Source organism: Rhodococcus sp. Z13 (assembly GCF_025837095.1).
GTDB classification, from domain to species: Bacteria; Actinomycetota; Actinomycetes; order Mycobacteriales; family Mycobacteriaceae; genus Rhodococcus; species Rhodococcus sacchari.
Genome location: NZ_CP107551.1, coordinates 2,699,488 through 2,757,158 on the forward strand (window position 1 = coordinate 2,699,488; position 57,671 = coordinate 2,757,158).

The window sequence follows — 57,671 nt, forward strand, 5'->3', positions numbered from 1 at the left end:
CCTGGCCGACGCTGGCCGGGCCGTACCGGGACGAACTGCTCGGGGTGCTCGAGGACCGCGGGTACAAGGGCGTCGCCGAGGGCTTCCGGGTCGACCGCATCGACACCCCGCAGACCTGGCTGGATCTCGGGATGCAGGCGGGCAGTCCCTTCGCGGCCGCGCACGTCTTCCGGCAGACCGGGCCGTTCCGCCGGCGGAATCTCGACCCGCGGTACCCGAACGTGGTGCTCGCCGGGTCGGCGACGGTGCCGGGTGTCGGTGTGCCCACCGTGTTGTTGTCCGGCCGGCTGGCCGCCGAGCGGCTCGGTGTCCCACGGACGCGGCCCGGCCGGGCGCAGACGGTCGAGGGTCTCCACTAAACTGTCCTCGTTCGCGAGCACCTCGGCTCCGCGACCGTTGTCCGTTGCGCTCCGCGCAGCAAGTCCACTGCGCTGACGCGCACGATGTCGTACTGGGGGAGGAACCACACCGATGTCGTCCCCTGTCTCGTCCAACGCAGCCTCGTCCAACGCAGCCTCGTCCAGCGCTGCCTCGTCCGACGCAGCCTCGTCCAGCGCTGCCTCGTCCGACGCTGCCTCGTCCGACGCGGCTGGTTCGTCCGACGCCGGGTCCCGGAGCACGTCGGCGGCCGACGAGTCGGTTCCGCCGTCCGCAGCACGACCGGCGCAGGCCCGGTCGTGGCTCGCCTTCCTCCGCAGCCCCGCGGGCCACGCCGCCTTGCTCGGCGCGTGCGGCGCGGCGTTCATGACCTTCGGCAGCTTCGGCGCCGGCAGCGTCCGGCGGATCGATCCGCTGCTCGAGGACATCTACCTGTCGTGGCTGCGGTTCGGGCACGGCCAGCTGCTGTCGCGGATCATCCTCTGGGTGGGCGTGCTGCTGATGATCGGTGCGTGGGTGCGGCTCGGCCGCGCCACCTTGAACGGGCAGGTCACCGTGCGCGATCTGTGGACCGTGCTGCCGGCCTGGACGGCGCCGCTGCTGGTCGCGACGCCGATGTTCAGCCGCGACGCGTACTCCTACCTCGCGCAGGGCGCGCTGCTGCGCGACGGTTTCGACCCCTACGAGGTGGGTCCGGTCGTCAACCCCGGTGTGCTGCTCGACAACGTCAGCAACGTGTGGACGACGACCACCACCCCCTACGGCCCGGTGCACCTGCTGCTCGGCGCGGGGATCACCTCCCTCACCGACGACAACGTCGTGACCGGCACGTGGCTGTGGCGCCTGATGATGTTGCCGGGCCTGGTGCTCATGGCGTGGGCTGTTCCGAAGCTCGCCCGGCGCATGGGCGGCAATCCCGCCGTCGCGCTGTGGCTCGCGGTCCTCAACCCGCTCGTGCTGATCCACCTCGTCGGTGGGGTGCACAACGAACTGCTCATGGTCGGCCTGATGGTCGCCGGCATCGTGCTGGTCCTCGAGAGCCGGCATCTCGGTGGCATCGCCCTGGTGTCGCTGGGCGCGGCGATCAAGGCGACGGCCGGGCTGGCCCTGCCGTTCCTGGTGTGGGTGTGGATGGTCCACGAACGCGACCGGGCCCGCGCCGAGGGACGCGAACCGGCGGCCCCGGTGCGGTTGTTCCTCAAGGCCGCGGGGCTGGGTGTGCTGGTCTTCGCCGTGGTGTTCGGCGCGGCCTCGCTGATCGCCGGGGTCGGCATCGGCTGGCTGACGGCCCTGTCCGGCTCCTCGAAGATCATCAACTGGTTGTCGCTGCCGACGATGATGGCGCACGTCGTCACCTGGTTCACCCCCTGGCGCCTCGGCTCCGTGCTCGACGTGACGCGCATGCTGTGCGCGGCGGCGCTGCTGGTCATCCTCGTGTGGGCGTGGTGGCGGTACCGCCGCACCGAGCGCGACGCGATCTTCGGCATCGTCATCGCGCTGACCGCGGTGACCCTGCTCTCCCCCGCCGCGCTGCCCTGGTACTACTCGTGGCCGCTCGCCGTCGGGGCGGCGTTCGCGATGTCGCGCGGGACGCTGATGCTGCTGGCGGGGTTGTCCACCTGGCTGATGCTGATCTTCAACCCGGACGGGTCGATCGGCATGTACAACCTGGCCCACGTCGCCGTCGCGGTGTTCGTCTCGGTCGTGGCGGCCAAGTCGCTGACCACCGTCGATCCGCTGCGCCTGCGGTCGCGCCCCCGATCGGATGCGTCGTCCGGGCCCGCCCGAGCCGACGGTGCCTGACCTCCTCGACCCGGCGGGCGATCGGGGTCTCGACGAGGCCTACGCGTACTGCGCCGCCCTCACCGCCGAGCACGGCCGCACCTACGATCTGGCCGCCCGGCTGCTCCCCGCACCGCAACGACGCGCGGTGCAGGCCCTCTACGGGTTCGCGCGGCATGTGGACGACATCGTCGACGTGACCGCCGTGCACGACCCGCGGGCCGCGATCCGCGGCGTCGACGAGGCGCACACCCGGATGCACGCCGCGCTCGCGGGCGATCCCGGCCCGGCCGACGAGACGGGACTGGTGGTGCGGGCCCTCGCCGACACCGTCGCGCGGTACCGCATCCCCATCGACCATCTCGACGCCTTCGTCCACTCGATGCGCATGGACGTGCCGGGGACACCCGGTTTCCGGCCCGTCCACCGGGACATGGCGGAACTGCGCGAGTACATGTACGGCTCGGCCGCGGTCATCGGTCTCGAACTGCTGCCCGTCCTCGGGGTCGACGACCCGGACGCCCCACCGGCCGCGGTGGCGCTCGGGGAGGCGTTCCAGCTCACCAACTTCATCCGGGACGTCGGCGAGGATCTCGACCGCGGCCGGATCTACCTGCCGCTGGACCTGTGGGAGCCCTTCGGGGTCGACGTCGAGCTGCTGCACCGGTGCCGGCGCACCGGCGAAGTCGACGTGCGGGTGCGGCGGGCGCTGGCGCACGCGGTGGCGCTCACCCGCGCCGAGTACCGCACCGCCGAACCCGGCCTGGAGCTGCTGCCGGACCGGATCCGGCCCGCGATCCGCACCGCGTTCGTCCTGTACGGGCGGATCCTCGACGAGGTCGAGCGCAGCGGCTTCCGCGTGTTCGACCGGCGTGTGCGGGTGCCCCGCCGGACCCGGGTGGCCGTGATGCTCGGCCAGTACGCCGCCGGGACGCTGCGCGGCGGGTCCCGGCGCGGCGCATCCCGGCGCGACCGTCAGAAAGCGAGTGCCTGAGCCCGGCGCATCACCTCACGGGCCGAATGGGTCCGCATCGCTGCGATCGGGCAGCCGCCGGGCAGCGAGTCGTCCTCGCGGAACATCCACTCGAGGATCTCCTCGTCCTCGAAGCCACCGTCGTGCAGCACGGCGATGAGCCCGGGAACACCCTTGAGGATGTTGCCCTCGTCATCGAAGAACGCTTCGGGCACGACCGGGACCCGGTTGCGCTTCAGCGCGAGCAGTTGCCTCTCGCGCAGCATCTGCTGCACTCGGGTGATGGCGACGCCGAGGCGTTTGGCGACGTCGACGAGCTGCACCACCGGCACGGAGCTGTCGAGAACGTCGTCGCAATAAGGGATGGCACTCACCCCACCACGTTATCGCCGCCCGCGCCGCGGCAGCTACGCGGCTACCCCCGCCCGGTGCTGGCTACGATCGACGGGGACGGGATCGGTGTGCGTACGCGACGTCGAACCTTCGTCCGTCGATATCCCGGTGGTCCGGGTGACGACGTCCACGATCCGCACGAGACACGGGGGTACACCGGGTGACCGCTGCAGGCGACCGACTGGTCGGCGTCGTGCTCGACCGGCGCTATCGCATCGAATCGCCGATCGCACGGGGTGGCATGTCCACGGTCTACCGCGGGACCGACCTGCGTCTCGACCGTCCCGTCGCGGTGAAGGTCATGGACCCGCAGTTCGCGGCCGACCCCCAGTTCCTGGCGCGGTTCGAGTTCGAGGCCCGGGCCGTCGCCCGGCTCACCCATCCCGGCCTGGTCGCCGTGCACGACCAGGGTCAGGACGGCGAGCACGTCTTCCTGGTGATGGAACTCGTCGAGGGCGGCACCCTGCGCGAGCTGCTGCGGGAACGCGGCCCGATGCCGCCGCACGCCGCTGCGGCCGTCGCCGCCCCGGTCCTCGGCGCGCTGGCCGTCGCGCACCGGGCGGGTCTGGTGCACCGCGACATCAAACCCGAGAACGTGCTGATCTCCGGCAACGGCGAAGTGAAGATCGCCGACTTCGGTCTGGTGCGCGCGGTCGCCGCCGCGACCACCACCTCCCGCAGCGTCATCCTCGGCACCGCCGCCTATCTGTCGCCCGAGCAGGTCACCACGGGCACCGCGGACGCGCGCAGCGACGTGTATTCCGCGGGGATCCTCGTATTCGAGATGCTCACCGGCCGCACCCCCTTCACCGGCGACACCTCGCTGTCGGTCGCGTACCAGCGTGTCGAGAAGGACGTGCCGGACCCGAGTTCGGTGATCGAGGGGGTGCCGGAGGAGTTCGACCGGTTCGTGCGGCGCGCCACCGAACGCGAAGCCGACGAACGCTACGCCGACGCCCAGGTCATGGCCGACGCGCTCGGCGAACTCTGCGACACGCTCGACCTGCCGCGCTACCGGGTGCCGGCGCCGCGACGTTCCGCGGTCCGCAGCACTCCCGCGGTGCCCGCTCCGGCCGTCGTGTCGTCGCGGGGATCCGCGACGGCCGCCGACCCGGCCCCGCCGACCACCGTGCTCGACGCCCCCACCACGGTGCGGCCGCCGGCACCGGAACCGACCGACTCCCGGCCGTTCCCCACCCGGGTGGCGACCCGGCAGCATCCGCGTCCGGAGAGCGGCGCGGTGGCTGCCCCCGACCCGGCGCCACCCGGCACGCGCGTCGACTACGCCACCGCACGGCGCCGCGGCCGGCGCTCCGCCCTGGCATGGATCGTCGCGATCCTCGTGCTGGCGCTGTTCATGGGGGTCGCCGGATGGTGGCTCGGCGCAGGACGACTCACCGACGTGCCCACCGTCGTCGGTCTCGACCGGGCCGCGGCCGAGGCCGCCCTCGAGACCGCCGGGCTCGGCAGCGAGATCCGCGGCGAGTACTCCGACGACGTCCCCGTCGACACCGTGCTCGGCACCGACCCCTCGGCCGGATCACGCGTCGAGGACGGTGGCACCGTGGCCCTGCTCGTGTCCCTCGGACGGCCCACCGTCCCGTCCGTCCCCGGTTCGGGCGAACGGTCCGTCGTCGAGGACGAACTGCGGAGGCGCACCTTCGTGCCCGTCGACGGCGGCACCGCGTTCAGCACCACCGTCCCCGAGGGCGGCGTCGCGGCGCTCGACCCCGCGCCGGGCACCGTGCTGCCCGTCGGCTCCGAGGTGCGGGTCGTGGTCAGCAAGGGCGCGCCGCCCGTGACCCTGCCCGATCTGACCGGCAGCAGCGTCGACGAGAGCCGCCGGGTCCTCGACGAGGCGGGCCTGACCGTCGGCGAGATCCGGGAGGTGTTCGACCCCGACGTCGACGAGGGGCGGGTCGTGGGAACCGAACCCGGCGAGGGGACCACCGTGAACGCGGGCGGGACCGTCACCCTGCTGGTGTCGAACGCGGTGAAGGTGCCGTCGATGCTGGGCCGCTCGGTGGCCTCGGCACGTGAGGAACTGACCCGGCTCGGGTTCGAGATCGAGGTCCGTCAGGTCGCCGGGTCCGACCGGTCGGTGGTGATCGGCCAGAACCCGGGAGCGGGCCGGAGAGCGGAACAGGGCAGCACGGTCACCTTGACCGCACTGCCCTGACCGGCACAACCCTCCGCAGCACCTACCCGCGGAGCATCTCCGCAGGGCCCTACCCGCGGAGCATCTCCGCAGGGCCCTACCCGCGGAGCATCTCCGCAGGGCCCTACCCGCGGAGCATCTCCGCGACGAGGAACGCGAGTTCGATCGACTGCTGCGTGTTCAGACGCGGATCGCACGCCGTCTCGTAGCGACCGGCGAGGTCGAGATCCGAGATGTCCTGGGCACCACCGAGGCACTCGGTGACGTTCTCACCGGTGAGCTCGACGTGGATACCGCCCGGATGCGTGCCGAGCGCCCGGTGCACCTCGAAGAAGCCCTGCACCTCGTCGACGATGCGGTCGAAGTGGCGGGTCTTGTAGCCGGTGGACGACTCGTGGGTGTTGCCGTGCATCGGATCGCACTGCCAGATCACCTTGTGCCCGGTGGCCTCCACGCGCTCGACGATGCCGGGCAGCAGGTCGCGCACCTTGGTGTGGCCCATGCGGGAGATCAGCGTCAGCCGGCCCGGCTTGTTGTGCGGGTCGAGCCGCTCGACGTACTCGACGGCCATCTCCGGCGTCGTCGACGGGCCGATCTTCAGACCGATCGGATTCGACAGCAGCTCGGCGAAAGCGATGTGCGCGCCGTCGAGCTGGCGGGTGCGGTCGCCGATCCACAGGAAGTGGGCCGACAGGTCGTACAGGCGGGGCTCGTCGCCGGAATTGTCCAGGCGCAGCATCGCGCGCTCGTAGTCGAGCACGAGCGCCTCGTGGCTGGCGTAGATCGTCGCCGAACGCAGATTCGGGTCGATGACACCGCACGCGTCCATGAACCGCAGACCACGGTCGATCTCGGCGGCGAGGGCCTCGTAGCGGGCACCGGCCGGGGACGCCGAGACGAACTCGCGGTTCCAGTCGTGGACCCGGTGCAGATCGGCCTCACCGGCGGCGGTGACGGCACGGACCAGGTTCATCGCGGCACTGGCGTTCGCGTAGGCGCGGATCAGACGCGACGGGTCGTGCACGCGCACCGCGGGATCGGCGACAAGCGAGTTCACCATGTCGCCGCGGTAGGACGGCAGGCCGAGCGCGTCGGTGTCGGACGACCGCGGCTTGGCGTACTGCCCCGCGATCCGGGCGACCTTCACGACCGGCGTCGACGCACCGTAGGTCAGCACGACGGCCATCTGCAGCAGCGTGCGGATGTTGCCCTTGATGTGCGGCTCGGTGTTGTCGGCGAACGTCTCGGCGCAGTCACCGCCCTGCAGGAGGAACGCCTCCCCGCGCGCGACGGCGGCCAGCTGTTCCTGCAGGTCCTCGACCTCACGCGGAACGGTGATCGGGGGCACGCTCTCGAGTACGGTGCGCATCGCCGAGGCCTGCTCCTCCGGCCAGCTCGGCTGCTGCAGCGCCGGCTTGGCGAGCGCCGCATCCAGATCGGCGCGCAGGTTCTCCGGCAGCGGGGGGAGTTCGGGCAAGCGGTCGATCGGCACGTCGACAGTCCAGTTCACTCCCCCAGGATATGGGGTGGACAACCGTTCGGGGGACGACACCCCGATCCGAATCCGTCAGCGCCCGCGCCGCGCCGCCTCGATCGCCTCGAACTTCGCGAGATTGTGGCGGGCGTCGGCGAGCGCGTCGTGGTTGTCGTCCGGCACCGGCGGCAGCGGCGGGCAACCGGCATCCTCCCAGTACTGGCGCAGTTCCCGGGTGTAGCGCGGCAACGCATCGGGAAACTCGGGCATGGTGCCCCACAGCTGTGCGAGCACGACGTGGTCGTAGGCGCCGATCCACGCCCACAGTTCGGGGCGGATCCCCGGCCGGGGCACGAAGAACTTCATCAGGTCGTCGCGGATCCGCTGCCGGGAGCGCCATGCCGGATGCGCCGGGGACGGCAGTTTCGGCAGCACGTTGCGGCGGACCCAGGCCCCGGCCCGGGACGGATCGAACTCCGTCGACACCGCGTAGTACTCCCGCCCGTCCTCGCAGGCGACACCGATCGACACGAGTTCGATGGTGCGACCATCCTCGATGAACTCGCAGTCGTAGAAATAACGCACGTGCTCACACTATGCCGTGCGCACGTTTCCGCTGTGCGAGCGGGGTGGTCGGGGTCCACGTGCAGGTGGGTGGTCGGGGACCACGTGTGCTGCTCGGCTGTCAGCCGGCCCGGGTGTCCGGCACGCGGTCGGCCGCCGGAGCGTCCTGGGCGGGAGCCGGCTCGGTCCCGTTCGCCAGGCTCCCGTCGGCCGGGGTGCCGTTCACCGGGGTGCCGTTCTGCTGCGCTCCGGTCTTCGGAGCGGTGCCGTTCTTGAGGGTCGCGGCGTAGATGTCGACGTACTCCTGCCCCGACAGCTGCATCAGCGCATACATCACCTCGTCGGTGACGGTGCGCTCGACGAACCGGTTGCCGCCCATGCCCTCGAAGCGGGAGAAGTCGATGGGCTTGCCGATCCGCACGGTGATCTTGGCGGGCCGCCACATCTTCGACCCGATCGGGTTCATCTTGTCGGTGCCGATCATCGCGACCGGGATCACCGGCACCCCGGTCTCGAGCGCGAGCCGCGCCATGCCGGTCTTGCCCTTGTACAGGCGGCCGTCGGGCGAGCGGGTGCCCTCCGGGTAGATGCCGAGGAGCTTGCCCTGGGCCAGGACGCGCACCCCGGCGTCGAGGGCGTCCTGGGCGGCGTCGGCGCTGGTGCGGTCGATGGGCACCTGCCCGACCGCCGAGAAGAACCAGCGCTGGAAGGCGCCCTTGAGGCCGGTGCCGGTGAAGTACTCGGCCTTGGCGAGGAAGGTGATGCGCCGCTTCACCAGGAGCGGCAGGAAGAAGGAGTCGAGGACGGCGCGGTGGTTACTGGCCAGGATCGCCGGACCGTGCGCCGGGATGTTCTCGCCGCCTTCGAATTTCGGGCGACCCATGAGCCACAGCAGCGGTCCCAGCAGGACGTACTTGAAGAGCCAGTACCACATGGCATCCTTCCGAATCCGATCGTTGCGGGGCGGATCGACCCGTTGGTCGACTCTACGACGATGCGCCCGCCACACGCACATCACCACAGTGCCCGACCCCATCGGTTCCCCCGGGACGTGACCAGGATCTCACTCGGCCGCGATCCACGACCCGGACACGGCGGCGCGGGCGAGATCCGCGGCGCCGATCAGACCGGCAGCGTCGCCGAGCTGGGCGACCCGCACCCGCGCCAGGGGCCGGTGCCCGGCGCCGGTGACGGCCGCGGCATAGCGCTCGCGGGCGTCGTCGAGGAACAGCGGCGCCGATCCCGACACCCCTCCCCCGATGACGACGAGTTCGGGGTCGTAGACGTCGGCGACGAGCGCGAGACCGAGCCCGAGGCTGCGGGCGAAGTCGGCGAAGGCCGCGACGGCGACGGGATCCCCATCCTGGGCGGCGCCGGCGATCCGCCGGCCCGTCAGCGAACCGGGGTCGGTGTCGACGTCGGCGGCGAGCACGGAACGGCCGGGATCGGCGGCGAGCAGCTCCACCGCGGTGTCCACGAGACCCGTTCCGCTGCAATAGGTTTCCCAGCATCCACGTTTGCCGCAGGCACACGGCCGGCCGTCGGGCACGACCTGCAGGTGCCCGAGTTCGGGGGCCACCCCGTGGGCACCGCGGAAGATCCGGCCGTCGAGCAGCAGCGCCGCGCCGATACCGGTGCCGAGGGTGATCATCACCGTGACGCGGCTGCCGGCGGCCGCCCCGAAGCGGTACTCGGCCCAGGCCGCGGCGTTCGCGTCGTGTTCGAGGACCACCGGCAGCCCGAAGCGCGCGGTGAGGGTCGCGGCGAGCGGGGTGTCCACCCAGGCCAGGTGCGGCGCGAAGCGCACCCGGGTGCGGTCCTCGGTGAGGAAACCGGCGACGGCGAGCCCCACCGCCACCACGTCGTTGCGGGCGCGGAGATGGTCGACGAGGCGGTGCAGGGCGTCCTCGAGCGCACCGGCCGAGGCCGGGGTCTGGGTGCGGGCACTGTCGACGACGAGACCGTCGGCGTCGACCGCGGCGGCACGGATGCTCGTGCCGCCCACGTCGATTCCGATCGCGGTGCGGCCGTCGCCCGGGATCGGCGCGGTCATGTCCGGACGGTCACCTCGATGGGCGTGAAGGACCGGCCGCGCGGCGGCGGGCCCGGTGACGGCTCCGGTGCGGCCGCGGCACCGCCGTCGTCCGGCGGTTTCGGCAGGTACCGGGCGAGCAGTTCGCGCAGCACCGCGATGAGCGTGGCGATCCGCTCGGCGAGCCGGCTGACCAGTTCGTGGTTCTCCCCGCGCAGCAGCGCGGCCCCGGCGCACAGCGGGCACCAGGTGCACCCATTGCTCGCGGCGGGCGTCGTGGCACCGTCGGGCTCCCCCGCACTCGCGGTGGTCCCCGGTGCGGCCGCGGGCGTGTCCCGGGTGCTCTCGGCGAACTGCTGCACGACGCCTTCGACGCGGTCGAGGACCGTATCGGCCAGCAGCAGCAACTCGGTGAGCAGCGCCTCGTGGTCGTCTCTCACTGCGGCCACACCGCCGGGTCGGGGACGAAACGCACGAGCAGATCGGTTCCTTCGAACTCGGCCCCGGACACGACGCACCGGCGCAGGCCCGAGGCCAGGCGCACGCGACGGCTCAGACCGTCGGCGCCGACGACGAGGTGGTCGTCGACCCGGCCGAGGGTGAGGGTCGCGGGGTTCGCCAGCGGCAGATGCATCCGCATCGCGTACACCGCGTCCACCCCCGTTCCCGACTCGTGTTGCACCCGGACCGGCTCGTCGACCCGCACGGAACCGTGCCGTTCGCGGTCCGCGCCGAGCACCTCGGCGAGCTCGCCCAGGGCATCCAACCCTACCGGTTCGGCCGCCCGGCGCTCGCATACGAGCACCGGCACCTCGGTGACGGTCGCGGTGATCTCGTCGACGACCGCCCGCTGGGCGGCGCGCAGGTCGGCGAGCAGGTGCGCGGCCGGGCCCGTGCCCTCGAGCTCGGGGATCATCCCGTTGACGAGGACGGAGTCGAGGCGGATGCCCGCCAGTGCGAGCCAGGAACGCAGCCGCCGCAGTTCGGCGTAACCGGCGCGGTCGGGAGCCGCCACGAGCACCGCGGCGGTGCGGGCGCGGTCGTCGAGCAGGTCGCGCACCTCGGCGATACCGGCGAGGACCCGGTCGAACAGCCGCACGACCACGGCCATGCGCGGGTCGGGGCCGGTGGCGGCCTCGACCCGGCTGTGCTGCGGCCAGATCCGGTCGAGATAGTCCGCGACGGTGCGCGGCGCGGTGAGGGTGCGCAGGGCGTCGGCCGAGGCGGGGGCGTCGACGACGACGGTGGTCCATTTCCCGGAGTCCGCCAGGCGGGCGACCTCGGCGAGCACGAGGAGTTCCTCCACGCCGGCCAGGCCGGTGAGTTCCTCGGGTTCGGGCAGGTCGAAGCGGTCGGCGTGCTCGTGCTCCCCGGCCAGGGCCATCATGGCGGCGAGCATCGCGTACCGCTTGCGGAGCAGCGCCAGCGAGTCGAGCTCCACCACGTCCAGCCGGTCCTCGACCGCACGGACACCCGAGCCGGCGGGCAGACCGAACACGTCGCCGAGGGAGTGCGCGCGGTCGACGGACACGACGAGCACGGCCTCACCGGCGCGGGCCGCCGCCAGGGCCTCGGCGGCGGCGAGTGTGGTCTTGCCGGCACCGCCCTTGCCGAGGAACCAGCGCACACGGGCCGGGCCGGGGTCGGGTCGGGGGTTCAGCCCTCCACCTGCTTCTTGAGTTCCTTGAGGGCCGTGTCGGTGATGACCTTCTCGGCCTTCCGCTTGAACAGACCGATCATGGGGATGGTCAGGTCGACGGTCAGCTCGTAGTCGACGACGGTGCTGCCGGAGCCGGTGTCGGTGAGCACGTACGACCCGGACTGGGCCTTCTGGATCTCACCGCTCTCGAGTTCCCAGCTCACGGCCCGGCCGTCGGGCGCCCAGTCGTACCGCAGGACGTAGGTGTCCTTGACGATGCCGGCGTCGAGCACGAACCGCACCCGCTCGGCCCGGCCGTCGGGGCGGCTCTCGATCACCTCGACCGTCTTGGCCGCCGACACCCACGTGGGGTAGGCATCGAAATCTGCGATGACCTCCATGACGCGTTCGGCCGGCGCGTCGATGGTGATCGACCTCTTCGTCTTCTCTGCCATGGGATGTCAGTTCCCTTTCTCGGTACCTCGATGCGGCGTGGCCCCGCCCGTCGATCCGGTGCGTCCGACGGTCTATCACACACCGTACGGGCACGGCATCCGGAGGCGGCGCGGGTCAGAAGCGAGGCGGTTCCCCGGCCGGTCGTCCGGCCTCGAGACGCCGCTTGACCTCGAAGGTCATGACCTTCCCCTGCAGGCGCCGCTGGTGGTTCATCTCCGCGAGATCCGGGCCCCGGCCGGTGCCGGCCGCGTCCGCCGCGGGTTCGCAGTGCAGGAAGTAGTGGAGGACCGCACCGTCGAGGACGGGTTCGATCCACACCTCCATCGTGCCGTCCAGCGGACCGGAGACCACCCAGCGGATCCCCTTCTCGGCCCGGTCCTCCCGCACCGTCAGGACGAGATCCGGCCACCACACGCGCCACCGGTCGGGCGCCGCGATCTCCTCGGCGATGCGCTCCGGGGGTGCCGCAACGAAGGTCTGGTCCGCCACCTGAATGCTGCTCACCGGGACAGCTTCACATATCGCCGATCCGGGCCGGTCGGTCACCCCGCCGAGAGCGTCTCGGGCTCCGCGGGCGGCACCGTCGCATCGAGATGACCGCGCAGCTTCGCGCCCAGCACGTCCCACCGCCAGTCGGTCGAGACCCACTCGCGGCCCGCCGCGCCCATCGCCGCGGCGCGGTCCGGATCGGCGAGCACCTCGGCCACGGCGGTGGCGACCGCCGTCACCGAGGTGCCGTCGACGACGTAGCCGGTGCGGCCGTCGCGCACGGTCTCCGGTGCTCCCCCGGAGCGGCCGGCGACGACGGGCACGCCCGTGGCGGACGCCTCGAGATAGACGATGCCGAGCCCCTCGACGTCGAGACCGGCGCCGCGTGTGCGGCAGGGCATCGCGAACACGTCGGCGAGGGTGTGGTGGGCGGCCAGTTCCGCGGCGGGCACCGTGCCGGTGAACACGACGTGCTCGTCGACCCCGGTGCGGCGGGCGAGCTCGCGCAGCCGCTTGTCGTAGGGGCCGCCGCCCACGATCACCAGGACCGCTCCGTCGATGCGCTCGCGGATCAGCGGCAGCGCACGGATGAGCACGTCCTGGCCCTTGCGGGGCACCAGCCGCGACAGGCACAGCACCGTCGGGCGGTCGCCGAGCCGGTAGCGGACGCGCAGTTCGGCGCGCGCGCCGGGATCCGGGCGGAAGACCTCGGTGTCCACGCCCGAGGGCAGGTGTTCGAGGGCGGCCTGCGGGCCGAAGGCCGACGCGAACCGGCCGCGGGTGTAGCGGCTGACGTAGGTGATCGTGTCGGTGTGGTCGCCGATCCGCCGCAGCGCATGCCGGGCGGCGGGCAGCATCGACCAGCCGACCTCGTGACCGTGGGTGCTGGCGACGATGCGCTGCGCCCCGGCCCGGCGCATCAGCGGCGCCAGCAGCGCGAGCGGCGCGGCGGCGCCGAACCAGACGGTGTCGCAGTCGTGGGCGGTGAGCAGCTCGGTGGCGCGCCGCGCGACGTCGGGGGTCGGCAGCATCAACGTGGTGGGGTGCCGCACCACCTCGTAGGGCTGCCGGGCGTCGAACTTCGTGTGGCTGTCGCCGCGCCAGCGCGGAGCGTAGACGACGAGCTCGTCGGACGGCAGTTGCGCCGCGAACGAGTGCAGGTAGGACTGGATGCCCCCGGGTCGGGGCGGGAAATCGTTCGTCACCAGCAGGGTCCGCGACATGGCTCCACCGTAGAAGGACGGTCCGGGTCGCCGTCGAACGGGTGTCTCAGATCCGTTCGGTCAGCCAGCGGCCCCAGCGGTCGACGAACTCGCCGGTGCCGATCCCGAGCACCTCGGTGAGGGCACGGTCGAATTCGTCGTCGGAGACCGGGCCGGTCGCGAGCCGGCGGTAGAGCGTGGTGAGCCGGTCGAGTCCGTCGACGTCGGCGATGTGGGCGGCGAGCGACCAGGCGGTCTCGTAGGCGAGCACGGAGTCGACCGCCGCGAACTCCGGGTCCGCGGGCAGCCGGTCGGGTGCCCCCTCCGCGCGGATGCGGGCGGTCAGGGTCGGTGCGGTCCGGCGCAACTCGTCGGGGGTGACGGTGACATCGGTGCCACGGCCGAGGAGATCGGCGGTGCCACGGCCGAGCAGGTCGGCGTAACCCTCGAGGATCCACATCGGGGAGCCGTCGACGGTGCGGGCGCGGGTGGCGACGTGCACCATCTCGTGGCCGAGCACCGCGCGCAGGGAGTCGGCGTCGAGGCGGCTGCTCGCGGCGGGGCTGAAGACGATCCGCTGGCCGGTGGCGGTGCCCCGCTCCGGGTCCACGGCGTCGGACACGGCGACGGCGGCGATCTCGTCGCCGTTGTGCCGGGTCCCCACCAGATGGGTGAACTCGTCGCGGGAGCCGGTGACCACGACGAGGGCGCGGCGCGGCCAGTCGTCGCCCCACGCCTCCGACACCGCCTCGACCGCGGCGGGCAGTTCCGCCGCGATCGCGTCGACGAGGTCGGCCTCGTCGGGATGGCCGAGCACCAGGGAGCGTCCCCCGGCGGTCTGGGCCGCGGCGAGATGGAGGGGTCCGTGGTCCCACGGGCCACGCCAGGTCCCCGCGTCCGGGAGGTCGGGGTCGTCGTCGGCGATCCGCCAGCCCTCGGGGCGGTGCACGAACAGCACGGTGACGGGCCGGCGGGTGGGCCGCTCGTCCACGCCGTCGATCGCGTACCGCAGGTACACGCGGTGGGCGCGGACGGGGGCGGTGCCGTAGCGGGCGGCGAGATCGGCGGGCACCGGCAGCTCGGGGCCGGGTCCGAGCTCGTAGCCGAAGTCGGCGAGCGGCACGGCGGAGAGCGCGGCGAGGCGACGCCGTTCGGACTCGAACAGGCCGGGTGCGGTGGCGTCGACGAGGGTGCCGAGGGCCCGGTCGTCGCCCTCGCGGACGGCGCGGGCCCAGTCGTCGAGCAGGACCTGCAGTTCCGCCGCGGTCGCCGCGTCGGCGTCGGTGGTCTCCGTGGGACCGACGACGAGGAGCACCCCGGCGGTGAGCAGCGCGATCAGCAGTCCGGCCACGCCGAGCCGTTCCCATCCGCGGGTACCGCCGGGTGGGGACGAACGCGCGAGCACCGCGCCAGTCTAAGGCGGCGCGGTGCTGCGACCCGCGCCGGTGGGGTCAGTAGCGACGGGCGCTGTGGAAGGGGAAGCTGTCGACGGACTGCACCTTCACGGGCACACCGAAGGTCGAGGCGTGGACCATGTTGCCGTCGCCGACGTACATGCCGACATGGGAGGCGTCGTCGTAGAAGATCACCAGGTCGCCGGGCTGCAGGTTCTCGCGGGAGACGGGGATGCCGCCCTGCGCCTGGGCCTGGCTCGACCGCGGCAGCGACTTGCCGACCTGCTGGTAGGCCCAGACCATCAGCCCCGAGCAGTCGAACTGGTTCGGGCCGGTCGCACCCCACACGTAGGGCGAGCCGATCCGGGACAGTGCGGCGCGGAGCGCGCCGCTGTTGGCGCCCGGCACGAGATGCTGCAGGACCGTCTCCTCGTCGAGCCCCGGCGGGAAGGGAGTGCCGGCGAGCGCGGCCTTCTCCTCGTCGCTCAGGGCCTCGAACGCCTTCAGCACGGCCTCGATCTGCTGCTCGAGTTCGTCCTGCTTGCGCTGCAGGTCGTCGCGGAGCTGCTGGGCCTGCTCGGCGGCGGCGCGGGCCTCGTCGGCGGCGTGTTGCGCGGCGACGGCCGCCTCGGACGCCGCGGCGGTGGCGGCGCGGAAGCCTTCGACCTCCCGGGTGGTCTGTTCACCGAGGACGTCGAGGAGCACCATCTGGTCGAGCAGCTGCTGCGGTGAGTCGCTGACCATGACGGCGAAGAGCCGGTTGGTGCGGGCACCCCGGTAGTGGGCGCGCGCGAGCTTGTCGACGGTGGGCTTGAACCGGGCGATCTCGGCGCGGGCGGCGCCGAGCGCCTCGTCGGCGGCGACGGCGCGGGCCTCGGCTTCCTGCTGCGCCGCGATCTTGGCGTCGAGGTCCATACCGGCGGCGTGCAGAGCCTCCGAGGCCTGCTCGGAGCGGCGCGAGAGGTCGGCGAGGTGCTCGAGACGGGCGGTGGGACTCTCCCCCACGGGGTCGGCGGTGACCGGAGCGGAGGCGAGCCCGAGGATCAGCAGTACGGCCGCGGTGATCAGCGCCAGCCGTCCGGATCGTCGCGCGCCCGGTGTGCGAACGGGTCGTGCGACCGGTGTTCGAACGGTGTGCTTCGTCCTGTCGGAAACCACGGGGGTTCGCATCCTTTCCCAAAGGTCTCGATCAGGTTACGGAACAGCACAGGTCGGTGTCTACTCGTGGGTAGCCCGCTAGGACCGGTGAGCGAAAGCCGGGAGGGTGGATCCGGTTCGAACCGGATCCACCCTCCCGGGAAGCGCTGGACGCAGGCGCAGCGTCGATCAGAAGCGGCGGGCTCCGTCGACGGGCATCGAGGACAGCGGCGCGATCTTGACGGGCTGGCTGGACGTCGAGGCGTGCACGACGTTGCCGCCACCGATGTAGATGCCGGTGTGGCTGCCGCCGTAGAAGGAGACGACGTCACCCGGGATCAGGTCCGAGATGTTGACGGCCTGGCCCGCGGAGGCCTGCTCGTAGCTGGTGCGCGGCACGTTGAGGCCGGCCTGCTTGTAGGCCCACTGCACGAGACCGGAGCAGTCGAAGGCGTTCGGGCCCGCAGCGCCGTAGACGTAGGGGGAGCCGATCTTCGACTGGGCGGCGTCGGCGGCGCGCTGGCCGACCGAGCTGAAGGGCGCGCTGAACGGCGCGGCCGGGGCGTTCTCCGGGGCGGGCGGGAGGATGTTGGCGATCTCCGGCGGCACGGTCACACCGGCAGGGAGGTCGAAGGTGCCGATGCCGGGGATCGAGATGGGCTCCGCCATGGCGGGGCCGGCCGTGACGGTGACGGCTCCGAGAGCGAGGGCGCCGGCGACGAGGGCGCGCCGGACGGCACGCTTGCTGGTGTTCGAGACCACGAGGGGATGTTCTCCGTTTCTTCCGTTCACCCGCCGACCGAGTTAGCTGACGGGTTCGGGCCGGAAGATCAGCCCTACCCCTCGCCCGGACGGGGCGGAGGGGATTCACCCCAGGTACTACGTGTGGGTCCCCGGCTCGGCGCTTCCGATGGGAAAGCTGCCGATTAGGCGGTAACCGCGCGGCTCCGACCCGTGGGTGGACCGGAAAACTTCTCCGCTTGGTCTCGAGAAGATTACGAAACGGCATCGGTGAAGTCGAGCGCGCCGAGGTCGGACCCGCCCCGTTCGGCGCAATCACCCGTCCGCACCTGTGACGGCCACCATTCGATAACGACGAGATAACGACCGGTCCGATTCCGGCCCCTACCGAAGGTCCCACCGGCCCACCCCCTCCTGCCCGACGGACACACCGACCCGGTGGACACGCAGGTCAGCACCCACTTCCGGACACCCGCCCCGGACAGCCGGCAGCGGACGGCCCGAGTCGCCCGACATGCAGGACGATCGGTCTGTTTCGGATGAGAATCCTCCGCTTTCCGGCAGCCACCCCGAAGGGGGTGTGATGCTCGTCACCGACCCGTCCGGACCGGACTTTCCGGGCCGGTTCCGGGGGTGTCGGTACCGCTTCCTAGGCTCGGCCGCATGACCTCGCCGCGGCCCCTGCACTCCCCCTCCCCGCGACGGAGCCTCGAACCCGGAGTCCAGCTGAGTCTCGACGAACTCGACACCCCGCTGCACGACACCACCTTCGTGGTGGTCGATCTCGAGACCACCGGCGGCCGATCCGGCGAGGACGCCATCACCGAGATCGGCGCGGTCAAGGTCCGCGGCGGCGAGGTGCTGGGCGAATTCGCGACGCTCGTCGATCCCGGGCGGCCCATCCCGCCCTACATCGTCCAGCTCACCGGCATCACCACCGCGATGGTGTACGCGGCACCGAAGATCGAAGAGGTACTCCCCTCCTTCCTCGAGTTCGCCGCCGGGTCGGTGCTCGTCGCCCACAACGCGGGTTTCGACGTAGGCTTTCTGAAGGCGGCCGCCACACAGTGCGAACTGGCCTGGCCACGCTTCCAGGTGCTGTGCACCGTCAAGCTCGCCCGCCGGGTGCTCGGCCGCGACGAGGCGCCCTCGGTGAAGCTGTCGGCCCTCGCCGACCTGTTCCGGGTGTCCACCCGGCCCACCCACCGGGCCCTCGACGACGCGCGGGCCACGGTCGACGTCCTCCACGCGCTCATCGAGCGGGTCGGCAACCAGGGCGTCCACAGCCTCACCGAGCTGCGCGACTACCTGCCCGTCGTCACGGCCGAGCAGCGCGCCAAACGCGCCCTCGCCGCGCATCTGCCCCGCCGGCCCGGCGTCTACATGTTCCGCGGTCCGTCCGACGAGGTGCTGTACGTGGGGACCGCCGTCGACCTGCACCGGCGGGTCCGCACCTATTTCACCGGTTCCGAGACGCGCCCACGGCTGCGGGAGATGGTCGCGCTCACCACGCGCATCGACCACGTCGAGTGCGCGCACGGACTCGAGGCCGGGGTGCGTGAGCTGCGCCTGATCGCCGCGCACACCCCGCCCTACAACCGGCGCTCGAAGTACCCGATGCGGGGCTGGTGGATCGTTCTCACCGACGAGACGTTCCCGCGCCTGGCCGTGAGCCGCTCGCCCGGTCCCGACGCGATCGGGCCCTTCTCGGCGCGAGCGGACGCCGCCGACGTCGCCGCGCTGCTCGCCGAGCTGTGCGGGCTGCGGACCTGCACGCGCCGGATCGGCCGCACCGGCCGCCACGGGGACCGCTGCGAGCCGCTCGCGGTCGGGGGCTGCGCCGCCGCCCGGTTCGGGGTGCAGGACGCCGCGGCCTACGCCCCGCAGGTCGAGCGGGTGCGCGCGGTGATCCGCGGAACCGACGACAGCCCCCTCGTCGAGATCCAGGACCGGCTCGAGGCCCTCGTGCGCGACCAGCTGTTCGAGAACGCGGCGCGGCTGCGCGACCGGGTCGCCGCGACGGTCGTCGCGCTGCGGCGCACCCAGCGGCTCGCGGCGCTGGCCGCGATCGACGAACTGGTCGCGGCCCGCCCCCGCGAGGAGGGCGGATGGGACTTCGCGGTCGTACGGGCGGGTCGGCTGGCCTCCGCGGGAGTGGCGCCGCGGCGGGTGCCGCCGATGCCGGTCGTGGAGGCCATCACGGCCGCGGCGGAGACGGTGCGGCCGACCCCCGGCCCGCTGCGGGGCGCCTCCCCCGAGGAGATCGGCCTCGTGGCCCGCTGGCTCGATGCCGACGGGGTCCGCATCGTCCGGGCGAGCCAGGGCTGGTGCGAACCGGTACGCGGGGCGGGCCGGTTGAGCGCGTGGGCCGAGCTCGCGCGCGGGGCCCGCGCCGCCCACGGGGCGTTCTCCGCGGCGGTCGCCGACCGCTTAGGCTGAGAGCACCCGCGGAAAGGCTAAGGAGAACACATGATCAACGCGATCGTCCTGATCGATGCCGAGGCACACCGTATCCCCGAGACCGCACAGGCGGTCGCCGATCTCGACGGCGTCGACACCGTGTACTCCTGCGCGGGCGACGTCGATCTCGTCGCCATCGTCCGGGTCCGCGATCACGAGCAGATCGCCGAGGTCGTCACCCGGGGCATCAACAAGGTGGAGGGCGTGACGAACACCGTCACCCACATCGCGTTCCAGTCGTACTCGAGCGCCGACGTCGAGGCCGGCTTCTCCATCGGGAGCTGACCGCCTCATCCGGACACACGGACAGGAGGGCCTGCACTCGTCGAGTGCAGGCCCTCCTGTCGTTGTCTACAGCCCTGTCGGTCACAGCCCTGTCGGTCACAGCGCTGTCGGTCACAGCGCTGTCGGTCACAGCGCTGTCGTCACAGCGCTCCCGCTCAGTCGCGCGCGGGCGCGATGCGGTTGGTCACCTCGACCCAGCGCTCGAGCACCTTCGCCGCGGCGCCGCTGTCGATGGCGGTCGCAGCGGTCTCGATACCCGCGGCGAGGGCGTCCTCGAGCCGGCCCTCGATGCCACGGAAGGCCGCGATCGCACCGGCCGCGTTGAGCAGGACGGCGTCGCGCACCGGCCCGGTCTCGCCGGCCAGCAACGCCCGCGCCACCGCGGCGTTCTCCTCGGCGTCACCGCCGCGCAGCGCGTCCAGCGGCACGCGATCGATACCGACGTCCCGCGGATCGAGGGTGACCACCCGGATCTCGCCGTCACGGACGATGTGCACCGTGGACGTGGTGGACGTGGTGAGCTCGTCGAGACCGTCGTCGCCGCGCACCACCAGCGCCGAGTTGCCGCGCTGGGCGAGCACACCGGCGACGGTGCCGATCAGGCCCTCGAAGGCGCAGCCGATCAGACCCGCGCGCGGACGCGCCGGGTTGGTCAGCGGGCCGAGCACGTTGAAGGCCGTGGGGATACCGATCTGTTTGCGCGGCGCGGCCGCGAACCGCAGCGCCGGATGGAAGAGAGGAGCGAAGCAGAAGCCGATCCCGGCCTCGGCGACCGACTGCGCGACCTCCTCCGGTCCGAGGTCGATATGCACGCCGAGGGCCTCGAGCACGTCGGCGCCACCGCTCTTGGACGACGCCGCGCGGTTGCCATGCTTGACGACCCGGATGCCGGTCGCGGCCACGACCAGCGAGGACATCGTCGAGATGTTCACGGTGCCGGCCCGGTCACCGCCGGTGCCGACGATGTCGACGACGTCGTCGTCCACGGGCACCAGCCGGGCGTAGCCGAGCATCGTGTCGGCCAGGGCCTGCAATTCGTCGGGGGTCTCACCCTTCATCTTCAGGGCGACGCCGAACGCGGCGATCTGGGCGGGGGTGGCGTTGTCGGAGAAGATCTCGCTCATCGCCCACTGCGCCTCGGCACGGGTCAGATCCCGTCCGGCCGTCAGCGCGCCGAGAACGGCGGGCCAGCTCGTCGTCACCTCGTCCGCGTCACGCGTCGCGTTCATTCGCACCTGCCCCGCCGCATATCGCTCCCTACCGGGCACCGGCGTGCCCTCCGGACAGCAGCTTAGTCAGCGCTCTGCGGCGGTTGCAGAGCGTCCCATCCGAGGGCGGTCCCGCCGAGCCGCTGGGCGAGCGACGCCATGCGGGACTTCTCCTGGGCGCAGTGCAGCGCGTCGAGGACCTGCACGCGCTGCAGGGTGAGGGCGGCCCGGCCTTCCGCCGCTGCGGCGACCTCCTCGGGAAGCCGATCGGTGACGGCGACGGTGTACCCGTCCTGGGCGGCGAGCTCGGCGGCGCGGTCCACCCCCTCGGCGGGCAGGGACAGATGGTGACGCAGGACTGTCTCGCCCTCCGGATCCCACCGCGGTTCGGCTCCGGAGCCGCGTTCGAGGGCGGTCGAGCACGCCTCCGCGTCGTCGAAGGAGGACACGACGACGACCAGATCGTCACGCGCCGCGTCGAGCGGTTCGCTGCGCCGGCCGAAGAGGGCGCGCAGCCGCGCCCCGAGGCCTTTCCCCGTACTCATGGGACCACCTTCGCACGGCGCCCGATTCGTCGCCTCCGTACCCCTGTCGCATCGCTTCCGCTCGGTGGCACAGGGCGTCCACCTGGTGAAACTTCGGTGCCGGAGCTGCACGGACGCGCCGATTTCGGCCCCGATTGCCCAAGACGTACTACGACGGGTCATACTAGCCAGCGTGACGAGCGCAGTAGGGACTTCAGGATCTGCAATCACACAGCGCGTGCACTCGTTGAACCGGCCCAACCTGGTCAGCGTCGGCACCATCGTGTGGTTGTCCAGTGAGCTCATGTTTTTTGCGGGGCTCTTCGCCATGTACTTCGTGGCGCGGGCCCAAGCGCCGGAGGGCATGTGGCCTCCGCCTCCGACCGAGTTGAACCTGTGGCTCGCCGTTCCGGTGACCACGGTCCTCATCGCGTCCTCCTTCACGTGCCAGCTCGGCGTGTTCGCCGCCGAGCGGGGTGACGTGTTCGGACTCCGCCGCTGGTACATCGTCACCCTCGCCATGGGCACCTTCTTCGTGCTCGGCCAGGGTTACGAGTACATCCACCTGGTGGAGCACGGCACGACCATCCCCGGCTCCGTGTACGGCTCGGTGTTCTACATGACCACCGGCTTCCACGGCATGCACGTGATCGGCGGCCTCATCGCCTTCGTGTTCCTGTTGGTCCGTACCCGGGTCAGCAAGTTCACGCCTGCCCAGGCCACTGCAGCCATCGTCGTTTCGTATTACTGGCACTTCGTCGACATCGTGTGGATCGCCCTGTTTGCCACGATCTATTTCATCCGTTAGCCAGCTGAACGCACAGGCAGCCCCCTGACGTCCAGTCCGTCCCGACATACAAAAAGGGATACAGATGAGTTCATCCCCACCTCTCGCCTCCGAGGGTGACATGCCCGGTCAAACCTCGGCAGCCTCCGCTGCCAAGTCCCGCCGCCAGCGCAAGATGCGCCGTCGCATCACCGGAGCGCTGGTCCTCGCGCTCGGGCTGCTGAGCGCCGGCTTCATCGCCTCCGCTGTGACGCCTGCTCCACAGGTCGCGACGGCGCAGGACGATCAGAGCGCACTGATCCGCGAAGGCCAGAAGCTGTACGAGACCTCCTGCGTCACCTGCCACGGTGTCAACCTGCAGGGCGTCCAGGACCGCGGTCCCAGCCTGATCGGTGTCGGTGAGGCGGCCGTGTACTTCCAGGTCTCGTCCGGCCGTATGCCGGCTTCGCGCAACGAAGCGCAGATCGTGCGCAAGGAGCCGAAGTTCGACGCGCACCAGACCGACGCTCTCGGTGCGTACATCCAGGCCAACGGCGGCGGCCCCACGGTCATCCGCGACGAGAACGGTGAGATCGCCACCTCCTCGCTGCGCGGCGACGACATCGGACGCGGTTCCGAGCTGTTCCGCCAGAACTGCGCGTCGTGCCACAACTTCACCGGTCAGGGTGGCGCCCTGTCGTCCGGTAAGTTCGCACCGCCGCTGGCGCCCGCGAGCGAGCAGCAGATCTACACCGCGATGCTCACCGGCCCCCAGAACATGCCCAAGTTCTCCGACCGCCAGCTGACGGTCGAGGAGAAGCAGGACATCATCGCGTACATCAAGTCCGCCAACGAGACGAAGAACCCGGGCGGCTACGGGCTCGGTGGCTTCGGCCCCGGTGCCGAGGGGCCGACCATGTGGGTCGTCGGCATGGTTGCCGTCGTCGGCGCTGCACTGTGGATCGGAGCTAGGTCATGAGTGGCGGCGAAACGCCGAACAAGCACACTGTCGAGAACCTCGACCAGATGAGCCGGGACGATCTCGTCACCCTCGGTACGAACCTGGACGGGGTCGACGTCGCCTTCCGCAAGGACCGGTGGCCCGTCGAGGGCACCCGCGCCGAGAAGCGTGCGGAGCGCAACGTCGCCTTCTGGTTCGTCCTGGCCGGCCTGTCGGGTATCGCGTTCATTGCGATCTACCTGTTCTGGCCGTGGGAGTACCAATCCATCGGCGAGAAGGACTACGACTGGTACAGCCTGTACACCCCGATGCTCGGCATCACCCTGGGTCTGTCGATCCTCGGCATCGGTGTCGGCGCGGTGCAGTTCACCAAGAAGTTCATCCCCGAGGAGGTGTCGATCCAGGATCGGCACGACGGTGGTTCCTCCGAGGTCGATCGCAAGACGATCGTCGCGGAGCTCGCCGACTCCCTGGAGACCTCGACCCTTCCCCGCCGCAAGCTGATCAAGCGCACCGCCATCTTCGGTGGCGGCGCCCTCGGCCTCGGCCTGATCATGCCGCTCGGTGGCCTGATCAAGAATCCGTGGAAGGAACGGGGCGAGTCGCCGCTGTGGGTGTCGGGCTGGACGCCGCGGTACCCGGGCGAGACGATCTACCTGCGTCGTGACACCGGCCGTCCCCAGGACATCGTCCTGGTGCGTCCGGAGGACCTCGACGCCGGCGGCATGGAGACGGTGTTCCCGTTCCGCGAGTCCGATCGCGGCGACGAGCACGCTCTGCTCGAGAGCCTGCGCGGTATCCGCAACGCCGTCATGCTGATCCGTCTGCGCACCGAGGACACCGAGCGCGTCGTCAAGCGCAAGGGCCAGGAGAGCTTCAACTACGGCGACTACTTCGCCTACTCGAAGATCTGCACCCACCTCGGTTGCCCGACCTCGCTGTACGAGCAGCAGACCAACCGCATCCTGTGCCCGTGCCACCAGTCGCAGTTCGATGCCCTGGAGTACGGCAAGGCGATTTTCGGTCCGGCTGCTCGCGCACTGCCGCAGCTGCCGATTACAGTGAACGAAGAGGGCTTCCTGGTCGCCAACGGTGACTTCATCGAGCCACTCGGCCCGGCCTTCTGGGAGCGTCGATCGTGAGTACTTCAACCCAATCCCGTGCCGCGCACATCGGCGAGAATCTCGATTCCCGCTACCACCTGTCCGCGGGTATCCGTCGTCAGATCAACAAGGTGTTCCCCACCCACTGGTCCTTCCTGCTGGGTGAGATCGCGCTGTACAGCTTCGTCATCCTGTTGATCTCGGGTGTCTTCCTCACCCTGTTCTTCGACCCGTCGATGGCCCACGTGGTCTACGACGGCGTCTACACGCCGCTGCGTGGTGTGGGCATGTCCCGCGCCTACGAGACGACCCTGAACCTGTCGTTCGAGGTCCGCGGTGGTCTGTTCGTCCGCCAGATCCACCACTGGGCGGCACTGATGTTCGCGGCGTCGATCATCGTGCACCTGCTGCGCATCTTCTTCACCGGTGCGTTCCGCCGCCCGCGTGAGGCGAACTGGGTGATCGGCTCGCTGCTGCTCATCCTGGCGATGTTCGAGGGCTTCTTCGGTTACTCGCTCCCCGACGACCTGCTCTCCGGTACGGGTCTGCGGGCCGCCTTCTCGGGCATCACGCTGTCGGTCCCGATCATCGGCACCTGGCTGCACTGGGCGATCTTCGGCGGCGACTTCCCCGGCGATCTGATCATCCCGCGCTTCTACGTGCTGCACGTGCTGCTCGTCCCGGGCATCATCCTGGCCCTGATCGCCGCGCACCTCGCGCTGGTCTGGTACCAGAAGCACACCCAGTTCCCCGGCCCCGCCCGGACCGAACAGAACGTCGTGGGTGTCCGCATCCTCCCGGTGTTCGCCGTCAAGTCGGGTGCCTTCTTCGCGATGACCTTCGCGGTCCTCGCCCTGATGAGCGGTCTGTTCCAGATCAACCCGGTCTGGTACCTCGGCCCGTACAACCCGTCGCAGGTCTCCGCCGGCTCGCAGCCGGACATCTACATGATGTGGACGGACGGCATGGCCCGTATCTGGCCGGCCTGGGAGCTGTACCCGTTCGGCCGGTACACGATCCCGCAGCCGTTCTGGATCGCGCTGATCATGGGCCTCGTCTTCGTGGTCCTCACGGTCTACCCGTGGATCGAGAAGAAGCTGACCAAGGACGACGCGCACCACAACCTGCTGCAGCGTCCTCGCGACGTGCCGGTCCGTACCGGCCTCGGGTTCATGGCGCTGGCCTTCTACGGTGTGGCCACGATCATGTGCATCAACGACCTCATCGCGTTCAAGTTCGACATCTCGATCAACGCGACGACGTGGATGGGTCGTATCGGCCTGGTCATCCTGCCGCCGCTGGCGTACTTCATCGCCTACCGCTTCTGCCTGGCACTTCAGCGCAGCGACCGCCAGGTCCTGGAGCACGGCGTGGAGACGGGCATCGTCCGTCGCCTGCCGCACGGTGAGTACATCGAGATCCACCAGCCGCTCGGCCCGGTCGACGAGCACGGCCACCCGGTTCCGCTGGAGTACCAGGGTGCTCCGGTCCCGAAGCGGATGAACAAGCTCGGTACCGCCGGCAAGCCCGGCTCCGGCAGCTGGTGGAGCCCGGACCCGGCCGACGAGGCCGCCGCGCTCGAGGCCGCGCACCACGAGGCCGAGCTCGAGCTGCGGAACACGCTCCGCGAGTACCAGGAGCGCATCCACGGCAACGGCGACGGTGCCAAGGAGCTGCCCGAGAAGTCGCACTGACACTCGGTAGCGAACGAGTCACCTCGTAAAGGGGCCCCGGACCTTCACGGTCCGGGGCCCCTTTCGTTGCTGCGCCGATTCCTCTGTGCCGAATCTTCTGTGTCGAATCTTCTGTGTCGAATCTTCTGGGCCGAATCGGCAGACCCCTCCCCTCCTCCACCGGTTATGGTCCGGATGTCTTGACCTTGACACCGTGACAGGCACTCGAATGGGTCGGTGAAGGAGGTGTCTTCCATGAGCACCCACCACGACCCGTCCGTCCGCGTCCCCACCCGAGTCCCCACCCGCGTCTCCGCCCCGGTCCCCATCGGTGTCCTCACTGTCGCCCTGACCGCCGCGGACACCCCGGTACGGCTGCGCGCAGCGCTCGAACTGGGGACCGCCGCCGACCCGCACACCGCCCGGGCGCTCGTCGAGCGGTGTGCCGTGGAACCGGACTTCTACGTCCGCGACATGCTGACCTGGGCGCTGTGCCGCCTCCCCGCCAGGATCACCGTGCCGCTCCTGCTCGCCGAGCTGGGGGCGGAGGGGACGCAGGCACGCAGCCAGGCCCTGCACACCCTCTCCAAGATCGGTGACCGGTCGGCCTGGCCCGGCGTGGCACGAATGCTGCACGACCCGCACGACGAGATCGCCCGCAGCGCGTGGCGGGCCGCGGTCGTCCTCGTCCCGGACGGGCAGGAGCCGCGGCTCGCCGCCGAGCTGGCCGGCGAACTCGGTCGCGGCGACCGGGAGGTCCGGCTGAGCCTGAGCCGGGCGCTCGCCGCCCTGGACGAGGCCGCTGTCCCCGCCCTGGAGGCCGCAGCGGCCCATCCCGACCCGCAGGTCCGGGCCCATGCGGCGGCCACCGAGCGGATCCGGGTCGATCCCGACAGTAGCTTCGACCTCGCGGTGGAGACCGCACACCGGATCGCGGTGACGGACCCCGACGGCTCCCGGGAGGTGACGTGATGCTCATCGGCGAGGTCTCGCAGCGGTCCGGGGTCAGCACACGGATGCTGCGGCACTACGACCGTCTCGGTCTGGTGTCGCCCACGGGCCGTACCGCGGGCGGCTACCGCGAGTACACCGATGACGACCTGCGTCGGCTGTTCCATGTGGAGAGCCTGCGCAGCCTCGGGATGTCGCTGCGGGAGGTGGGACGGGCGCTGGAGGACCCGACGTTCGCCCCGGCCGAACTGGTGCAGGAACTGATCCGGCACACTCAGGAGCGGATCGCGGCGGAGACGGAACTGCTCGCCCGCCTCGAAGGGGTCGGTGCGTCCTCCCCCACCGCCTGGGACGACGTGCTGCGCCTCGTCGCCCTGCTCCGCGCCTTCGAATCCGACTCCGGTTCCCGGCGTCAGCAGGCGGTGCTGTCGCAGACCGAGTCGGCGCCTCTTCCCGTCGATGCGCTGGTGGAGGCGGTGCTGACGGAGGAGAACGCATTCGTTGCAGGGGCACTGCGGTGGTCGCTGGCACGCAGCGGAACCGCGGCGCTCCCGGGGCTGGAGGCGGGGCTGGGCTCCCCCGACCCGCGCGTGCGCCGGCGGGCGATCGCCGCGCTCACCGAGATCCGTCTCCCGGAGGCCACCGCGCTGCTGCGCCGGGCCCTCGACGACGGCGACCGTACCGCCCGCACGTCGGCGGCCCTCGCGTTGGGTTTCCGCGGTGTGCAGGAGGCCGTCCCGGTGCTACTGGAGACGATCGTGGAGGGCCGGAAGGACGTCGAGGCGTCGGAGGTGCTCGGTGGGCTGGCCGACCGGTCGGTGCCGTCCGCGGAGATCGTGCGGTCCGTGCTGCGGGCCCTCGACGCGTCGTCCGATCCCCGCACGCGGCTGCGGCTCACCCAGACCCTCGCGGAGATCCCCGGGGACGCGGCCCACGACGCCCTGCTCGCCCTCACCGCCGACCGGGACCGCACGGTGGCGGCAACGGCGGCGGTCGCCCTCACGACCCGCCGAGGAGCACGCAGGGCCTGAGAATGCGCGACGGGCGCCGCACCCGAAGGTGCGGCGCCCGTGCGAGCGGGGTGTACGAGAGGCTCAGTGCTTCTCGGGGCCGAGGTGGTACTCGAACACCAGACCGGCAGCCGACGCGACGATCAGCACGACCGCGACGACGATCAGCCAGGGCTGGAAGAACGCCAGCGCGATGGCGGCGAAGGCGGCCGCACCGGCCAGAAGGATGGGCCAGAAGCTACCGGCACTGAAGAAGCCCAGGTCGCCGGCGCCGTCGCTGACCTCGGCGTCCTCGTAGTCCTCCGGACGGGTGTCGAGACGACGAGCGACGAACCGGAAGTACGTTCCGACGATCAGGGTCAGGCCCGCGGAGAGGACGATGGCCGTCAGACCCGCCCACTCGATGCCCTTGTCCGAGAGGCCGGTGAACGTGCCGTACACGATGGCGACGAGCACGAAGAACACCGTCACGACCTCGAAGAGCTTGGCTTCGATCTTCATATCAGCACTTGTCCTTGTCGGTGAGAGGTGGCCGTCACTCGCCGGCGGCGACGGAGGCCGACCGGTCCGTACGATCGGTCTTGAACGGGGTCGTCGAGGTTGCGATCGGGCTCTGGCCGATGGCCTCAAGCGCGGCGGCGTTCGACAGGCCCTGGCCGCCGTCCTCGACCGGCTTACGGAGCTCGATGTACCGGGCGAAGTCCTCGGGGCTGACCGCGCGGACCTCGAAGTTCATCATCGCGTGGTAGGTGCCGCACATCTCGGCGCAGCGGCCCACGAACGCACCCTCGCGCTCGATCTCGGAGATCTGGAAGACCGGATCGGAGTTGTTCTCGATCGGGTTCGGGTTCACGTCCCGCTTGAACAGGAACTCGGGGACCCAGAACGCGTGGATGACGTCCGACGACGCGAGCTGGAACTCGATGCGCTTGCCGGTGGGCAGAACGAGGACCGGGATCTCCTCGCTGGTGCCGATCGTCTCGATCTTGTCGTAGTGCAGGTAGGAGAGATCCTCCGTGGGCTTGCCGTGGATCGGGGGAACCTCGGCATGCTCGTCGTGGTCGCCCTCGATGCCCAGCTCGTAGGGCTGCAGGGCCATCGCGTCCTGGGCTTCCTGATCGGTGCCGTCGTAACGCGCGGTACCGTCACCGAGATCGACGGTGCGGTAACCGAACTTCCAGTTCCATTGGAACGCCGTGACGTCGACCACGACGTTCGGGTTGTCCTCCTTCTCGAGGACGTAGTTCTGCACCACGACGGTGAAGTAGAAGAGCACACACACGGCCACGAACGGAGCCGCGGTGTACGCGAGCTCGAGGGGCACGTTGTACGCCGTCTGGCGGGGGAACTCGGGGTCACCCTTGCGCCGGCGGTAGGCAGCCACCACCCAGAAGGTCAGGCCCCACACCAGAATGCCCATGACGAGGGCGGCGATCACCGACCACGTCCAGAGCTCACGCATACGCTCGGCCTGAGGAGTGACCCCCTCCGGCCAGCCGAAACGAAGGACTTCTTCGCTAGAACACCCGGTCAGCACCAAGGCTGCAATGCCGAGTGATGCTGCGAGCCCGAACCGCCGAAGGATCCGACCTTGCGCCACGTTCACGCCTTCCTGATCGCCGCAATTCCACTAGGGCACACCCGGAGGGCCAGCCCAATTACTACGCAGCGTAGACCAAACCCGGACGCAATCCATCGTCGGGGCACGAAGAAAGTGCCGGAGTGGGCGAAACGCCCGGAAGACGTACCTCGTGACCAGCGGTTCCCCGATCCGACGGTCCCTGCTCCGTCGTACGGCCGCCTGCCCGACTCGACCGTCTGCGGCATACTCCAGTAGAACCAACGCCGGACCCCGAGAGGAAGTTCCCGGTGTCACGCGCGGTGCGGTGTCCTGCGCTGTGCGCCCATCGGGGTTCGTTCGTGACACCCCGACCGGAATGAGGTAACCCACGCGTGTGCGGATTGCTCGGGTTTCTGACCACTGACGGCACCACCGACGACGCCGTCGCCCAGGTGGGCTCCGCAATGCACTGCCTGCGTCATCGCGGGCCCGACGAGCACGGCACCTGGCACGACGCCGACCTGGTCCTCGGATTCAACCGCCTGTCGATCATCGACATCGCGCATTCGCACCAGCCGCTGCGCTGGGGACCCCCGGAACAGCCCGACCGGTATGCGCTGACGTTCAACGGTGAGATCTACAACTACCTCGAACTGCGCGAGGAGCTCACCGAGAAGTTCGGTGCCGCCTTCGCCACCGAGGGCGACAGCGAGACCATCGTCGCGGCCTACCACCACTGGGGTGAGCGGGCCGTGCAGAAGCTGCGCGGCATGTTCGCCTTCGCGATCTGGGACACCCACACCCGTGAGCTGTTCCTCGCCCGCGATCCCTTCGGCATCAAGCCGCTGTTCATCGCGACCGGCCCGAACGGCACCGTCTTCGGTAGCGAGAAGAAGAGCCTGCTCGAGCTCGCCGATCTCGTCGGCATCGACACCGAACTCGACGCGCGGGCGATCGAGCACTACACGGTGCTCCAGTACGTCCCCGAGCCGGAGACCCTGCACCGCAGCATCCGGCGCCTCGAATCGGGCTGCCACGCGCGTCTGCGGCCCGGTTCCGAGCCGGAGATCACCCGCTACTTCCACCCGACCTTCCCGGTGCGGCCGTTCGCGGCCGGCCGCGAGCAGGACCGCTACCGCGAGATCGCCGAGGCGCTCGAGGACTCGGTGGCCAAGCACATGCGGGCCGACGTGACGGTCGGGTCGTTCCTCTCGGGCGGCATCGACTCCACCGCCATCGCCGCGCTGGCGATGCGCCACAACCCCAAGCTCATCACCTTCACCGCCGGTTTCGAGCGGGAGGGCTACTCCGAGGTCGACGTCGCCGCCGAGTCGGCCGCGGCGATCGGTGCCCGGCACGTGGTGCGGGTGGTCTCCCCCGCCGAGTTCGCCGCGGCGATCCCGGAGATCATCTGGTACCTCGACGACCCGGTGGCCGACCCGGCACTCGTGCCGCTGTGGTTCATCGCCCGCGAGGCCCGCAAGCACGTCAAGGTCGTGCTGTCCGGTGAGGGCGCCGACGAGCTGTTCGGCGGCTACACCATCTACCGCGAGCCGCTGTCGCTGCGCCCGTTCGAGTTCCTCCCGTCGGCGCTGCGCCGGGCCGCCGGGAAGCTGTCCGAGCGCATCCCCGAGGGCACCCGCGGCAAGAGCCTGCTGCACCGCGGCTCGATGACCCTCGAGGAGCGCTACTACGGCAATGCCCGCAGCTTCAACGACGCACAGCTGCGCGCGGTGCTGCGCGACTTCCGACCCGAGTGGACCCATCAGGACGTCACCGCGCCGATCTACGCGCAGTCGGCCGGCTGGGATCCGGTCGCCCGGATGCAGCACCTCGACCTGTTCACCTGGCTGCGCGGCGACATCCTCGTCAAGGCCGACAAGATGACGATGGCGAACTCGCTCGAGCTGCGTGTGCCGTTCCTCGACTCCGAGGTGTTCCGGGTGGCGTCGCAGGTGCCGTTGGAGCAGAAGATCACGAAGGACACGACGAAGTACGCGTTGCGTCAGGCTCTCGAGGGCATCGTGCCGCCGCACGTGCTGCACCGCGCGAAGCTGGGCTTCCCGGTGCCGCTGCGGCACTGGCTCGCCGGCACCGAGCTGTTCGACTGGGCGCACGAGGTGATCGCCGAGTCGCAGACCGATCACCTGCTGGACAAGACCGCGGTGACGAAGATGCTCGACGAGCACCGCACCGGCCCGATCGACCACAGCCGCCGCCTGTGGACGGTGCTGTGCTTCATGATCTGGCACGGCATCTTCGTCGAGAAGCGCGTCGTCCCGCAGATCCAGGAACCGGCCTACCCGGTCGAGCTCTGACCGTCACGACGAGAAACGGCCGCGAGCTTCCCACCGGGGCTCGCGGCCGTTCGTCGTCCGCGCGGTGTGTCGGACCGCTCCGCGTCAGGCGCCGAGCACCGCACCGATCTCGTCGGCGGCCTCGGCACCGTAGGCCTCACCGAGACGCTTGAGGGCATCGGCGCGGTCGAAGGTCCATTCCTGGGTGCCGGTGGTCTCGAGGACGTGCACGGCGACCAGGGAGCCGAGCTGCGCGGCGCGCTCGAGGCTCAGGCCGGCGCGGTGACCGAGCAGGAAACCGGCGCGGAAGGCATCGCCCACACCGGTGGGATCGACCTTGGCGCGCTCGGGCACGACACCCACCTGCACCCAGTTGCCGTCGCGGTCGACGATCTTCGCGCCGTCACCGCCGAGGGTGGTGATGCGGAGCCCGACCTTCGCCTGCACCTCGTCCTCGGTGAGACCGGTCTTCTGCAGCAGCAGACCCCACTCGTACTCGTTGGTGAACAGGTACTCGGCGCCGTCGATGAGCTGCTCGGCCTGCTTGCCGTCCAGGCGGGCGAGCTGCTGCGACGGGTCGGCGACGAAGGGGACGCCGAGGCGACGGCACTCCTCGGTGTGGCGGATCATCGCGTCGGGGTCGTTGGCGCCGATCAGCACCAGGTCGACGCCGTGCCGGCGCACGACCTCCTCGATGGAGATCTCGCGGGCCTCCGACATCGCGCCGGGGTAGAACGACGCGATCTGCGCCATGTCGAGGTCGGTGGTGCACACGAACCGCGCGGTGTGGGCGGTGGTCGACACCCGCACCGACGAGCAGTCCACGCCGTGGTCCTCGAGCCACGTCCGGTACTCGGCGAAGTCGGCGCCGACGGCACCGACGAGCACGGGCGATCCCCCGAGAACACCCATCGCGAAGGCGATGTTGCCGCCGACACCGCCGCGCCGCACGACCAGGTCGTCGACGAGGAAGCTGAGCGAGATGTGCGAGAGCTGGTCGGCGAGCAGCTGCTCGGCGAACCGGCCGGGGAAACGCATGAGGTGGTCGGTGGCGATGGAGCCGGTCACGGCGATGGTCACGAGGCTGAGCCTTTCCGTGGATGTCTGGTGATGTGGCTGCTCACACGGAGAGCCGTAGCGGTCCCACGGTACTACCGCGGACACGACGGGACCCCGGTGCCGTTCCGGCACCGGGGTCCCGAGTCACGTTCTCAGTTGAACGAGTCGCCGCAGGCGCACGACCCCGTCGCGTTGGGGTTGTCGATCGTGAAGCCCTGCTTCTCGATGGTGTCGACGAAGTCGATGGACGCACCCTCGACGTAGGGGGCGCTCATCCGGTCGACGACGAGGTTCACACCGCCGAACTCCTTGGTGAGGTCGCCGTCGAGCGTGCGATCGTCGAAGAACAGCTGGTACCGCAGACCCGCGCAGCCGCCGGGCTGAACGGCGATACGCAGTGCCAGGTCGTCACGGCCCTCCTGATCGAGCAGTGCCTTCGCCTTGGCAGCGGCAGCCTCGGTCAGGATGACGCCGTGAGTGTCGGTCTCTTGCTGCACAGTCATGGGCGCTCCCTGTCGTTCGTATCCAAACCCGGTTGCTTCAACGGTACCGTGCCGGAATCTATTCCTCGTGGTCGAGGCGCGTGGGTCCTCGGCCGCGGGTGGTGAGCCTCGCGGATTTTCCGCTTCCCTCGACTATCCCATAGCCTGGTGGTGTGAAGTTGCTACGCCGCGGTGGTTCCGACGACTCTGCCGATCACGAGGTCCCTGCGACCGAGACCGCTCAGGCTGCGGCTCCCGAGGAGCCGGCGCCTGCGAAGACGACCGGTAAGGGACGCCCGACGCCCAAGCGACGCGACGCCGAGAACCGGCGGCGCGGTCCCGTCGCGCCCGCCCCCCTGACGGCGAAGGAGGCGCGCGAGCGGCGCAAGGCGCTGCGCAAGTCCCAGACCAAGGAGGAGCGCAAGGCGGCCGCCGCCCAGCGGCGCTCCGAAGCGGCGGAACGCCGCAACCGGATGCTCGCCGGTGAGGAGAAGTACCTCCTGCCCCGCGACCGCGGCCCGGTCCGCGCGTACGTGCGCGATCTCGTCGACAGCCGGCGCAATCTCGTCGGTCTGTTCATGCCGCTCGCGCTGGTGCTGATCCTGTCCATGTTCCTGGGCCCGGTGGTGCAGCAGTACGTCACCCTCGCGATGTTCGTGATGATGCTGCTGATGGTCATCGAGGGCGTCTACCTGGGCCGCATGGTGAACAAGAAGGCCCGCGAGCGCTTCCCCGACTCCACGGACGGCGGCTTCGGTCTCGGCTGGTACGCCTTCGTGCGTGCCTCCCAGATCCGGAAGCTGCGGGCCCCGCTGCCCCGGGTCGAGCCCGGCGACGCCGTCTGACGAACCTCACACCTCCGGAGGGCGGGGCGGCGCGGACGGATTGATAGCGTCACACGGTGATTTCCCACGCGAGAGGTGACCTGTGACAACCGGTTCCGAATCCCCCACCGACGTCGTCTTCCCCCGGGTCGTCGCACCCGACCTCGAGGCCCGGGTGCAGGCCGAGGAGCGCCAGCGGGATCTGACGAAGCCGGCGGGATCCCTCGGCCGTCTCGAGGATCTCGGCTGCTGGGTGGCCGCCTGCCAGGGCGAGGTCCCGCCGCATCCCTTCCGCCGTCCGCGGGTCGTGGTGTTCGCCGGCGACCACGGGGTGGCCCGTCACGGCGTGTCCGCCTATCCGCCCGAGGTCACCGCGCAGATGGTCGCGAACCTCGCCTCCGGTGGTGCGGCCGTCAACGTCCTCGCGAACGCGGCCGGTGCCGGTGTGCGCGTGGTGGACATGGCGGTCGACTGTGACACCTCCCCCGAGGTCTCGCAGTACAAGATCCGTCGCTCGAGCGGCCGCATCGACCGTGAGGACGCGCTGACCCACGAGGAGACCGTCCGCGCGATCGAGGTCGGCCGCGGTCTCGCCGACCGTGAGGTCGACGAGGGCGCGGACCTGCTCGTCGCCGGCGACATGGGCATCGGCAACACCACCCCGGCGACCGTGCTCATCGCCACCCTCACCGCCACCGAACCCGTCGCCGCCGTCGGTCGCGGCACCGGGATCGACGACAAGGGCTGGATGCGCAAGGTCACGGCGATCCGGGATGCGATGCGCCGTGCCCGGCCCCACGTGAAGGATCCCGTCGCCCTGCTGCGCACCGCCGGCGGCGCCGACTTCGCGGCGATGGCCGGTTTCCTCGCCCAGGCCGCGGTGCGCCGCACCCCGGTGATCCTCGACGGTGTCGTCGTCACCGCCGCTGCGATGGTCGCAGAGGAGATGGCTCCCGGCGCCGCACGCTGGTGGGTGGCCGGGCACCGGTCCGTCGAACCCGCCCACAGTCTCGCCCTGCGCCACCTGCGTCTCGACCCGATCGTCGAGCTGGACATGCGGCTCGGTGAGGGTTCCGGTGCGGTGACGGCACTGCCGATCCTGCAGGGCGCCGTCGCGATCCTGGCGCAGATGGCGACCTTCTCCGAGGCCGGTGTGAGCACTCGCGACGAGTCCGCGCCGACCCCGATCGACTGATGCTCCGGCGCTGGACCGGCGGGGTGGCACTGGCACTGTCCTGGCTGACGGTGCTCCCCTTCCGCGGGCCGTCCGAGATCGATCGTGCGGTCGCCGCGCGCGCCATCACCGCCGCCCCCGTGGCCGGTGCCGTGCTCGGCGCCGCGGCCGCGGTGGTGTGCCTGCTCACGTCGGGTCTCGGCGCTCCCGCCCTGGTGACGGGTCTGCTGTGCGTCGGTGTGCTCGCCGTCGGCACCCGCGGGATGCACGTCGACGGGTTGAGCGACACCGCCGACGGTCTCGGATGCTACGGCCCGCCCGAGCGGGCACGCGAGGTGATGCACGGTGGCGGTGCAGGCCCGTTCGGGGTGGCCGCGCTCGTCGTCGTACTCGGACTGCAGGCCGCGTCCTTCGGAACCCTCGCCGACGCCCGCGCGTGGACGGCGGTGGCCGTCGCCGTGTTCACCGGACGGGTCGCGGTGGTGCTCGCCTGCCGGCGCGGCATCGACGCCGCACCGGGCAGTGGATTCGGCACGCTCGTCGCCGGGAGCCAGGGGCCGGTCGCGGCCGTGCTGTGGCCGCTCGCGGCGGCCGTGCTCGCGGCGGTGTGGCTGCCCGGTCCCTGGTGGGCGGGACCGCTCGTCGTGGCGGTGGTGCTCCTGGTGTCCGTGCCGTTCGTCCGGCACTGCGCGACCCGCTTCGGGGGCCTGAACGGGGACGTCCTCGGAGCGGTCACCGAGGGCACGGTCGCCGCGATCGCGGTGGCCGCCACCTGCCTGCTCTGAGCGGCTTCGCCACCTATGCCGCGGGGCGTCACCGGATTCCGGTGACGCCCCGCGCGGGTCTCGGCGACCGACGATTCACTTGCGCAGCGTGGTCATCCATCCGTGGGTGTCGGCGAAGGTGCCGCGCTGGATCCCGGTGAGGGTGTCGCGCAGCGCCATCGTGATCGGGCCGGGCTCGCCGTCGGCAATGGTGAACTCGCCGTCCTTGTCCTTGACCTTGCCGACCGGGGTGATGACGGCGGCGGTGCCGCACGCGAACACCTCGGTGATCTCGCCGCTCGCGGCCTTCTCGCGCCACTCGTCGGTGCTGATGCGCCGCTCCTCGACCGCCAGGCCGGAGTCCTTGGCGAGGGTGAGCAGCGAGTCGCGGGTGATGCCCGGCAGCAGGGAGCCGGACAGCTCCGGGGTGACGAGGCGCGCGTCGGCGCCGGACCCGTACACGAAGTACAGGTTCATGCCGCCCATCTCCTCGACGTACTTGCGCTCGATCGCGTCGAGCCACACCACCTGGTCACAGCCCTGGTCGGCGGCGTAGGCCTGCGCGACCAGCGAGGCCGCGTAGTTGCCGGCGAACTTCGCCGCCCCGGTGCCGCCGGGAGCGGCCCGCACGTACTCACGCGACAGCCACACGTTGACGGGCTTGACGCCGCGCGGGAAGTACGCGCCGGCCGGGGAGGCGATGACGAGGAACCTGTACTCGCCGGCCGGGTGCACACCGAGGGCCGCCTCGGTCGCGAATGCGAAGGGACGCAGGTAGAGCGACTCCTCGCCACCGGCGGCCGGGACCCATTCGTTGTCGACGTCGATCAGCTCGGTGATCGCCTGCACGAAGAGCTCCTCCGGCAGGTTCGGCATCGCGAGACGTTCCGCGGACCGGTTCATGCGCGCGGCGTTGGCGGTCACGCGGAACGACGCGATGCTGCCGTCGGGCTGCCGGTAGGCCTTGAGGCCCTCGAAGATGGCCTGTCCGTAGTGCAGCACCATCGCGGCCGGATCGAGGGTGATGGGCGAGTACGGCTCGACCTTGGCGTCGTGCCAGCCCTTCCCCTCGATGTAGGTGATCGACACCATGTGGTCGGTGAAGTGCTTCCCGAAGCCGGGATTCGACAGAATCTCCTGTCGCCGCTCAGCGGGTGTCGGGGAAGGATGCTGGATGCGGGCGAATTCGAGGACCTCTGTCATGGACGTCAATGGTACAACCGGACCCGATCGCACTACCTCGTGTGGTCCTCGACGAAGGGCGGAACGACCACCTCGGCGCGCAGCGACCGGCCCCGCACGTCGACCGTGACCTCGTCACCGGCCTCGATGCCCGCCGCCGTGTCGAGCAGGGCGAGCGCGATCCCGACCTTGAGGGTCGGCGAGAAGGTACCCGAGGTGGTCCGGCCCACCGCGTCGCCCTCGCGCAGGACGGTCAGGTCCTGCCGCAGCACACCGCGGGCGAGGGCGCGCAGGCCCCACAGCCGCCGTGCCGGACCGGACTCCTTCTGTGCGAGCAGCGCGTCGCGGCCCCAGAACTGCGGCTTCTTCCAGCCGACGGCCCAGCCGACCCGCGCTTCGAGCGGGGAGATGTCGACCGACAGTTCGTGGCCGTGCAGGGCGTAGCCCATCTCGGTGCGCAGCGTGTCGCGGGCACCGAGCCCGGCGACCTGGCCGCCCTCCGCGCGCACCGCTTCGAGCAGGGCACGGAAGACGGTCTCGGCGTCGTCCCGGAGCGGCAGCACCTCGTAGCCGCGTTCTCCGGTGTAGCCGCTGCGACACACCCGCACCGGTGCGCCCCGGTACTCGGCGTCGGCGAAGCCCATGTAGTCGATGTCGGTGGGCAGCCCCAGCGCGGTGAGGACCGCCACGGACTTCGGGCCCTGCACGGCGAAGACGGCGTGGTCGCGGTGCCGGTTCGTCACGGTGACATCCGCGGGCGCGGCGGCGGCCAGCGCCTCGACGACGGCAGCGGTGTTCGCGGCGTTCGGGACGAGGAAGAGTTCCTCGTCGGAGACGTAGTAGACGATCAGGTCGTCGATCACGCCACCGGTCTCGGTGCAGCACAGCGTGTACTGGGCCCTGCCGGGGCCGATGCGGGTGAGGTCGTTGGTCAGGGCCGTGTTCACGAACTCGGCGGCACCCGGACCGGCGACGACCGCCTTGCCGAGGTGGCTGACGTCGAACAGGCCCACCGTCTCACGGACGGCGGTGTGCTCGGCGACCGTCCCGGCGTACGAGACCGGCATCTCCCACCCGCCGAAGGGGGCGAAGGTGGCGCCGAGTTCGGTGTGCACCGCGTGGATCGGACCGTGCTGCAGATCGTCGCTCATGACCCTGGACGCTATCCCACCGGCGCGCCGATCGTCGCCGTGGTCACTAGCATCGAGTCGTTCCCGCCGACGACATGTCCTGTCGCCGCTACTGCTTCAAGGAGACGCCCTGTGAGTGCACCGAGCCCCGACCTCCCCGAACTCGTTCTCGCCGGATCGGTATCGAAGCGAGCCGACGTTCTCGTCGTCGGCCTGACCTCCTCCGACGGGACCCCCGAGATCCTCGCCGGCAACGCACCGGTGGACGAGGAGATCCTCGGTGAGGTGCTCGACGCGGTGGTGGCGGTGGGCGCGAAGGGCCGCAGCGAGGAGCTGACCCGCGTCCCGGCACCGGCCTCGCTACCCGTGGCGAGCGTCCTGGCGGTCGGTCTCGGTGACGCCGACCGGATCGACGCCGAGCAGGTCCGCCGCTCCGCCGGTGCCGCCGCGCGCGCCCTGACAGGGGTCGGCACGGTCGCGACCATCCTGTCGGCCGTCGACCTCGGTGCCGCCGCGGAGGGATTCGCCCTCGGTGCGTACACCTACACCGAATTCCGTTCGGAGAAGTCCGCGCCGAAGGAGGACGCCCGCCCGGTCGCTCGTGTCGAACTGCTCGTCCCGTCCACCCGGGACCGTGCCGCCAAAGCCGCGCTGACGCGCGCCGTCGCGGTCGCGGAGGCCGTCGCGATCGCCCGCGACTTCGTCAACACCCCGCCGAGCCACCTGTACCCCGCCGAGTTCGCGGAGCGCGCCAAGGCGCTGGGCGAGGCCGCAGGTCTGAAGGTCGAGGTGCTCGACGAGAAGGCCCTCGAGAAGCAGGGCTTCGGCGGCATCATCGGCGTCGGCAAGGGCTCGTCGCGGCCGCCGCGCCTGGTGCGCCTGTCGTACACGGCCAAGAAGCGCAAGGCCCCGAAGGTCGCGCTGGTGGGCAAGGGCATCACCTTCGACACCGGTGGCATCTCCATCAAGCCGGCCGCGGGCATGGAGCAGATGACCTCCGACATGGCCGGTGCGGCCGCGGTCGTCGCGACCGTGGTGCTCGCCGCGAAGCTCGGGGTCGGTGCGAACGTCACCGCCACGGTGCCGATGGCCGAGAACATGCCGTCGGCGACGGCGCAGCGTCCGGGTGACGTCCTGACGCAGTACGGCGGCACGACCGTCGAGGTGATCAACACCGACGCCGAGGGCCGCCTCATTCTGGCCGACGCGATCGTGCGGGCCTGCGAGGACGAACCGGACTACCTCATCGACACCGCGACCCTCACCGGCGCGCAGATGGTCGCGCTGGGCACCCGCACCCCGGGCGTCATGGGACACGACGAGTTCCGCGATCGCGTGGCCGCGCTGTCGCAGGAGGTCGGCGAGAACGGCTGGCCCATGCCGTTCCCGAAGGAACTGCGCGGCGACCTCGAGTCCCGCGTGGCCGATCTCGCGAACGTCTCCCCGCACCGCTGGGGCGGCATGCTCACGGCCGGGATCTTCCTGAAGGAGTTCGTCGCCGAGGGTGTCCAGTGGGCCCACATCGACGTCGCCGGCCCTGCCTTCAACACGGGTGGTCCCTACGGTTACGTGGGCAAGGGCGGCACCGGTGTCCCGGTCCGCACGATGCTCGCGGTCATCGAGGACGTCGCCGAGCGCGGATGATCTTCCTACCGGTTCCCTCCCCTCCCGCGGAAGGGAGGGAACCGGTGTGATCGGCAACAACGGACGCGCCGCTGTGAGGTGATCCGCCCCTCCCCGAACGTCACCGAAAGATAGGTGCAAGGATGAGAGGGGCCATGCCTCGCCGGTATCGGCCCGACCGAACACGTGAACCAGCAGGCACGGGGGCCTTCCCCCGCGCAGAATGGTCGACGACCACACAATGGTCGGAGACCACGAGTCGGTACAACTCAACACACACGAACACAACCGTCGAGGAGTCAACAGACATGGCCTTCTCCGTCCAGATGCCAGCGCTTGGTGAGAGCGTCACCGAGGGAACTGTCACGCGATGGCTCAAGCAGGAAGGAGACACGGTCGAAGTCGACGAGCCCTTGCTCGAAGTCTCCACGGACAAGGTCGACACCGAGATCCCCTCGCCCGCTTCCGGTGTGCTGATCAAGATCGTCGCGCAGGAGGACGACACCGTCGAGATCGGCGGTGAGCTCGCCGTCATCGGTGAGGCAGGCGAGTCCGCCGGCAGCGCCCCCGCGCCCGCCGCCGAGGCTCCGGCCGCCGAGGCCGCTCCGGCTCCCGCCGCAGAAGCGGCTCCGGCTCCGTCCGCGCCCGCCCCCACCTCGGGCGGCAGCGCCGAGGGCACCCCGGTCACCATGCCGGCGCTCGGCGAGTCGGTCACCGAAGGCACCGTCACCCGCTGGCTGAAGTCCGTCGGCGACGAGGTCGCCGTCGACGAGCCGCTCCTCGAGGTCTCCACCGACAAGGTCGACACCGAGATCCCCTCCCCCGTGGCCGGCATCCTCGTCGAGATCTCCGCCCAGGAGGACGAGACCGTCGAGGTCGGCGGACAGCTCGCCGTCATCGGCTCCGAGGCACCCGCCGCCGAGACCGCCCCGGCTGCTCCCGCCCCGGCCCCGGCCGCCGAGGAGAAGCCCGCCGCAGAAGCGGCTCCGGCTCCGTCCGCGCCCGCCCCCACCTCGGGCGGCAGCGCCGAGGGCACCCCGGTCACCATGCCGGCGCTCGGCGAGTCGGTCACCGAAGGCACCGTCACCCGCTGGCTGAAGTCCGTCGGCGACGAGGTCGCCGTCGACGAGCCGCTCCTCGAGGTCTCCACCGACAAGGTCGACACCGAGATCCCCTCCCCCGTGGCCGGCATCCTCGTCGAGATCTCCGCCCAGGAGGACGAGACCGTCGAGGTCGGCGGACAGCTCGCCGTCATCGGCTCCGAGGCACCCGCCGCCGAGACCGCCCCGGCTGCTCCCGCCCCGGCCCCGGCCGCCGAGGGGAAGCCCGCTCCGGCTCCCGCCCCGAAGGCCGAGCCGGCTGCTCCCGCCCCGGCTCCGAAGGTCGAGCAGTCCGCCCCGGCCCCGGCGCCGAAGCCGGTCGCGGCCCCGGCCCCGGCCGCGCAGCAGTCCGCTCCGAGCGGTGCGACCCCGTACGTCACGCCGCTGGTCCGCAAGCTCGCCGCCCAGCACGGCGTGGACCTGTCCACGGTCCAGGGCACCGGCGTCGGTGGCCGCATCCGCAAGCAGGACGTCCTGGCCGCTGCCGAGGGCAGTAAGGCCGCCGGTGGCGAGAAGAAGGCCGCCGCTCCGGCCGGTCCGCTGCCGGGCGTGCGCCCCGAGCTCGCCAAGCTGCGCGGCACCACCCAGAAGGTCAACCGCATCCGCCAGATCACGGCGAAGAAGACCCTCGAGTCGCTGCAGACCACCGCGCAGCTCACGCAGACCTTCGAAGTCGACGTGACCAAGATCGCGCAGCTGCGCGCCGAGGCGAAGAAGGCCTTCTCGGAGCGCGAGGGCGTCAACCTCACCTTCCTGCCCTTCTTCGCGAAGGCGGTCGTCGAGGCGCTGCGTCTGCATCCGAACGTCAACGCCTCGTACGACGACAGCAAGAAGGAGATCACCTACCACGCCGCCGAGAACCTCGGCATCGCGGTCGACACCGAGCAGGGTCTGCTCTCCCCGGTGATCCACAACGCCGGCGACCTGTCGCTGGCCGAGCTGGCCCGGGCGATCGCCGACATCGCCGACCGTGCGCGCAACGGTGGCCTCAAGCCCGACGAGCTGGCCGGTGGCACCTTCACCATCACCAACATCGGCAGCCAGGGCGCACTGTTCGACACCCCGATCCTCGTGCCGCCGCAGGCCGCGATGCTCGGCACCGGCGCGATCGTCAAGCGCCCGGTCGTGGTGATCGACGAGACCGGCAACGAGTCCATCGGCGTCCGCTCGATGTGCTACCTGCCGCTCACCTACGATCACCGCTTGATCGACGGCGCCGACGCGGGCCGCTTCCTCAAGACGATCAAGCATCGTCTCGAGGAAGGTGCGTTCGAGGCCGATCTGGGCCTGTAGTCCCGGAACCGGACACGACCGGAACCTCGTAGCGGGGGCATCGCCGAGAGGCGGTGCCCCCGCTCGCGTCCGCACCCCCGCGGCGTAGAGTTCGGAAACATGAGCGATCCCTCGTCTTCCGCCCGTTTCGATTCGACGCCGGTCACCGTCGCCCGTCTCGGAACGGTCGACTATCTCGAGGCGTGGGAGAAGCAGCGCGAGCTCGCGAACGAGCGTGCCGAGGGTGTCGGCACCGACACGCTGCTGCTGCTCGAGCACCCGCCCGTCTACACCGCGGGGCGCCGCACCGAGGACGCCGACCGGCCCACCGACGGCACCCCGGTCATCGATGTCGACCGCGGCGGCAAGATCACCTGGCACGGTCCCGGTCAGCTCGTCGGTTACCCGATCGTGCGGCTCGCCGAGCCGATCGACGTCGTCGGCTACGTGCGCCGCATCGAGCAGGCCCTGATCCACGTGTGCACGGAGATGGGACTGGTGTGCGGACGCGTCGAGGGACGCTCCGGTGTGTGGCTGCCGGCCGAGATGCGCGACGGCACGTGGCTGCCCGAACGCAAGATCGCCGCCATCGGCATCCGGGTGCAGCGCGGCGTCGCGATGCACGGTTTCGCACTCAACTGCAATGCGGCGCTGGACGCCTTCGACGCGATCGTGCCGTGCGGCATCCGCGATGCCGGGGTGGCGTCGCTGAGCCGCGAGCTCGGCCGCGACGTCACCGTCGACGAGATGATCCCCGCGGTCACCGAGGCCGTCATCGCTGCACTCGACGGCCGAATCCCCGTGACCGAGTGCGACATCGAGCGGGTCACCTTCGAGGAGGCCGCGCGTCGCGCCGGAAGCCCGTCCTCCACGCCCGAATTCACTACTCACCGGTTCTGACCGGGCCCGCTCCCCGGCCGGATACGGGCGTGACGAGCGGCGTACGATCGAGGTCGTGACTGTGGCCCCAGAAGGACGCAAGCTGCTGCGGATCGAGACCCGAAACGTGCAGACGCCGATCGAACGCAAACCCAACTGGATCAGGACCCGGGCGAAGATGGGCCCGGAGTACACCGACCTCAAGGGCCTGGTGCGACGCGAGGGTCTGCACACGGTCTGCGAGGAAGCCGGCTGCCCCAACATCTACGAGTGCTGGGAGGACCGGGAGGCGACCTTCCTCATCGGTGGCGAGCAGTGCACGCGGCGCTGCGACTTCTGCCAGATCGACACCGGTAAGCCCACCGCACTCGACCGGGACGAACCGCGCCGGGTCGCCGAGTCGGTGCGCTCGATGGGACTGCGCTACTCGACCATCACCGGTGTCGCCCGCGACGACCTGCCCGACGGCGGTGCCTGGCTGTACGCCGAGACCGTGCGGCAGATCCACGAACTCAACCCGGGCACGGGCGTCGAGAACCTCATCCCCGACTTCAACGGCAAGCCCGACCTCCTGCAGGAGGTCTTCGAGTCGCGTCCCGAGGTACTCGCGCACAACGTCGAGACCGTGCCGCGCATCTTCAAGCGCATCCGCCCGGCCTTCCGTTACGAGCGGTCGCTCGACGTGATCCGCCAGGCCCGCGACTTCGGTCTGGTCACCAAGTCGAACCTCATCCTCGGTATGGGCGAGACCCCCGAGGAGGTCACCGAGGCGCTGCAGGACCTGCACGACGCGGGCTGCGACATCATCACCATCACCCAGTACCTGCGGCCCTCGCCGCTGCATCATCCCGTCGAACGGTGGGTCAAGCCGCAGGAGTTCGTCGAGCACTCCGAGAAGGCCCGAGAGATCGGGTTCGCCGGTGTGATGGCCGGACCGCTGGTGCGCTCGTCCTACCGCGCCGGCCGCCTCTACGCGCAGGCGATGGCCCGGCACGGTCGCGAACTGTCCCCGGCGCTGGCACATCTCGCCGAGGAGGGCACCGCCTCGCAGGAGGCGAGCGCCGTGCTCGCCCGCTTCGGCGACTGACGTCCGAGCCGCTCGTCGCGGCTTTCCGGTACGGCCCCGGTGGTGGTAATCGCGCCCTCACCGGGGCCGTATCCTTGTGGCATGGCCAAGGGCAGCAACACCGACAAGGAAGCGAAGGCAGCGGCGAAAGCCGCACGGAAGCAGGCGTCGAAGGAGCGTCGCACCCAGTTGTGGCAGGCGTTCCAGATCCAGCGCAAGGAGGACAAGCTCCTCCTGCCGTGGATGATCGGAGCGCTGGTCGCCTCGATCGTGGTCTTCTTCCTCGTGGGCCTGATCTTCGGGATCCAGTGGTTCCTGCTGCCCGTCGGCATCCTCGTCGGTGTCCTGCTGGCGTTCATCATCTTCGGCCGCCGCGTGCAGAAGACCGTCTACGCCAAGGCGGAGGGCCAGGCCGGAGCCGCGGCCTGGGCTCTCGACAACCTGCAGGGCGCGTGGCGCGTGACGCAGGCGGTCGCCGGCACCACCCAGCTCGACGCCGTGCACCGCGTGATCGGACGTCCCGGCGTCATCCTCGTCGGCGAGGGCAATCCGGGTCGCGTGAAGGGCCTGCTGGCGCAGGAGAAGAAGCGGGTCGCGCGGCTCGTCGGCGACACCCCGATCTACGAGTTCGTCGTCGGCAACGACGAGGGCCAGGTGCCGCTGTCGCAGCTGCAGAAGCGTCTGAACAAGCTGCCCCGCAACATCGACACCAAGCGCATGGACACCATCGAGGGACGCCTGTCGGCGCTCAGCTCGAAGAAGTCCGGTCCGGCGATGCCCAAGGGCCCGCTTCCTCCCGGCGCGAAGATGCGCAGCGTGCAGCGCACGATGCGTCGCCGCTGACATCCACGCGGGCATCCACGACGGAGGCCGCGCTCATCCCTCGGGGATGGGCGCGGCCTTCGTCGTAGGAGCGTGGTCGTGGGAGCGTGACGGGGTCAGCGGGAGCGGACGACGGCGGTGCCGGTCGCGCGGTCCTGCAGGCCGCGGCCGTCGACGTCGGTGACGAGCGCGGGCGCGATGAACACCAGCAGGAGCTGACGGGCGAGCGCCCGCACGATGCCCACGCGGACGGGCCGGTCCACGCGGACCACCTGCAGCCCGGCGATGAACTGGCCGGGGGTGAAGGAGAACAGGCTCACGCACGCGACGCCGACGACGAACCACACGATGAGGGTGTACGCCGAGATCTGCGAGCTCTCCAGGGGGTTGCCCGCCACCAGCGCGGAAGCGATCGTCATCGACATGAACCAGTCGATGACGAGCGCGAGGGTGCGCCGGAGGCTGGTGACCATCGAACCCGGACCGGACTCCGGGAGACCGAGCATCTGTCCGGGGTAGTCCTGCTCCTGCTGCTGTCCCTTGGGGAGTGCCGCGGAGGGCCCCGAAAGCCAGCTACCCGTCATGCGTGCCATAGGGTCCAGGATAGGCTGTCACGTGCGGACCATGACCAAGGCCGTGCTACCGCGGTGAGTTATACCACAATCCGGGCCTCACAGCAGGACTTCGACAGGTGTAACACCGCCGAAACATAGGCTTGATGGACGGGCAACACCATATCCATAACGTCTGATCCGACGCAGGCGCCCAGCACCCATGGCGCGCACCGAATGAAGGAGCACAAGCGTGGCGTTCACCTCGGCCGAAGAGGTCATCAAGTTCATCGCGGACGAGAAAGTCGAATACGTCGACATCCGCTTCACGGACCTGCCCGGCATCGAGCAGCACTTCTCGATCCCCGCGAAGGCGTTCAACGAGGATGTCTTCGAGGACGGCCTCGCGTTCGACGGCTCGTCCGTCCGCGGTTTCCAGTCCATCCACGAGTCGGACATGCTCCTGCTCCCGGACGTGACGACCGCTCGGATCGATCCCTTCCGTGCCGCCAAGACCCTGAACGTCAGCTTCTTCGTCCACGATCCCTTCACGCGTGAGTCCTACTCCCGCGACCCGCGCAACGTCGCCCGCAAGGCCGAGGAGTACCTGAAGTCGACCGGCATCGCCGACACCGCCTTCTTCGGTGCCGAGGCCGAGTTCTACATCTTCGACTCCGTCTCCTACGACTCGAAGATGAACGGCGCGTTCTACGAGCTCGACTCGATCTCGGGCTCCTGGAACACCGGCGTCGAGTACAACGCCGACGGCACCCCCAACCGCGGTTACAAGGTCCGCCCGAAGGGTGGCTACTTCCCCGTCGCGCCGTACGACCACTACGTCGACCTCCGCGACGAGATCTCCACCAACCTGCAGCTCGCCGGCTTCGAGCTCGAGCGCGGCCACCACGAGGTGGGCACCGGCGGCCAGGCCGAGATCAACTACAAGTTCAACACGCTGCTCGCCGCGGCCGACGACCTGCAGCTGTTCAAGTACATCGTCAAGAACACGGCGTGGAAGAACGGCAAGACCGCCACCTTCATGCCGAAGCCGCTCTTCGGTGACAACGGTTCGGGCATGCACGTCCACCAGTCGCTGTGGAAGGACGGCAAGCCGCTGTTCCACGACGAGGCCGGCTACGCGGGCCTGTCCGACCTCGCCCGCTGGTACATCGGCGGCATCCTGCACCATGCGCCGTCGCTGCTCGCCTTCACGAACCCGACGATCAACTCCTACCACCGTCTGGTTCCGGGCTACGAGGCCCCGATCAACCTGGTCTACAGCCAGCGCAACCGTTCGGCCGCCGTCCGTATCCCGATCACGGGCAACAACCCGAAGGCCAAGCGCCTCGAGTTCCGCGCGCCGGACTCCTCGGGTAACCCCTACCTGAACTTCGCCGCGCAGATGATGGCCGGCCTCGACGGCATCAAGAACAAGATCGAGCCGCTCGCCCCGGTCGACAAGGACCTCTACGAGCTCCCGCCGGAGGAGGCCAAGAACATCCCGCAGGCCCCCACCAGCCTCGCGGACGTCATCGACAACCTCGAGAAGGACCACGACTACCTGACCGAGGGTGGCGTGTTCACCACCGACCTGATCGAGACCTGGATCTCGCTCAAGCGCGAGCAGGAGATCGCCCCGGTCAACCTGCGTCCGCACCCCTACGAGTTCCAGCTGTACTTCGACTGCTGAGTTCGTTCGGGCTCCTGCGTCGAGTCCGCTGCCGATGGCCGCTCACCCGTTCCGGGTGGGCGGCCTTCGCCGTTTCCGGGACGTCCCCGGCCGGTCGCTACATCCTTCGCTGTCCGCTGCAGCAATCGTCGCGGCGGAGGACGAAACCGTGAGCGGATGGCGCGGACGCGGATGGTACGGACACTGCGGTCCCCTCCTGCGGATCTCCCCAAAGTCGCGACCGATTCCAGAAAAGTGCGTCATAGTGAGGTCTCGGAGGCCCATGCCCCACCTGCTCTGCACGGACAGGCCTCGCGATCACAGCCCTCACATGGTCCTATCCGGAAGGAACCCGCAGTGTCCGAAAGCGAGAACCCGGCAGTCCCCACCCCCGAACCGTCCCGGCACCGCCCCAGGACCAACCAGGACTGGTGGCCGGAGCAGTTGGACCTGTCGGTACTGCACCAGCATTCGTCCCTGTCCAACCCGATGGAACCGGACTTCGACTATCGGAAGGAGTTCGAGAAGCTCGACGTCGAGGCCCTCCGTCAGGATCTCATCGACCTGATGACGGACTCGCAGGACTGGTGGCCGGCGGACTTCGGCCACTACGGCGGTCTGTTCATCCGCATGAGCTGGCACTCCGCCGGCACCTACCGCATCGCCGACGGCCGCGGCGGTGGCGGCAAGGGCGCCCAGCGGTTCGCGCCGCTCAACAGCTGGCCCGACAACGTCAGCCTCGACAAGGCACGACGTCTGCTGTGGCCGATCAAGAAGAAGTACGGCCGTGCCCTGTCCTGGGCCGACCTGCTGGTCTTCGCCGGCAACTGCGCCTACGAGTCGATGGGCTTCAAGACCTTCGGCTTCGCGTTCGGCCGCGAGGACATCTACGAACCCGACGAGGTCTTCTGGGGCCCGGAGGACACCTGGCTCGGCGACGAGCGCTACGCCGGCGACCGCGAGCTCCAGGGCCCGCTCGGCGCCGTCCAGATGGGTCTGATCTACGTCAATCCCGAAGGCCCGAACGGCAATCCGGAGATCCTCGCCTCGGGGCGCGACATCCGCGAGACGTTCGCGCGGATGGCGATGAACGACGTCGAGACGGCCGCGCTGATCGTCGGCGGGCACACCGTCGGCAAGACGCACGGCGCCGGTCCGGCCGACAACCTCGGACCCGAACCGGAAGCCGCCCCGCTCGAGCAGCAGGGCCTCGGCTGGAAGAACTCCTACGGCACCGGCAAGGGCGGCGACACGATCACCAGCGGCCTCGAGGTGACGTGGACGCCCACCCCGACGAAGTGGGACAACTCCTTCCTCGAGACCCTCTACGCCTACGAGTGGGAGAAGACCAAGAGCCCCGCCGGTGCGTGGCAGTGGACGCCGAAGGACGGCGCCGGCGCCGGCACCGTGCCCGACGCACACGACCCGACGAAGAAGCACGCCCCGGGCATGCTCACCAGCGACCTGGCGCTGCGCTACGACCCGATCTACGGCGAGATCACCCGCCGCTGGCTCGACCATCCGGAGGAACTCGAGCAGGAGTTCGCCAAGGCGTGGTTCAAGCTGCTGCACCGCGACATGGGTCCGATCTCCCGCTATCTCGGGCCGTGGATCCCGGAGCCGCAGATCTGGCAGGACCCGGTTCCGGAGGTCGACCACGAACTGATCGACGACGGCGACATCGCGTCGCTGAAGGAGTCGATCCTCGGTTCCGGCCTGACGATCCCCGAGCTGGTCGCGACGGCGTGGGCGTCGGCGGCGAGCTTCCGCGGCACCGACAAGCGCGGCGGCGCGAACGGCGCCCGGGTGCGGCTCGAACCGCAGAAGAACTGGGAGGCCAACGAGCCCGAGCAGCTCGCCCGGGTGCTGCCGGTGCTCGAGCGGATCCAGCAGGAGTTCAACGGCTCGGCGACGGGCAACAAGAAGGTGTCCCTCGCCGACGTGATCGTCCTCGGCGGTTGCGCGGCGGTAGAGAAGGCCGCCCGCGACGCCGGTCACGACATCACGGTGCCGTTCTCCCCGGGCCGCACCGACGCCACCCAGGAGTGGACCGACGCCGAGTCGTTCGCGGTGCTCGAACCGAAGCACGACGGCTTCCGCAACTACCTGCGTGCGGGTGAGAAGCTGCCGCCGGAGAAGCTGTTCCTCGAGCGGGCGAACCTGCTCACCCTCACCGCCCCGGAGATGACGGTGCTCACCGGCGGGTTCCGTGCGCTGGGCGCGAACCACGGCGGCAACAAGCACGGTGTGTTGACCGACCGGCCGCAGCAGCTGACGAACGACTTCTTCGTGAACCTGCTCGACATGGGCATCGAGTGGAAGGTGTCGGAGTCGAGCGAGGGCGTCTACGAGGGCCGGGTCCGCGGCACCGACGAGGTCCGGTACACCGCCACCGCGGTGGATCTCGTCTTCGGCGCGAACTCGCAGCTGCGGGCGCTGTCGGAGGTGTACGCGGCCGACGACGCCGAACCGAAGTTCGTCCGCGACTTCGTGGCGGCGTGGACGAAGGTGATGGAACTGGACCGGTTCGACCTGCACAACTGATCACCCGGATCATGACAGGAGCCACCTGCCCACCCGGCAGGTGGCTCCGTCGTTCGTGCCGAGTCCCGGTGGGACGGCACCCTCCTCGCGGGGGCCGTTACGCCCCGAACACCCGCTCGACCACCGCGCGGGCCCGGCGGGTGATCCGCAGGTACTGGTCGAGGAACTCCGAGGCGTCCTCCCCGCGCCACCCGGTGACCCGCGCGACCGCCTCGAGCAACCGTCCCGGTCCGGGCAGCTGGTCGGTCGGCTTGCCACGCACGAGCACCAGCGCGTTGCGGGCGTGCGTCGCGGTGATCCACGCGGTGCGCAGCAGCTCGACGTCGGTCGCGCTGAGCAGTTCCGCCGCGCCGATCGCGTCGAGCGTCTCGAGGGTGGAGGTGTTACGCAGCGACTCGATGCGGTGCGCGTGCTGCAGCTGCAGCAGCTGCACGGTCCACTCGATGTCGGCCAGGCCGCCGCGGCCGAGCTTCGTGTGGGTGGCGGGGTCGGCGCCGCGCGGCAACCGTTCGGAGTCGACGCGGGCCTTGATCCGCCGGATCTCCCGCACCGCCTCCGGCGACACTCCCCCTTCGGGATAGCGCACGGTGTCGATCATGCGCAGGAACTCCAACCCGAGATCGGGATCGCCGGCGACCGCGTGCGCACGCAGCAGGGCCTGCACCTCCCACGCCTCGGCCCACTGCGAGTAGTAGGCGCGGTAGGAGGCGAGGCTGCGCACCAGCGCGCCGCTGCGTCCCTCGGGCCGCAGGTCGAGGTCCACCTCGAGCGGCGGGTCGGTGCTCGGCGCCCCGAGCAGGCGCCGCACCTGTTCGGCGACGCTGGTCGCCCACTTCACGGCGTCGGTCTCGTCGGCGTCGGGCAGCGGATCGCACACGAACAGCACGTCGGCGTCGGAGCCGTAACCGAGTTCGCCGCCACCGAGTCGGCCCATGCCGATCACGGCGATGCGGGCGGGTGCCGGTCCGCGGCTCTGTTCCGAGGCCCGCACGACCGCGTCGAGGGCCGCCTGGAGCACCCCGGCCCACACGCTCGACAGCGCCCGGCACACCTGCGGCACGTCGAGCATGCCGAGGATGTCGGCGCTCGCGACCCGCGCGAGTTCGGCCCGGCGCAGCGACCGTGCCGCGGCGATCGCGCGCACCGGATCGGAGTAGCGGCCCGACGAGGTGACGAGCGCGCGGGCGACCTCCGGCGGGTTCGGTTCGAGCAGCCGCGGACCGGTGGGGCCGTCGGCATAGGACCGGATGACGTCCGGCGACTTCACGAGCAGTTCCGAGACGTAGGCCGACGAGCCGAGCACCGTCATGAGACGTTCGGCGACGGCCGGTTCGTCACGCAGCACCCGCAGGAACCAGACGTTGTCGTAGAGCGCGTCGGACAGTCGCCGGTAGGCGAGCAGGCCGGCGTCGGGATCGGTGGTCTCCCCGAGGTATTCGAGCAACTGCGGCAGCAGCAGCGCTTGGATCCGCGCCTTGCGGGAGGCGCCCCCGGACAGCGCTGCGAGATGTTCCATCGCGTGCTGGGGCGCGCTGTAGCCGAGAGCGGCGAGCTGGCGGACGGCGGCGTCCGGCGACAGCCGCAGCGCCTCCTTGTCGAGCTTGGCCACCGATTCGAGCAGCGGCCGGTAGAACAGGCGGGTGTGCAGCTTCCGGATCCGCGAGGTGTTGCGCTTGATCTCCGACTCGAGCACCCCGAGCGCGTCCTTGCGTCCGTCGGGGCGCATGTGAGCGGCGCGGGCGAGCCAGCGCAGTCCCTCCCGGTCCTCCGGCGGTGGGAGGGTGTGGGTGCGCTTGAGCCGCTGCAGCTGCAGCCGGTGTTCGAGCAGCCGCAGGAACTCGTAGGAGGCGCGCAGGTTCGCGGCGTCCTCGCGGCCCACGTATCCCCCGTCGGCGAGCGCGGCGAGCGCCTCGACGGTGTTGGGCACGCGCAGCGACTCGTCGACGCGGCCGTGCACCAGTTGCAGCAGCTGGACCGCGAACTCGACGTCGCGGAGACTGCCGCGGCCGAGTTTGAGTTCGCGCTCACGCAGGTCGGCAGGCACGAGTTCCTCGACGCGCCGCCGCATGGCCTGCACGTCGGGCACGAAGTCCTCGCGTTCGGAGGCCGTCCACACCATGGGGCTCAGCGCGTCCATGTAGCGGCGGCCGAGGTCGAGGTCGCCGGTCATCGGCCGCGCCTTGAGCAGCGCCTGGAACTCCCAGGTCTTGGCCCACCGGTTGTAGTAGGCGACATGGGATTCGAGGGTGCGCACGAGTTCTCCGCGCTTGCCCTCGGGACGCAGGGCGGCGTCCACCTCGAAGAAGGCCGCGCTGCCGATGCGCATCATCTCCGCGGCGATCCGGCTCGCCTTGGAATCGGCCGGTTCGGCGACGAAGACGACGTCGACGTCGCTGACGTAGTTGAGTTCGCGCGCGCCGCACTTGCCCATCGCGATGACGGCGAGGTCGACGGGGCACGGTCCCTCGGGCACCACGGTGGACACGGCCACCGCGAGCGCCGCGGTGAGCGCCGCGTCGGCGAGGTCGGCGAGCAGTGCCCCCACCTGCAGGTAGGGCAGGACGGGTTCGTTCTCGACGACGGGGGCGAGATCGGCCGCGGCGATCAGCATGAGCTGGTCGCGGTAGGTGGTGCGCAGTGCGGAGATCGCGTCCGGACCCGTGATCCCGGCGCGGTGGATCAGCCGCCCGGGACGTCCCTCGGGCTCGGGCACCGCGTCGACGCTGTCGAGCATCCGCGCGGTGAAGGTGTGCTTGTCGGGCAGGTCCACCGTGCCCGCGAGCATCCGCCAGCGGTCGGGGTGGGCGACGACGTGGTCGCCGAGCGCCGAGGACGACCCGAACAGACCGAACAGCCGGCCGCGCAGGCCCGTGTCGGAGCGCAGCGCCGTATCGAGTTCGGTCCACTCGTCACCGAGGGCCTCGGACAAGCGCACGAGGGTGCGCAGGGCGAGGTCGGCGTTGGGGGCGCGGGACAGCGCCCACAGCAGCTCGATGCTGCCGACGTCGTTCCAGCCGAGCTGGGCGAGTTCGGCGGCCGCGGTCGGCTCGACGAGGCCGAGCCGACCGGGACCGGGAATCGCCGAACGCCCGCTGGGTGGCCTCACCACGACTCCACCGCGTTCGACTCCACCGCGTTTACAGCCCCAGATACTGCTCGAGCTCGTACGGGGTGACCTGGCTGCGGTAGTTCTCCCACTCCCGCCACTTGTTGCGCAGGAAGTAGTCGAAGACGTGCTCGCCGAGGGTCTCCGCGACGAGCTCGGACTTCTCCATCTCGCGCAGCGCGATGTCGAGGTCGGTGGGCAGCTCGCGGTAGCCCATCGCCCGGCGCTCGGCCGAGGTCAGCGACCACACGTCGTCCTCCGCCTCGGGGGCGAGCTCGTAGCCCTTCTCGATGCCGCGCAGGCCGGCGGCTAGGAGCACCGCGAAGGTCAGGTAGGGGTTGCACGCCGAGTCGGGGGTGCGGATCTCGACGCGGCGCGACGAGGCCTTGCTCGGGGTGTACATCGGGACGCGGACCAGCGCGGAGCGGTTCGACGGACCCCAGCACGCGGCGGTGGGGGCCTCTCCCCCGTGCACCAGGCGCTTGTAGGAGTTCACCCACTGGTTGGTGACGGCGCTGATCTCGTTGGCGTGCTCGAGGATGCCGGCGATGAACGCCTTGCCGGTCGCCGACAGCTGCAGCGGATCGTCGGGATCGTGGAAGGCGTTGGTCTCGCCTTCAAACAGCGACATGTGGGTGTGCATCGCGGAGCCGGCGTGCTCGTGGAAGGGCTTGGGCATGAAGGTCGCCCGCACACCCTCCTGCATCGCGATCTCCTTGACCACGTAGCGGAAGGTCATGACGTTGTCGGCCATGGACAGCGCGTCGGCGTAGCGCAGGTCGATCTCCTGCTGGCCCGGCGCGGTCTCGTGGTGGCTGAACTCCACCGAGATGCCCATGGATTCGAGGGCGTCGATGGCGTGGCGCCGGAAGTGCGGCGCCGAGCGGTGCACCGACTGGTCGAAGTAGCCGCCGTTGTCGGCCGGCACCGGCACACCGTTGGGGCCCTCCTCGACGAGGAAGAACTCGATCTCGGGGTGCACGTAGCAGCTGAAGCCGAGGTCGGAGGCCTTGTTGAGCTGGCGGCGCAGCACGTGCCGCGGGTCGGCCCAGGCGGGGGTGCCGCCCGGCATGGTGATGTCGCAGAACATGCGGGCCGAGTACTGGTGGCCGCGATCGTCCGTCCAGGGCAGCACCTGGAAGGTGGTGGCGTCGGGTCGCGCGACCATGTCGGCCTCGGAGATGCGCGAGAACCCTTCGATGGCCGAACCGTCGAAGCCGATGCCCTCCTCGAAGGCGCCCTCCAGTTCGGCCGGCGCGATCGCCACCGACTTGAGGGTGCCGACGACGTCGGTGAACCACAGACGCACGAACCGAATGTCGCGCTCTTCGAGGGTGCGGAGCACGAACTCCTTCTGGCGATCCATACTGGCGAGACTAGGCACTATCCGTTAATTCCGTGTTACATCCGCCACCTCTGATCGATGGCGTGTCGCTCACATCCCGATCCGGTCAGCAGTGAGGGTCCGAATCGGGCACCTGCAGATCGACAAGATAGCGGGTCACGACATCGTCGACGCACCCCTCCCCGTCGAGGACGACGGTGTGCTGGGTGCCCTCGAAGGTCACCAGTGCGCCGCCGAGGCGGGCCGCCAGTTCCACGCCGGCATCGTACGGGGTGGCCGGATCACCGGTCGTGGACACCACCAGCACCGGGGCCAGTCCGGGCACCTCGGGGGTGTGCGGCTCGCCCGTCGCGGGCACTGGCCAGAAGACGCAGACGTCGAGCGGCGCGGTGCCGTTGCCGCGCCCGTCGTCGAGGAAGGGCGCCGCGGCCCGGAAACGGGTGTCGAGTTCCCCGGCGAGGGCCCGGTCGGTCACCGGCGGGTCGTCGACGCAGCGGATCGCGTTGAAGGCGTCGGTGATGTTGCTGTAGGTGCCGTCGTCGTTGCGCCCCTCGTACAGGTCGGCGAGCTGCAGCAGCGAGTCGCCGGTGCCGCTGACGGCCAAGGAGGTGAGCCCGCCGCGCAGCGTCCCCCACAGCGACGGCGAGTAGAGCCCTTGCTGCACCCCGGTGATCGCGTCGCGGTGGGTCAGGCCGCGCGGGTCGGTGGTCGGGGCGGGCGCGGCGATCAGCGGATCGACCAGCGCCCGGAACCGTTCGGTGGCCCGGGCCGGGTCGGAGCCGAGCGCACAGTCGGCGTACCCGGCGCAATAGGCGGCGAACTCGTCGAAGGCCTTCTGGAATCCCTCCGCCTGCAGCACGATCTCCTCGACCGGGTCCTGCTCGGGGTCGATGGCACCGTCGAGCACCATCGCCCGCACCCGGTCGGGGAACCGTTCGGCGTAGAGGGTGCCGAGCCGGGTGCCGTAGGAGTAGCCGAGGAAGTTCAGGGTGTCCTCGCCGAGGACACCGCGGATCACGTCCATGTCCCGGACCACCTCGCGGCTGCCGACATGGGCGAGGACGTCGGGGCCGGTGCGGTCGGCGCACAGCTCGGCGTACTCCCGGTTGTGTTTCTCCGCTTCGGCGATGCCCTCCGGGCTCGTGTCGCCGTCGTCGAGGGCCCGCTCGGCGTCGAACTCGGCGTCGGTGAGGCAGCGGACCGCGGGGTCGGACACCCCGATGCCGCGGGGGTCGAAGCCGACGACGTCGAACCGGTCCCCGAGGGTGGTGCCGTCGGCCGTGAGCGCCGAGGACAGTCCGGAGGCGCCGGGGCCGCCGGGGTTGACGAGCAGCGCGCCGATCCGGTCCCCGGTCGCCTCGGCCCGGGAGAGCGCGAGGGTGATCGTGCGGCCGTCGGGGTCCTCGTAGTCGAGGGGCACGGTGATGCGGGCGCACTCCACGCCCTGCCGCGCGAGATAGGGGCCGTCGTCGCCGTAGCCGGTGCAGGACTCCCAGTCGACGGGCTGCTCGTAGAAGCGCTCGAGGCCGGGCACGACCCCCGCCGTCGACGGTCCGGGATCACCGGCCGACGCGCTGCACGCGGTGAGCGCGACCGCGGCGGCGAACAGGGGGACGGTCAGGGGGACGGACAGACGGCGCAGACGCGTGCGAGCAGGGATAACCACGCTCCGATCGTGCCACGCGACGATGTGACCAATCGCACCGCCATGTCCCCTTCGAACCCTCGGAGCGGGCTGGCAGACTGAGACAGTCATCACCCGACCCGGGGACCCAGAGGGCCTCGAGGAAGAAAGGGACAGCGATGTCCGACAACGTGACGTCCGTATACGGTGGCGCGGCTTCCGCTGCAGCCCCGGCCGACACCCCCAAGCGCAAGACGCGAGTCCACCACCTGCAGGCGATGAAGGCCGAGGGCCGCCGCTGGGCGGAGCTGACCGCGTACGACTACTCCACCGCCCGCATCTTCGAAGAGGCCGGTATCCCGGTCCTGCTCGTGGGCGATTCCGCAGCCAACGTCGTCTACGGCTACGACACCACCGTGCCGGTGACCGTCGACGAACTCCTCCCCCTCGTCCGGGGTGTGGTGCGCGGTGCACCCAACGCTCTGGTCGTGGCCGACCTGCCGTTCGGCACCTACGAGGCCTCGCCCGAGCAGGCGCTCGCGACCGCCGTGCGGTTCATGAAGGAGGGTGGCGCGCACGCCGTCAAGCTCGAGGGCGGCGAGCGGATGGCTCCGCAGATCGCGGCGATCACCGCGGCCGGCATCCCGGTGCAGGCCCACATCGGTTTCACCCCGCAGTCGGTGAACTCGCTCGGCGGGTTCCGGGTGCAGGGCCGCGGCGACGGCGCCGAGCAGCTCGTCGCCGACGCGATCGCCGTGCAGGAGGCGGGTGCCTTCTCCGTCGTGATGGAGATGGTGCCGGCGGAGCTGGCCGGGCAGGTCACCCGCAAGCTGAGCATCCCGACCGTCGGCATCGGCGCGGGCAACGAGTGCGACGCGCAGGTGCTGGTCTGGCAGGACATGGCCGGCTACACCAGCGGCAAGACGGCCAAGTTCGTCAAGAAGTTCGGGCAGGTCGGCGACGAACTGCGCAGTGCCGCGGCCCAGTACGCGGCCGAGGTCGCGCAGGGCACCTTCCCGGGACCCGAACACTCCTTCTGAGACCGATCCGGGTGAGGGGCACCATCGCATCGCGGTGTTGCCCCTCACCCGTGTGTCCCGAGCGTTTCCGGGCAGTGCACGGATCGGTGGCAGACTCGACGGCGACCCGCCCGCACGACCCGTGAGGTGTCCATGCAGATCCGTTCCGGTCCCGTCCCCCTCGTCGCCGCGCTCACGCTGACCGGGCTGCTCGCGGCGTGCTCGCCGTCCCAGGAACCGGCACCGGCCGGAACGTCCACCGGGACCCCGGCGACGACGCAGTCGACCTCGGCCGCGGCGCCGTCGGTCCCGTCGGGTTCCCAGGAGGCCGGGGCGGGTGGTTTCACCGAGGCGCAGACCGCCGACCTGTGCGCGCGGATGGAGGCCCAGCTGCAGAGCTGGCGCACCTACACCCCGTCGATCGGCCGCGGGGGCCTGAACATCCTCGTCGGCGAATGGGGTGCGGCGAACGGCATCGATCTGTTCGCGCTCGCGGGCGACCGGAGCCGCATCGACGCGGCGACCTCCGCGCAGTGCCCCGAGGTGCGCGAGGAAGCGATCCGGTCCCTGGAGATCCCGGATCTCGCGTCCGGCCTGGTGGGGTTCTGACATGGCGCTGCGCGAGTTGTACCCGCCCATCGAACCGCACGCCACGGGCATGCTCGACGTGGGCGACGGCCAGCAGCTGTACTGGGAGGAGAGCGGGAACCCGGACGGCAAGCCGGTGGTGTTCCTGCACGGCGGTCCCGGCGGGGGCACCTCGCCGAACCAGCGGCAGTTCTTCGATCCGCAGGCCTACCGCATCGTGCTGTTCGACCAGCGCGG

At 70.5% G+C, this 57,671-nt stretch carries 51 protein-coding genes and 1 riboswitch (2 of these 52 only partly in view); of the genes, 26 read left to right on the top strand and 25 right to left on the bottom strand.

Annotated features, from left to right (window positions below):
- The 3 genes from crtI to OED52_RS12285 all read left to right on the top strand — a co-directional run.
- Positions 1-359, top strand: partial view of a phytoene desaturase family protein gene (gene crtI / locus OED52_RS12275; RefSeq protein ID WP_264151164.1) — the 3' portion only. 1,207 nt of this gene lie to the left of the window's left edge; only the last 359 of its 1,566 coding nucleotides appear in the window; its start codon lies beyond the left edge, outside the window; its stop codon occupies positions 357-359.
- A 112-nt stretch (positions 360-471) separates the two neighbouring features.
- Positions 472-2,181, top strand: a complete 1,710-nt coding sequence (locus OED52_RS12280; RefSeq protein ID WP_264151165.1) for an alpha-(1->6)-mannopyranosyltransferase A — start codon at positions 472-474, stop codon at positions 2,179-2,181.
- A complete protein-coding gene (locus OED52_RS12285) occupies positions 2,174-3,154 on the top strand; it encodes a phytoene/squalene synthase family protein (protein WP_264151166.1) in 981 nt (326 codons plus the stop codon). Before OED52_RS12280 ends, OED52_RS12285 begins: the two co-directional genes overlap by 8 nt.
- On the opposite strand, the gene OED52_RS12290 is transcribed toward OED52_RS12285, so the two are convergent.
- Entirely contained in the window at positions 3,136-3,507 is a 372-nt protein-coding gene (locus tag OED52_RS12290) for an Rv2175c family DNA-binding protein (RefSeq protein WP_264151167.1), read from the bottom strand. The genes OED52_RS12285 and OED52_RS12290 overlap by 19 nt on opposite strands.
- Before the next feature lie 179 nt (positions 3,508-3,686).
- Here OED52_RS12290 and pknB point away from each other — a divergent pair, with 179 nt between their 5' ends.
- A complete protein-coding gene (pknB, locus tag OED52_RS12295; protein WP_264151168.1) occupies positions 3,687-5,705 on the top strand; it encodes a Stk1 family PASTA domain-containing Ser/Thr kinase in 2,019 nt (672 codons plus the stop codon).
- 103 nt (positions 5,706-5,808) lie between these two features.
- On the opposite strand, the gene OED52_RS12300 is transcribed toward pknB, so the two are convergent.
- The 12 genes from OED52_RS12300 to OED52_RS12355 form a co-directional block, all read right to left on the bottom strand.
- Entirely contained in the window at positions 5,809-7,194 is a 1,386-nt protein-coding gene (locus OED52_RS12300) for a class II 3-deoxy-7-phosphoheptulonate synthase (protein ID WP_264151169.1), read from the bottom strand.
- A 57-nt stretch (positions 7,195-7,251) separates the two neighbouring features.
- The gene (locus OED52_RS12305; protein ID WP_264151170.1) at positions 7,252-7,743 is read right to left on the bottom strand and encodes a polyadenylate-specific 3'-exoribonuclease AS; all 492 of its coding nucleotides are present in this window, start codon (positions 7,741-7,743) and stop codon (positions 7,252-7,254) included.
- A 100-nt stretch (positions 7,744-7,843) separates the two neighbouring features.
- Positions 7,844-8,656 carry a lysophospholipid acyltransferase family protein gene (locus OED52_RS12310; RefSeq protein ID WP_264151171.1) on the bottom strand — a complete coding sequence of 271 codons (813 nt, stop codon included), beginning with the start codon at positions 8,654-8,656 and terminating at the stop codon, positions 7,844-7,846.
- 129 nt (positions 8,657-8,785) lie between these two features.
- Positions 8,786-9,775 carry an ROK family protein gene (locus OED52_RS12315; protein ID WP_264151172.1) on the bottom strand — a complete coding sequence of 330 codons (990 nt, stop codon included), beginning with the start codon at positions 9,773-9,775 and terminating at the stop codon, positions 8,786-8,788.
- Entirely contained in the window at positions 9,772-10,194 is a 423-nt protein-coding gene (locus OED52_RS12320; protein WP_318841878.1) for a hypothetical protein, read from the bottom strand. The genes OED52_RS12315 and OED52_RS12320 overlap by 4 nt, the downstream gene beginning before the upstream one ends.
- Positions 10,191-11,381 (bottom strand): ArsA family ATPase, encoded by a 1,191-nt coding sequence (locus OED52_RS12325; protein WP_264151174.1) that lies wholly within the window; start codon positions 11,379-11,381, stop codon positions 10,191-10,193. Before OED52_RS12325 ends, OED52_RS12320 begins: the two co-directional genes overlap by 4 nt.
- Before the next feature lie 29 nt (positions 11,382-11,410).
- A complete protein-coding gene (locus tag OED52_RS12330; RefSeq protein WP_264151175.1) occupies positions 11,411-11,848 on the bottom strand; it encodes an SRPBCC family protein in 438 nt (145 codons plus the stop codon).
- A gap of 115 nt (positions 11,849-11,963) precedes the next feature.
- Positions 11,964-12,353 carry a polyketide cyclase / dehydrase and lipid transport gene (locus OED52_RS12335; RefSeq protein WP_264151176.1) on the bottom strand — a complete coding sequence of 130 codons (390 nt, stop codon included), beginning with the start codon at positions 12,351-12,353 and terminating at the stop codon, positions 11,964-11,966.
- 38 nt (positions 12,354-12,391) lie between these two features.
- Positions 12,392-13,561, bottom strand: a complete 1,170-nt coding sequence (locus OED52_RS12340) for a glycosyltransferase family 4 protein (protein ID WP_264151177.1) — start codon at positions 13,559-13,561, stop codon at positions 12,392-12,394.
- Positions 13,562-13,607: 46 nt separating this feature from the next.
- On the bottom strand, positions 13,608-14,945 hold the full coding sequence (locus tag OED52_RS12345; protein WP_264151178.1) for a hypothetical protein: 1,338 nt from the start codon (positions 14,943-14,945) through the stop codon (positions 13,608-13,610).
- 46 nt (positions 14,946-14,991) lie between these two features.
- On the bottom strand, positions 14,992-16,008 hold the full coding sequence (locus tag OED52_RS12350; RefSeq protein ID WP_264154684.1) for a C40 family peptidase: 1,017 nt from the start codon (positions 16,006-16,008) through the stop codon (positions 14,992-14,994).
- Between the two features lie 252 nt (positions 16,009-16,260).
- Entirely contained in the window at positions 16,261-16,833 is a 573-nt protein-coding gene (locus OED52_RS12355; protein WP_264151179.1) for a C40 family peptidase, read from the bottom strand.
- Between the two features lie 15 nt (positions 16,834-16,848).
- Positions 16,849-17,014, bottom strand: a riboswitch (cyclic di-AMP (ydaO/yuaA leader).
- Between the two features lie 461 nt (positions 17,015-17,475).
- Here OED52_RS12355 and OED52_RS12360 point away from each other — a divergent pair.
- Positions 17,476-19,251 (top strand): DEDD exonuclease domain-containing protein, encoded by a 1,776-nt coding sequence (locus OED52_RS12360; RefSeq protein ID WP_264151180.1) that lies wholly within the window; start codon positions 17,476-17,478, stop codon positions 19,249-19,251.
- 30 nt (positions 19,252-19,281) lie between these two features.
- Positions 19,282-19,557: an Lrp/AsnC family transcriptional regulator gene (locus OED52_RS12365; RefSeq protein ID WP_264151181.1), complete on the top strand. Its 276-nt coding sequence runs from the start codon at positions 19,282-19,284 to the stop codon at positions 19,555-19,557.
- A 155-nt stretch (positions 19,558-19,712) separates the two neighbouring features.
- Here OED52_RS12365 and trpD read toward each other — a convergent pair whose 3' ends face one another.
- Both trpD and OED52_RS12375 read right to left on the bottom strand, forming a co-directional pair.
- A complete protein-coding gene (gene trpD / locus OED52_RS12370; protein ID WP_264151182.1) occupies positions 19,713-20,786 on the bottom strand; it encodes an anthranilate phosphoribosyltransferase in 1,074 nt (357 codons plus the stop codon).
- A 62-nt stretch (positions 20,787-20,848) separates the two neighbouring features.
- Positions 20,849-21,310 (bottom strand): ribonuclease E inhibitor RraB, encoded by a 462-nt coding sequence (locus OED52_RS12375; RefSeq protein WP_264151183.1) that lies wholly within the window; start codon positions 21,308-21,310, stop codon positions 20,849-20,851.
- A gap of 172 nt (positions 21,311-21,482) precedes the next feature.
- Here OED52_RS12375 and ctaE point away from each other — a divergent pair, with 172 nt between their 5' ends.
- The 6 genes from ctaE (at position 21,483) to OED52_RS12405 (ending at position 27,774) form a co-directional block, all read left to right on the top strand.
- Positions 21,483-22,097, top strand: coding sequence for an aa3-type cytochrome oxidase subunit III (ctaE, locus tag OED52_RS12380; RefSeq protein WP_264151184.1), 615 nt, complete (start codon positions 21,483-21,485; stop codon positions 22,095-22,097).
- 64 nt (positions 22,098-22,161) lie between these two features.
- Positions 22,162-23,034 (top strand): cytochrome bc1 complex diheme cytochrome c subunit, encoded by an 873-nt coding sequence (gene qcrC / locus OED52_RS12385; protein WP_264151185.1) that lies wholly within the window; start codon positions 22,162-22,164, stop codon positions 23,032-23,034.
- Positions 23,031-24,158, top strand: a complete 1,128-nt coding sequence (qcrA, locus tag OED52_RS12390; protein ID WP_264151186.1) for a cytochrome bc1 complex Rieske iron-sulfur subunit — start codon at positions 23,031-23,033, stop codon at positions 24,156-24,158. The genes qcrC and qcrA overlap by 4 nt, the downstream gene beginning before the upstream one ends.
- Positions 24,155-25,813 carry a cytochrome bc1 complex cytochrome b subunit gene (qcrB, locus tag OED52_RS12395; RefSeq protein WP_264151187.1) on the top strand — a complete coding sequence of 553 codons (1,659 nt, stop codon included), beginning with the start codon at positions 24,155-24,157 and terminating at the stop codon, positions 25,811-25,813. Before qcrA ends, qcrB begins: the two co-directional genes overlap by 4 nt.
- 234 nt (positions 25,814-26,047) lie before the next feature.
- Positions 26,048-26,764 carry a HEAT repeat domain-containing protein gene (locus OED52_RS12400; protein WP_264151188.1) on the top strand — a complete coding sequence of 239 codons (717 nt, stop codon included), beginning with the start codon at positions 26,048-26,050 and terminating at the stop codon, positions 26,762-26,764.
- Positions 26,764-27,774 (top strand): HEAT repeat domain-containing protein, encoded by a 1,011-nt coding sequence (locus OED52_RS12405; RefSeq protein WP_264151189.1) that lies wholly within the window; start codon positions 26,764-26,766, stop codon positions 27,772-27,774. Before OED52_RS12400 ends, OED52_RS12405 begins: the two co-directional genes overlap by 1 nt.
- Before the next feature lie 63 nt (positions 27,775-27,837).
- Here OED52_RS12405 and OED52_RS12410 read toward each other — a convergent pair whose 3' ends face one another.
- Positions 27,838-28,254, bottom strand: coding sequence for a cytochrome c oxidase subunit 4 (locus OED52_RS12410; protein WP_264151190.1), 417 nt, complete (start codon positions 28,252-28,254; stop codon positions 27,838-27,840).
- Positions 28,255-28,288: 34 nt separating this feature from the next.
- Entirely contained in the window at positions 28,289-29,359 is a 1,071-nt protein-coding gene (gene ctaC / locus OED52_RS12415) for an aa3-type cytochrome oxidase subunit II (RefSeq protein WP_264151191.1), read from the bottom strand.
- Positions 29,360-29,706: 347 nt separating this feature from the next.
- Here ctaC and asnB point away from each other — a divergent pair, with 347 nt between their 5' ends.
- The gene (gene asnB, locus OED52_RS12420) at positions 29,707-31,632 is read left to right on the top strand and encodes an asparagine synthase (glutamine-hydrolyzing) (RefSeq protein ID WP_264151192.1); all 1,926 of its coding nucleotides are present in this window, start codon (positions 29,707-29,709) and stop codon (positions 31,630-31,632) included.
- Between the two features lie 84 nt (positions 31,633-31,716).
- Here the strand turns inward: asnB and OED52_RS12425 are convergent, their stop codons facing one another.
- Entirely contained in the window at positions 31,717-32,691 is a 975-nt protein-coding gene (locus tag OED52_RS12425; RefSeq protein WP_264151193.1) for a carbohydrate kinase family protein, read from the bottom strand.
- 131 nt (positions 32,692-32,822) lie between these two features.
- Positions 32,823-33,173, bottom strand: a complete 351-nt coding sequence (locus OED52_RS12430) for a HesB/IscA family protein (protein ID WP_264151194.1) — start codon at positions 33,171-33,173, stop codon at positions 32,823-32,825.
- A 152-nt stretch (positions 33,174-33,325) separates the two neighbouring features.
- On the opposite strand from OED52_RS12430, the gene OED52_RS12435 reads away from it, so the two are divergent.
- The 3 genes from OED52_RS12435 to OED52_RS12445 all read left to right on the top strand — a co-directional run bounded on the left by OED52_RS12435 (position 33,326) and on the right by OED52_RS12445 (position 35,935).
- Positions 33,326-33,997 carry a DUF3043 domain-containing protein gene (locus OED52_RS12435; protein WP_264151195.1) on the top strand — a complete coding sequence of 224 codons (672 nt, stop codon included), beginning with the start codon at positions 33,326-33,328 and terminating at the stop codon, positions 33,995-33,997.
- A gap of 82 nt (positions 33,998-34,079) precedes the next feature.
- Positions 34,080-35,171 (top strand): nicotinate-nucleotide--dimethylbenzimidazole phosphoribosyltransferase, encoded by a 1,092-nt coding sequence (gene cobT, locus OED52_RS12440; protein WP_264151196.1) that lies wholly within the window; start codon positions 34,080-34,082, stop codon positions 35,169-35,171.
- Complete coding sequence (locus tag OED52_RS12445; RefSeq protein ID WP_264151197.1) at positions 35,171-35,935, top strand: adenosylcobinamide-GDP ribazoletransferase; 765 nt, start codon at positions 35,171-35,173, stop codon at positions 35,933-35,935. Before cobT ends, OED52_RS12445 begins: the two co-directional genes overlap by 1 nt.
- 75 nt (positions 35,936-36,010) lie before the next feature.
- Here OED52_RS12445 and OED52_RS12450 read toward each other — a convergent pair whose 3' ends face one another.
- Together OED52_RS12450 and gcvT are read right to left on the bottom strand one after the other, a co-directional pair.
- Positions 36,011-37,117: a branched-chain amino acid aminotransferase gene (locus OED52_RS12450; protein WP_264151198.1), complete on the bottom strand. Its 1,107-nt coding sequence runs from the start codon at positions 37,115-37,117 to the stop codon at positions 36,011-36,013.
- A gap of 32 nt (positions 37,118-37,149) precedes the next feature.
- Positions 37,150-38,247 (bottom strand): glycine cleavage system aminomethyltransferase GcvT, encoded by a 1,098-nt coding sequence (gcvT, locus tag OED52_RS12455; RefSeq protein WP_264151199.1) that lies wholly within the window; start codon positions 38,245-38,247, stop codon positions 37,150-37,152.
- A gap of 111 nt (positions 38,248-38,358) precedes the next feature.
- On the opposite strand from gcvT, the gene OED52_RS12460 reads away from it, so the two are divergent.
- The 5 genes from OED52_RS12460 to OED52_RS12480 all read left to right on the top strand — a co-directional run bounded on the left by OED52_RS12460 (position 38,359) and on the right by OED52_RS12480 (position 45,009).
- The gene (locus OED52_RS12460) at positions 38,359-39,870 is read left to right on the top strand and encodes a leucyl aminopeptidase (protein ID WP_264151200.1); all 1,512 of its coding nucleotides are present in this window, start codon (positions 38,359-38,361) and stop codon (positions 39,868-39,870) included.
- Positions 39,871-40,157: 287 nt separating this feature from the next.
- The gene (gene sucB / locus OED52_RS12465; RefSeq protein ID WP_264151201.1) at positions 40,158-42,242 is read left to right on the top strand and encodes a 2-oxoglutarate dehydrogenase, E2 component, dihydrolipoamide succinyltransferase; all 2,085 of its coding nucleotides are present in this window, start codon (positions 40,158-40,160) and stop codon (positions 42,240-42,242) included.
- A 99-nt stretch (positions 42,243-42,341) separates the two neighbouring features.
- Entirely contained in the window at positions 42,342-43,121 is a 780-nt protein-coding gene (gene lipB, locus OED52_RS12470) for a lipoyl(octanoyl) transferase LipB (protein ID WP_264151202.1), read from the top strand.
- A gap of 55 nt (positions 43,122-43,176) precedes the next feature.
- Positions 43,177-44,187: a lipoyl synthase gene (lipA, locus tag OED52_RS12475; protein WP_264151203.1), complete on the top strand. Its 1,011-nt coding sequence runs from the start codon at positions 43,177-43,179 to the stop codon at positions 44,185-44,187.
- A gap of 81 nt (positions 44,188-44,268) precedes the next feature.
- Positions 44,269-45,009 carry a DUF4191 domain-containing protein gene (locus OED52_RS12480; protein WP_264151204.1) on the top strand — a complete coding sequence of 247 codons (741 nt, stop codon included), beginning with the start codon at positions 44,269-44,271 and terminating at the stop codon, positions 45,007-45,009.
- Positions 45,010-45,104: 95 nt separating this feature from the next.
- Here OED52_RS12480 and OED52_RS12485 read toward each other — a convergent pair whose 3' ends face one another.
- Positions 45,105-45,581, bottom strand: coding sequence for an RDD family protein (locus OED52_RS12485; protein ID WP_264151205.1), 477 nt, complete (start codon positions 45,579-45,581; stop codon positions 45,105-45,107).
- Positions 45,582-45,792: 211 nt separating this feature from the next.
- On the opposite strand from OED52_RS12485, the gene glnA reads away from it, so the two are divergent.
- Both glnA and katG read left to right on the top strand, forming a co-directional pair.
- Positions 45,793-47,229 carry a type I glutamate--ammonia ligase gene (gene glnA / locus OED52_RS12490; RefSeq protein WP_264151206.1) on the top strand — a complete coding sequence of 479 codons (1,437 nt, stop codon included), beginning with the start codon at positions 45,793-45,795 and terminating at the stop codon, positions 47,227-47,229.
- 276 nt (positions 47,230-47,505) lie between these two features.
- Positions 47,506-49,752: a catalase/peroxidase HPI gene (gene katG, locus OED52_RS12495; protein WP_264154685.1), complete on the top strand. Its 2,247-nt coding sequence runs from the start codon at positions 47,506-47,508 to the stop codon at positions 49,750-49,752.
- A 97-nt stretch (positions 49,753-49,849) separates the two neighbouring features.
- Here katG and OED52_RS12500 read toward each other — a convergent pair whose 3' ends face one another.
- The 3 genes from OED52_RS12500 to OED52_RS12510 form a co-directional block, all read right to left on the bottom strand.
- Complete coding sequence (locus OED52_RS12500) at positions 49,850-52,861, bottom strand: bifunctional [glutamine synthetase] adenylyltransferase/[glutamine synthetase]-adenylyl-L-tyrosine phosphorylase (RefSeq protein WP_264151207.1); 3,012 nt, start codon at positions 52,859-52,861, stop codon at positions 49,850-49,852.
- A 28-nt stretch (positions 52,862-52,889) separates the two neighbouring features.
- Positions 52,890-54,224: a glutamine synthetase family protein gene (locus OED52_RS12505; RefSeq protein ID WP_264151208.1), complete on the bottom strand. Its 1,335-nt coding sequence runs from the start codon at positions 54,222-54,224 to the stop codon at positions 52,890-52,892.
- An 85-nt stretch (positions 54,225-54,309) separates the two neighbouring features.
- Positions 54,310-55,869 (bottom strand): alpha/beta hydrolase, encoded by a 1,560-nt coding sequence (locus OED52_RS12510; RefSeq protein ID WP_264151209.1) that lies wholly within the window; start codon positions 55,867-55,869, stop codon positions 54,310-54,312.
- A 137-nt stretch (positions 55,870-56,006) separates the two neighbouring features.
- Here OED52_RS12510 and panB point away from each other — a divergent pair, with 137 nt between their 5' ends.
- The 3 genes from panB to pip form a co-directional block, all read left to right on the top strand.
- Complete coding sequence (panB, locus tag OED52_RS12515; RefSeq protein WP_264151210.1) at positions 56,007-56,867, top strand: 3-methyl-2-oxobutanoate hydroxymethyltransferase; 861 nt, start codon at positions 56,007-56,009, stop codon at positions 56,865-56,867.
- Between the two features lie 132 nt (positions 56,868-56,999).
- Positions 57,000-57,455, top strand: coding sequence for a hypothetical protein (locus OED52_RS12520; RefSeq protein ID WP_264151211.1), 456 nt, complete (start codon positions 57,000-57,002; stop codon positions 57,453-57,455).
- A gap of 1 nt (position 57,456) precedes the next feature.
- Positions 57,457-57,671, top strand: the start of a protein-coding gene (gene pip / locus OED52_RS12525; RefSeq protein WP_264151212.1) for a prolyl aminopeptidase. 745 nt of this gene lie beyond the right edge of the window; the window shows 215 of its 960 coding nt (coding positions 1-215); its start codon is at positions 57,457-57,459; its stop codon lies off the right edge, out of view.

Excerpts from the sequence above, each read along its gene's own strand:
- OED52_RS12280 (WP_264151165.1), top strand. The coding sequence starts at position 472 with ATGTCGTCCCCTGTCTCGTCCAACGCAGCCTCGTCCAACGCAGCCTCG.
- OED52_RS12310 (WP_264151171.1), bottom strand. The coding sequence starts at position 8,656 with ATGTGGTACTGGCTCTTCAAGTACGTCCTGCTGGGACCGCTGCTGTGG.
- OED52_RS12315 (WP_264151172.1), bottom strand. The coding sequence starts at position 9,775 with ATGACCGCGCCGATCCCGGGCGACGGCCGCACCGCGATCGGAATCGAC.
- OED52_RS12330 (WP_264151175.1), bottom strand. The coding sequence starts at position 11,848 with ATGGCAGAGAAGACGAAGAGGTCGATCACCATCGACGCGCCGGCCGAA.
- OED52_RS12340 (WP_264151177.1), bottom strand. The coding sequence starts at position 13,561 with ATGTCGCGGACCCTGCTGGTGACGAACGATTTCCCGCCCCGACCCGGG.
- OED52_RS12360 (WP_264151180.1), top strand. The coding sequence starts at position 17,476 with ATGACCTCGCCGCGGCCCCTGCACTCCCCCTCCCCGCGACGGAGCCTC.
- OED52_RS12365 (WP_264151181.1), top strand. The coding sequence starts at position 19,282 with ATGATCAACGCGATCGTCCTGATCGATGCCGAGGCACACCGTATCCCC.
- trpD (WP_264151182.1), bottom strand. The coding sequence starts at position 20,786 with ATGAACGCGACGCGTGACGCGGACGAGGTGACGACGAGCTGGCCCGCC.
- OED52_RS12375 (WP_264151183.1), bottom strand. The coding sequence starts at position 21,310 with ATGAGTACGGGGAAAGGCCTCGGGGCGCGGCTGCGCGCCCTCTTCGGC.
- qcrC (WP_264151185.1), top strand. The coding sequence starts at position 22,162 with ATGAGTTCATCCCCACCTCTCGCCTCCGAGGGTGACATGCCCGGTCAA.
- qcrA (WP_264151186.1), top strand. The coding sequence starts at position 23,031 with ATGAGTGGCGGCGAAACGCCGAACAAGCACACTGTCGAGAACCTCGAC.
- OED52_RS12400 (WP_264151188.1), top strand. The coding sequence starts at position 26,048 with ATGAGCACCCACCACGACCCGTCCGTCCGCGTCCCCACCCGAGTCCCC.
- OED52_RS12405 (WP_264151189.1), top strand. The coding sequence starts at position 26,764 with ATGCTCATCGGCGAGGTCTCGCAGCGGTCCGGGGTCAGCACACGGATG.
- OED52_RS12410 (WP_264151190.1), bottom strand. The coding sequence starts at position 28,254 with ATGAAGATCGAAGCCAAGCTCTTCGAGGTCGTGACGGTGTTCTTCGTG.
- OED52_RS12430 (WP_264151194.1), bottom strand. The coding sequence starts at position 33,173 with ATGACTGTGCAGCAAGAGACCGACACTCACGGCGTCATCCTGACCGAG.
- OED52_RS12445 (WP_264151197.1), top strand. The coding sequence starts at position 35,171 with ATGCTCCGGCGCTGGACCGGCGGGGTGGCACTGGCACTGTCCTGGCTG.
- OED52_RS12450 (WP_264151198.1), bottom strand. The coding sequence starts at position 37,117 with ATGACAGAGGTCCTCGAATTCGCCCGCATCCAGCATCCTTCCCCGACA.
- gcvT (WP_264151199.1), bottom strand. The coding sequence starts at position 38,247 with ATGAGCGACGATCTGCAGCACGGTCCGATCCACGCGGTGCACACCGAA.
- sucB (WP_264151201.1), top strand. The coding sequence starts at position 40,158 with ATGGCCTTCTCCGTCCAGATGCCAGCGCTTGGTGAGAGCGTCACCGAG.
- lipB (WP_264151202.1), top strand. The coding sequence starts at position 42,342 with ATGAGCGATCCCTCGTCTTCCGCCCGTTTCGATTCGACGCCGGTCACC.
- OED52_RS12480 (WP_264151204.1), top strand. The coding sequence starts at position 44,269 with ATGGCCAAGGGCAGCAACACCGACAAGGAAGCGAAGGCAGCGGCGAAA.
- OED52_RS12485 (WP_264151205.1), bottom strand. The coding sequence starts at position 45,581 with ATGGCACGCATGACGGGTAGCTGGCTTTCGGGGCCCTCCGCGGCACTC.
- OED52_RS12505 (WP_264151208.1), bottom strand. The coding sequence starts at position 54,224 with ATGGATCGCCAGAAGGAGTTCGTGCTCCGCACCCTCGAAGAGCGCGAC.
- panB (WP_264151210.1), top strand. The coding sequence starts at position 56,007 with ATGTCCGACAACGTGACGTCCGTATACGGTGGCGCGGCTTCCGCTGCA.
- OED52_RS12520 (WP_264151211.1), top strand. The coding sequence starts at position 57,000 with ATGCAGATCCGTTCCGGTCCCGTCCCCCTCGTCGCCGCGCTCACGCTG.